General features: G+C 28.7%; 46 protein-coding genes, 1 tRNA gene and 1 pseudogene (1 of these 48 running past the window's edge). 26 read left to right on the top strand and 22 right to left on the bottom strand.

Annotation, left to right across the window (positions count from 1 at the left end; genetic code table 11):
• On the top strand, positions 1-47 hold the end of the coding sequence (locus ABJG40_RS05860; protein ID WP_348023641.1) for a hypothetical protein. It extends 511 nt beyond the left edge of the window; 47 of the gene's 558 nt are visible here — the last part of the coding sequence; its start codon lies off the left edge, out of view; the stop codon is at positions 45-47.
• A 672-nt stretch (positions 48-719) separates the two neighbouring features.
• On the opposite strand, the gene ABJG40_RS05855 is transcribed toward ABJG40_RS05860, so the two are convergent.
• Together ABJG40_RS05855 and ABJG40_RS05850 are read right to left on the bottom strand one after the other, a co-directional pair.
• On the bottom strand, positions 720-4,205 hold the full coding sequence (locus ABJG40_RS05855; protein WP_348023640.1) for a T9SS type A sorting domain-containing protein: 3,486 nt from the start codon (positions 4,203-4,205) through the stop codon (positions 720-722).
• Positions 4,206-4,214: 9 nt separating this feature from the next.
• Positions 4,215-4,625: a hypothetical protein gene (locus ABJG40_RS05850; RefSeq protein WP_348023639.1), complete on the bottom strand. Its 411-nt coding sequence runs from the start codon at positions 4,623-4,625 to the stop codon at positions 4,215-4,217.
• Between the two features lie 914 nt (positions 4,626-5,539).
• On the opposite strand from ABJG40_RS05850, the gene ABJG40_RS05845 reads away from it, so the two are divergent.
• On the top strand, positions 5,540-8,638 hold the full coding sequence (locus ABJG40_RS05845) for a M36 family metallopeptidase (RefSeq protein ID WP_348023638.1): 3,099 nt from the start codon (positions 5,540-5,542) through the stop codon (positions 8,636-8,638).
• 154 nt (positions 8,639-8,792) lie between these two features.
• Here the strand turns inward: ABJG40_RS05845 and ABJG40_RS05840 are convergent, their stop codons facing one another.
• Together ABJG40_RS05840 and ABJG40_RS05835 are read right to left on the bottom strand one after the other, a co-directional pair.
• On the bottom strand, positions 8,793-9,272 hold the full coding sequence (locus tag ABJG40_RS05840) for a thioredoxin family protein (RefSeq protein ID WP_348023637.1): 480 nt from the start codon (positions 9,270-9,272) through the stop codon (positions 8,793-8,795).
• Positions 9,272-11,509 (bottom strand): TonB-dependent receptor, encoded by a 2,238-nt coding sequence (locus tag ABJG40_RS05835; RefSeq protein WP_348023636.1) that lies wholly within the window; start codon positions 11,507-11,509, stop codon positions 9,272-9,274. Before ABJG40_RS05835 ends, ABJG40_RS05840 begins: the two co-directional genes overlap by 1 nt.
• Before the next feature lie 101 nt (positions 11,510-11,610).
• Between ABJG40_RS05835 and ABJG40_RS05830 the strand changes: the two genes are divergently transcribed.
• The 11 genes from ABJG40_RS05830 (at position 11,611) to ABJG40_RS05780 (ending at position 24,416) form a co-directional block, all read left to right on the top strand.
• Positions 11,611-12,267, top strand: coding sequence for a metal-dependent transcriptional regulator (locus ABJG40_RS05830; protein WP_348023635.1), 657 nt, complete (start codon positions 11,611-11,613; stop codon positions 12,265-12,267).
• Entirely contained in the window at positions 12,264-13,100 is an 837-nt protein-coding gene (locus ABJG40_RS05825; protein WP_348023634.1) for a ZIP family metal transporter, read from the top strand. The genes ABJG40_RS05830 and ABJG40_RS05825 overlap by 4 nt, the downstream gene beginning before the upstream one ends.
• A gap of 76 nt (positions 13,101-13,176) precedes the next feature.
• Positions 13,177-16,305, top strand: a complete 3,129-nt coding sequence (locus ABJG40_RS05820) for a UvrD-helicase domain-containing protein (protein ID WP_348023633.1) — start codon at positions 13,177-13,179, stop codon at positions 16,303-16,305.
• A 223-nt stretch (positions 16,306-16,528) separates the two neighbouring features.
• Complete coding sequence (locus ABJG40_RS05815; protein WP_348023632.1) at positions 16,529-17,887, top strand: OmpA family protein; 1,359 nt, start codon at positions 16,529-16,531, stop codon at positions 17,885-17,887.
• Positions 17,888-18,063: 176 nt separating this feature from the next.
• Positions 18,064-19,572: a F0F1 ATP synthase subunit beta gene (gene atpD, locus ABJG40_RS05810; protein WP_348023631.1), complete on the top strand. Its 1,509-nt coding sequence runs from the start codon at positions 18,064-18,066 to the stop codon at positions 19,570-19,572.
• A 23-nt stretch (positions 19,573-19,595) separates the two neighbouring features.
• Positions 19,596-19,889, top strand: a complete 294-nt coding sequence (locus tag ABJG40_RS05805; protein ID WP_348023630.1) for a F0F1 ATP synthase subunit epsilon — start codon at positions 19,596-19,598, stop codon at positions 19,887-19,889.
• Between the two features lie 325 nt (positions 19,890-20,214).
• Positions 20,215-20,781, top strand: coding sequence for a hypothetical protein (locus tag ABJG40_RS05800; RefSeq protein ID WP_348023629.1), 567 nt, complete (start codon positions 20,215-20,217; stop codon positions 20,779-20,781).
• Between the two features lie 607 nt (positions 20,782-21,388).
• Positions 21,389-22,141 carry an ATP-binding protein gene (locus ABJG40_RS05795; protein ID WP_348023628.1) on the top strand — a complete coding sequence of 251 codons (753 nt, stop codon included), beginning with the start codon at positions 21,389-21,391 and terminating at the stop codon, positions 22,139-22,141.
• Positions 22,138-22,782 carry a response regulator transcription factor gene (locus ABJG40_RS05790; RefSeq protein WP_348023627.1) on the top strand — a complete coding sequence of 215 codons (645 nt, stop codon included), beginning with the start codon at positions 22,138-22,140 and terminating at the stop codon, positions 22,780-22,782. The genes ABJG40_RS05795 and ABJG40_RS05790 overlap by 4 nt, the downstream gene beginning before the upstream one ends.
• A gap of 20 nt (positions 22,783-22,802) precedes the next feature.
• Positions 22,803-23,198 carry a 30S ribosome-binding factor RbfA gene (rbfA, locus tag ABJG40_RS05785; RefSeq protein ID WP_348023626.1) on the top strand — a complete coding sequence of 132 codons (396 nt, stop codon included), beginning with the start codon at positions 22,803-22,805 and terminating at the stop codon, positions 23,196-23,198.
• 15 nt (positions 23,199-23,213) lie between these two features.
• Complete coding sequence (locus ABJG40_RS05780) at positions 23,214-24,416, top strand: ABC transporter permease (protein WP_348023625.1); 1,203 nt, start codon at positions 23,214-23,216, stop codon at positions 24,414-24,416.
• Positions 24,417-24,418: 2 nt separating this feature from the next.
• Here the strand turns inward: ABJG40_RS05780 and dusB are convergent, their stop codons facing one another.
• The 5 genes from dusB to msrB all read right to left on the bottom strand — a co-directional run bounded on the left by dusB (position 24,419) and on the right by msrB (position 29,179).
• Positions 24,419-25,420, bottom strand: a complete 1,002-nt coding sequence (gene dusB / locus ABJG40_RS05775) for a tRNA dihydrouridine synthase DusB (RefSeq protein WP_348023624.1) — start codon at positions 25,418-25,420, stop codon at positions 24,419-24,421.
• 257 nt (positions 25,421-25,677) lie between these two features.
• Positions 25,678-26,622: an aldo/keto reductase gene (locus tag ABJG40_RS05770; protein ID WP_348023623.1), complete on the bottom strand. Its 945-nt coding sequence runs from the start codon at positions 26,620-26,622 to the stop codon at positions 25,678-25,680.
• A gap of 13 nt (positions 26,623-26,635) precedes the next feature.
• Positions 26,636-28,192, bottom strand: a complete 1,557-nt coding sequence (locus ABJG40_RS05765) for a protein adenylyltransferase SelO (protein ID WP_348023622.1) — start codon at positions 28,190-28,192, stop codon at positions 26,636-26,638.
• On the bottom strand, positions 28,189-28,725 hold the full coding sequence (gene msrA, locus ABJG40_RS05760) for a peptide-methionine (S)-S-oxide reductase MsrA (protein ID WP_348023621.1): 537 nt from the start codon (positions 28,723-28,725) through the stop codon (positions 28,189-28,191). Before msrA ends, ABJG40_RS05765 begins: the two co-directional genes overlap by 4 nt.
• Positions 28,718-29,179, bottom strand: a complete 462-nt coding sequence (gene msrB / locus ABJG40_RS05755) for a peptide-methionine (R)-S-oxide reductase MsrB (protein WP_348023620.1) — start codon at positions 29,177-29,179, stop codon at positions 28,718-28,720. The genes msrA and msrB overlap by 8 nt, the downstream gene beginning before the upstream one ends.
• Positions 29,180-29,369: 190 nt before the next feature.
• On the opposite strand from msrB, the gene ABJG40_RS05750 reads away from it, so the two are divergent.
• Positions 29,370-30,575, top strand: a complete 1,206-nt coding sequence (locus ABJG40_RS05750; RefSeq protein ID WP_348023619.1) for a Pycsar system effector family protein — start codon at positions 29,370-29,372, stop codon at positions 30,573-30,575.
• Positions 30,576-30,580: 5 nt separating this feature from the next.
• Here the strand turns inward: ABJG40_RS05750 and ABJG40_RS05745 are convergent, their stop codons facing one another.
• Positions 30,581-32,965 (bottom strand): GAF domain-containing protein, encoded by a 2,385-nt coding sequence (locus tag ABJG40_RS05745; RefSeq protein ID WP_348023618.1) that lies wholly within the window; start codon positions 32,963-32,965, stop codon positions 30,581-30,583.
• A 76-nt stretch (positions 32,966-33,041) separates the two neighbouring features.
• A complete protein-coding gene (gene der / locus ABJG40_RS05740; protein WP_348023617.1) occupies positions 33,042-34,352 on the bottom strand; it encodes a ribosome biogenesis GTPase Der in 1,311 nt (436 codons plus the stop codon).
• Positions 34,353-34,432: 80 nt separating this feature from the next.
• Between der and ABJG40_RS05735 the strand changes: the two genes are divergently transcribed.
• Complete coding sequence (locus ABJG40_RS05735; protein WP_348023616.1) at positions 34,433-34,960, top strand: GTP-binding protein; 528 nt, start codon at positions 34,433-34,435, stop codon at positions 34,958-34,960.
• Here ABJG40_RS05735 and ABJG40_RS05730 read toward each other — a convergent pair.
• Positions 34,947-35,429, bottom strand: a complete 483-nt coding sequence (locus ABJG40_RS05730; RefSeq protein WP_348023615.1) for an Lrp/AsnC family transcriptional regulator — start codon at positions 35,427-35,429, stop codon at positions 34,947-34,949. The genes ABJG40_RS05735 and ABJG40_RS05730 overlap by 14 nt on opposite strands.
• Positions 35,430-35,564: 135 nt before the next feature.
• Between ABJG40_RS05730 and metE the strand changes: the two genes are divergently transcribed.
• Positions 35,565-37,877 carry a 5-methyltetrahydropteroyltriglutamate--homocysteine S-methyltransferase gene (gene metE, locus ABJG40_RS05725; RefSeq protein WP_348023614.1) on the top strand — a complete coding sequence of 771 codons (2,313 nt, stop codon included), beginning with the start codon at positions 35,565-35,567 and terminating at the stop codon, positions 37,875-37,877.
• Between the two features lie 102 nt (positions 37,878-37,979).
• Here the strand turns inward: metE and era are convergent, their stop codons facing one another.
• Positions 37,980-38,864: a GTPase Era gene (gene era, locus ABJG40_RS05720; RefSeq protein ID WP_348023613.1), complete on the bottom strand. Its 885-nt coding sequence runs from the start codon at positions 38,862-38,864 to the stop codon at positions 37,980-37,982.
• A gap of 181 nt (positions 38,865-39,045) precedes the next feature.
• Here era and ABJG40_RS05715 point away from each other — a divergent pair.
• Positions 39,046-39,118, top strand: a tRNA-Met gene (locus ABJG40_RS05715).
• Positions 39,119-39,514: 396 nt separating this feature from the next.
• Here the strand turns inward: ABJG40_RS05715 and ABJG40_RS05710 are convergent.
• On the bottom strand, positions 39,515-40,738 hold the full coding sequence (locus ABJG40_RS05710; protein WP_348023612.1) for a M28 family peptidase: 1,224 nt from the start codon (positions 40,736-40,738) through the stop codon (positions 39,515-39,517).
• Between the two features lie 267 nt (positions 40,739-41,005).
• On the opposite strand from ABJG40_RS05710, the pseudogene ABJG40_RS05705 reads away from it, so the two are divergent.
• The 3 genes and pseudogenes from ABJG40_RS05705 to lepA form a co-directional block, all read left to right on the top strand.
• A pseudogene (locus ABJG40_RS05705) lies at positions 41,006-41,479 on the top strand (hypothetical protein); the annotation flags it as partial.
• Positions 41,480-41,658: 179 nt separating this feature from the next.
• Positions 41,659-41,934 carry an EF-hand domain-containing protein gene (locus tag ABJG40_RS05700; RefSeq protein WP_348023611.1) on the top strand — a complete coding sequence of 92 codons (276 nt, stop codon included), beginning with the start codon at positions 41,659-41,661 and terminating at the stop codon, positions 41,932-41,934.
• Between the two features lie 113 nt (positions 41,935-42,047).
• Positions 42,048-43,844 carry a translation elongation factor 4 gene (lepA, locus tag ABJG40_RS05695; RefSeq protein WP_348023610.1) on the top strand — a complete coding sequence of 599 codons (1,797 nt, stop codon included), beginning with the start codon at positions 42,048-42,050 and terminating at the stop codon, positions 43,842-43,844.
• Positions 43,845-44,052: 208 nt separating this feature from the next.
• Here the strand turns inward: lepA and ABJG40_RS05690 are convergent, their stop codons facing one another.
• From ABJG40_RS05690 to ABJG40_RS05670, 5 genes are all read right to left on the bottom strand, one after another.
• A complete protein-coding gene (locus ABJG40_RS05690; protein ID WP_348023609.1) occupies positions 44,053-44,820 on the bottom strand; it encodes a LytTR family DNA-binding domain-containing protein in 768 nt (255 codons plus the stop codon).
• Between the two features lie 113 nt (positions 44,821-44,933).
• Positions 44,934-45,941: a histidine kinase gene (locus tag ABJG40_RS05685; RefSeq protein ID WP_348023608.1), complete on the bottom strand. Its 1,008-nt coding sequence runs from the start codon at positions 45,939-45,941 to the stop codon at positions 44,934-44,936.
• Positions 45,922-46,737, bottom strand: coding sequence for a CPBP family intramembrane glutamic endopeptidase (locus ABJG40_RS05680; protein ID WP_348023607.1), 816 nt, complete (start codon positions 46,735-46,737; stop codon positions 45,922-45,924). Before ABJG40_RS05680 ends, ABJG40_RS05685 begins: the two co-directional genes overlap by 20 nt.
• Positions 46,706-49,081 carry a TonB-dependent receptor gene (locus tag ABJG40_RS05675; protein ID WP_348023606.1) on the bottom strand — a complete coding sequence of 792 codons (2,376 nt, stop codon included), beginning with the start codon at positions 49,079-49,081 and terminating at the stop codon, positions 46,706-46,708. Before ABJG40_RS05675 ends, ABJG40_RS05680 begins: the two co-directional genes overlap by 32 nt.
• Before the next feature lie 210 nt (positions 49,082-49,291).
• Positions 49,292-49,987, bottom strand: a complete 696-nt coding sequence (locus ABJG40_RS05670) for a zinc metallopeptidase (protein WP_348023651.1) — start codon at positions 49,985-49,987, stop codon at positions 49,292-49,294.
• Positions 49,988-50,084: 97 nt separating this feature from the next.
• On the opposite strand from ABJG40_RS05670, the gene ABJG40_RS05665 reads away from it, so the two are divergent.
• From ABJG40_RS05665 to ABJG40_RS05640, 6 genes are all read left to right on the top strand, one after another.
• Entirely contained in the window at positions 50,085-51,131 is a 1,047-nt protein-coding gene (locus tag ABJG40_RS05665) for an asparaginase (protein WP_348023605.1), read from the top strand.
• A gap of 207 nt (positions 51,132-51,338) precedes the next feature.
• A complete protein-coding gene (locus ABJG40_RS05660) occupies positions 51,339-52,061 on the top strand; it encodes a MotA/TolQ/ExbB proton channel family protein (protein ID WP_348023604.1) in 723 nt (240 codons plus the stop codon).
• Positions 52,062-52,069: 8 nt separating this feature from the next.
• Positions 52,070-52,525, top strand: coding sequence for a hypothetical protein (locus tag ABJG40_RS05655; protein WP_348023603.1), 456 nt, complete (start codon positions 52,070-52,072; stop codon positions 52,523-52,525).
• Positions 52,526-52,529: 4 nt separating this feature from the next.
• Positions 52,530-53,150, top strand: coding sequence for a biopolymer transporter ExbD (locus ABJG40_RS05650; RefSeq protein ID WP_348023602.1), 621 nt, complete (start codon positions 52,530-52,532; stop codon positions 53,148-53,150).
• 18 nt (positions 53,151-53,168) lie between these two features.
• A complete protein-coding gene (locus ABJG40_RS05645) occupies positions 53,169-53,630 on the top strand; it encodes a biopolymer transporter ExbD (protein ID WP_348023601.1) in 462 nt (153 codons plus the stop codon).
• A gap of 108 nt (positions 53,631-53,738) precedes the next feature.
• A complete protein-coding gene (locus ABJG40_RS05640) occupies positions 53,739-54,416 on the top strand; it encodes a porin family protein (RefSeq protein ID WP_348023600.1) in 678 nt (225 codons plus the stop codon).
• Here ABJG40_RS05640 and ABJG40_RS05635 read toward each other — a convergent pair.
• The 3 genes from ABJG40_RS05635 to asnS all read right to left on the bottom strand — a co-directional run.
• Complete coding sequence (locus ABJG40_RS05635; RefSeq protein ID WP_348023599.1) at positions 54,411-55,010, bottom strand: hypothetical protein; 600 nt, start codon at positions 55,008-55,010, stop codon at positions 54,411-54,413. The genes ABJG40_RS05640 and ABJG40_RS05635 overlap by 6 nt on opposite strands.
• Positions 55,010-56,467: an RNA polymerase factor sigma-54 gene (gene rpoN, locus ABJG40_RS05630; protein ID WP_348023598.1), complete on the bottom strand. Its 1,458-nt coding sequence runs from the start codon at positions 56,465-56,467 to the stop codon at positions 55,010-55,012. Before rpoN ends, ABJG40_RS05635 begins: the two co-directional genes overlap by 1 nt.
• A 24-nt stretch (positions 56,468-56,491) precedes the next feature.
• On the bottom strand, positions 56,492-57,671 hold a 1,180-nt coding region (gene asnS / locus ABJG40_RS05625; protein ID WP_348023597.1), incomplete at its 5' end, for an asparagine--tRNA ligase.

The raw sequence follows: 57,671 nt of genomic DNA, 5'->3' as shown, positions 1-57,671 counted from the left end.
TTGGATATCGTTCTATGAATCCTAGACTTTGGGCAACTGAACATTAAGCTAATTTAAAATTTGGTGCAGGAAATACTTTTTGGCTTTCAAAAAGGTTTGGTTTGAATCTTCAAGTAATGTATAAGTTTTCCGAAGAGAGATTTAAAAGTCAACGTTCTCATATTATGACTTCGATTGGTTTGGTGTATAGTTTAGGTTTGAGATCTTTAGTTCCAAGGATTTGGAATCAGCAGCACTAATTTTAAGTAAAATAATCTTCATTTCTTTTATTATTTTTAATAGACAGTATTTAATCCTCCTTTTAAAGAATACTAGATATAAAATAAAGAGTACAATTTGTTTAATTATTGAAGTTCGTTAAAGTTTGTGCTTTTGCGAATATCTATATTTTGTAGTGAAATTAAGATATAAAAAAGTAGGAAATCAATATTAGAAATCCCACTCGTTTTTTTATCATATGCTATTAGTAATTATTCAATTATTATAAAAATTAAGTTACTTTTTATTTTCCTTAGCTCTCATTTTAGGTTTTCGTTTATAAGCATATAGTATTTATCTTTTACCTTTACCAAGAATGGTAAAGATAAAGTAACGGTTATTAAAAATAAGTCAAGACTATAGCTTGGTTTCTTGTGATACTTTTCCTTATCAAGGTATTTTATATGTATAAAAAAGGACGCTTATTTAGCGTCCTTTTTTCAATAATAGTGATTTATGTTTTATTCAATAATAATCTTAGTTGAAGATTTTTTATTGTTTTCATCAATTAAATTAATAATATAAACTCCTGCATTTAAATTTACAGAAACTTCTTGTTTATTGTTTTTAGAAAAGTCAATATTATTATTATAAACTTGTTTCCCTTTCATATTAAAAATGGTCATTTTTGTATTTCCTAAAGTATTTTTAGCAAAAAGAGTAAAGTTTCCTTTTGATACTGTTGGGTAAACTGAAAATATTTTTTTATCAGATAAAACATCATCTACTGATGCAGTAGCAACGTCATTTATAGACTTTAGTACCCATCCATAAGATTCTACATATGAATCTGATATTAAAGAAAATCTAAACACTACTGTTTCTCCTTCAGAGAGTCCTTTTGTTGTTAAATCTACAGTTTGCTTTTTAAAGAGTGCTTCTAAAAAAGTAGCATCTTCTCCTTTGTTAAACTCTGTTAACCATTCTGAATATCTTCTCGAATCATATTTGTCTATAGTTTTCCAAACCTTTAAATCTGTAGAAGCTTCAATTATTACAAAATCATAAAATTTAGATAAATTAGTTGGATTAGTTGTATATGGTTCTATAACTGCGACATTTTCATATGTGAAATTTTTATTAGTTTCATCAATTGTTAATGGTTGCTTTAATACCATAGAATACGTTGTATTAGATTTATAAGGATGATCTGAGTTACTAACAACATTTGCTGTTAACTCATTAGATAAACTTGAAATTATAAAACTATCATCGTAAATATATATGTTAGAATTTTTAAATTCTGAAATTGTTAATGTTGTGCTTGGGGTTTCAAAATCAATTACGTCAAACTCCTTGTTATCTATTGGTGTTTGTAAATTATTAGTATCATCAAATAATTGCACCCCTAATTTATGGGATCCTTCTGCCAGCTCTTTTGTTTCAAAAGTGTAAGTTACTCCTGTATTAAAATCTTGAATAATTTCAGTTTGCTCAACATCATCTATAAAAATTTTAACTCTATTAACACCATCTCTAGGAACGCTATATGTTACAATAGTTTCTAAACTTTCTATTTCTTTTTGATAGATACTAAATGTTGGAAAAGTTAAAAAATCGGCTAGTACATAAGAATTTAATTCTGAAATTGTTGCAGACCAAATCCCTCTACCATATGTAGCAATAACAATTTGATCATTTATTACTTTCATATCATAAACAGCAACAGAAATAAAGTCAGATACTATACTCCAGGTTTCTCCTCCGTCTTCCGTTTCAAATATTCCAATATCAGTTCCAACCCATAATAGATTTTTATTAAAAGGCATTTCTACAATACAATGTACTGCAACATCTGGAAAACCAGTATCTACACCTGTTGAAAATCCAGAAATATCTGTCCATGTATTCCCTAAATCTTCTGTTTTTAAAACTTTTGCAGCTCCCTGACCTGAAAACAAAGCATATGCTCTATTTCTTTCTATATAGGATGTTGCTAAACCGGAAATAGCAAGATTATGATTTCCAATAGGATTATTAAAAGCTGATGTTTTAGAGAAAGACTTCCCATTATCTTGTGAAACATGTAAAGTAAAAGATTCAGACTCTGTCATTCTAGATCCAGCCCAAACAATGTAGGGGTCTGCAGTAGAAACTTTAACATTAAGAGCACTTGATGCGCTAGAAGCATAATTATCGGTAATAGAAGTTAAATTCCAATTTTGGCCAAAATCAGTTGATCGCCAAACACCATCTTTGGTAACTGTAAAAACTACATCTGGATTATTGTTGGCGTTAGCTAATTTTGAATAAAATGGTGCATTCTCTGAAATATCTCCATAAGTAGCAGTTTGTGTATAATTAATATATCTAGAGAAACTATTATATTGAGAAGTTGCTAAAAAATCTTTAGGGTTGTTATAGTGCCAAACTACTTCAAAGCCATCTCCTCCACGTACAGTAGAATATGTTTTATTTTTATTACTATTATTTCCACTAGAAATCCATGTTCCATTGTCTTGAGCTCCTGCTAAATAATTATCTTCTCCATTTTGTTTAGAAGCTCCATAAAACTGTGTACTATTTTTTCCTGAAACAGCATTAGACCAGTCTCCTTCTGTAGCTCCTGGGTCTTCCTTAGAAGTTGTACTATATACGCCACCATCATTGGCTAATAAAATTTTAAATTCTTTATTAGCACCTAAAATTGTGAATAATCCATGTTGATCTACATGAACATTTGAATTTATTTGTTTGTTATCGTAACCAGATGCAATAGAAGTAGATGCAAAATTATTACCTGTAACGGTAACTTTAAAAACAGCTATAGCTCCTATATAAAAAATATTAGCGTCATGTGGGTGTGCCAAAATAACATTATCATACCATCCTTGATTTGTTATTAAATTAGCAGCTGCAGCTGCAGCTGTAGCTTCTTGTTCTGATACAGCTGCTGTAATTCTAGTTGTAGTTAAGTTGGTAAAAGTAGCTCCCTTATCTCTAGAAACATAAAAATCTGTATTTACACCAACTGTTGCAGAACTTCCTGAAGTATATACACTTAAAAAAACAGTATTTGGATCTGCAGGAGAAACAGAAGTTTCAAATCTACTATGAGCTGCATTATAATCAAATCTATCAAAAATTGTTGTCCAAGTTATACCTCCATCTTCGCTTTTTATGATTCCAAATGTATTTATAGAGCCATACTGAATATTAAAATTTGTAGGGTCTACATCTAAATCTTGTACTGTTCCAGTACTTGTATATGTTTGGGTCCAAGTTGTACCTCCATCTGTTGTTCTAAAAATACCTTCTGAAGTAGCTATTAATACATTATTTTCATCGGTAGGGTTTATAATAATTCTTCCTACATCACCAAAAGTTATTGTAGCTGTTAAATGTTGCCATGTAGCACCCCCATCAATCGTTTTAAATACACCTGATCCACTAATACGACCTAAGTTACCAAAAGGCTCTCCTGTTCCTACATATAGCGTATTTATATTTGTAGGGCTAATTACAATAGTAGAAGTAGCTAAATTAGGGATTTGAAAATCTGTTAAACTACTCCATGATGCACCTCCATCTTCAGTTAACCAAACACCTCCACCTACAGAACCAACATACCATCTATTAGGGTTATTAGGGTCTATGGCGATACCTCTTGAACGACCAGGCACATTATTTGGACCTCTTTCTATAAAAACTGGATTAATAATGTTAGCACTTTTTTTAGCAAAAGATTTTGCGGTTGCTTTATTAAACTCTTGTACTAAATACCCTTCTTTATAAGTAGATTTTTCTGCATCTAAAGGTTTTCGGATTTCTTTTTGATAATCTGCAATATGTTCTATTCCTTTTTTGTGCTTACCATTTATATCTCCTTTTTTCTTTTTTTCTTTAATAGGAGAAATAATAATATCTGCTGCTTTCTTTTTTTGACACGAAAAGAGAAAAAATAAAGACAGTATTGAATAAAATATTATTGAGTGCTTTTTTTTCATGGTTTTAGTTTAGTTATTATAAATCTTTACTATCGTATAATTTTTTGTTTTTTTGGAGTTTTCAATTGTTGATAACCTTGAGTTTTCTTCTCTAATAATCCCAACATGTTCGATACATTTTAAACTTGAATTATCATACCATTCAATCTTTCTACCTATAAAAAGACCTTCTTTTACTATTTTATTGGACTTAATATTTTTAACTTTATAATTAAAAGTTGTAGGTATATTTCCGTCTTCTTTATATTTTATAATTAAAAGCAAACTTTTATCTTGATTGTATAGCGTTTTTATAATATCTGTAGATAGGAATGTTATGTTATTTTTATCCTCTATCTGGTTCACATTTTTTGATTTACAATTGAAAAAAAAAGAAAAAAAGAAAAAAAAGAGTAATAGCTTTATTAATTTATTTTTCATAAAGAATATAATTTTTTTAATAGTTTGATTCTATTTAGATGTATTTTCTTGTGATATAGTTACAGGTTAAAATTGATTTTTAAGCTGATAAATTCATAGACCATATTTGGTATGTAAAATTTAAAGATAAGTGTAATCTTATTTCGTTGTATAATTTAATTGCATTTTCTATGATTAATTTATACCGTAAAAAGATGGTTCTGTTACACATCTATTTTTTTTTAACCTTTATCATAAGTTTTGACTAACTATTCTTAACTAAGACGACAAAACTTATGATAAAGGTTAAAAAAAAAGTTAACTTTTTTAAATAAAACTAAAAATAGTAACACTTTAAGGTAAATAGAAATAAAGTTCTTATAAAAATAATTGTTTCGTCTGTTCTGTTTAAAATGTAAAATTGTTTATGTATTTTACATTTTTTAGAATAAAAAAAGGCTTTTTAATTTGTTTTAATTTTTTCTTATCTCATGACACATTCTGACCTCTTTTGATACAAAATAATTTTAGCATTTAATATAATTTCCTACTCGAATACCATGCTTTTTAAGGGGTGAATTTATTACAAATACTCGTTCTGATTGCTTAGGGAAAAAAGAAGGTTTGTTTTTGTTAATAGTGTTCTTATCAAATAAAATTACTCATTTTAAATACAAGATAATCACCATACAGTATATTTTGATTTAATTTTATGTTTCTTATAATCAATTTATTACTGTTATTTCTAAAGAGTTTTAGAGGATAAAATAAATAGTACAAGTTGTTAACTTAATTGAAGTTAATTAAAGTTTGTACTTTTGCGGATATCTATATTTTGTAGTGAAAATTAAGATATAAAAAAGTAGGAAATCTATATTAGAAACCCCACTTGTCTTTTATCAGGCACTACTAGTAATCATTCAATTATTATAAAAATGAAAAATGTAATCAAAAGTATTTTTTTTGTTTTTTTAATGCTATTATCGGCATTTGGGTTCTCTCAAAATTCATTAAGTATATCTCCAAACGGGTCTAATATACAGGAGTACGTTCGTGGTGAAGAGTTTAAATTATCTGAGAAAGATATTGAAGGTCTAACGGTAACCAATGAATATTATTCTAAAGGAATGGATGTGACTTTAGTGTACGTTGGGCAAGAACATGAAGGCATTCCTATTTATAATGCCATTACAACTGTAGCCATTAAAGATGGCGAAGTTTTTAATTTGGCAAGTAGGCTTGTTTCCAATGTAGCAGAAAAAGTGAATGTAATAACCCCTATAATAACAGCAGAACAAGCAATAGAAAAGGTAGCATCTCATTTTGAATTAGGGATGCCTACCGCGTTAAAAACGCTAAGTAAAACAAAGAAAAGCTACGAGTTTTCTAATGGTAATATTTCTTCAAGAAGTACGATTCCTGTAAAATTAAAGTATGTTGAAGAAGCAGATGGAAGCTTAAGACTGTATCAAGATGTTGAAGTTGATGTTATAGGATCTAGTGATGCATGGAGTGTTCGAGTAGATGCTGTTACAGGAGAAATAAGTGAAAGAAACATACATAATTATACAATTAGTTGCGCTTTCGGAAACCATGATCACAATCATTCTACATCTATAAAAAAAAATAAAACAGATTTTGATTTTTTTAGATCTGCTAAGAATACTTCAATGATGGTAGATGGGGCTAGTTATAGAGTATTACCAGTACTATCGGATGGTGGTACCCCAGGTGTTTCAAGTCCAATACATGGTGATAGATCATTAATTAATAACCCTGCTAATGTTGAAGCATCTCCATTTGGATGGCATGATATTGATGGTATACCTGGAGCAGAATATACAATTACAAGAGGTAATAATGTATTTGCTTACTTAGATACTAAAGATTCAGAAGATGGCGATTCACCAAATGGAGGAGATACTTTAGAATTTGATTTTCCTTATGATTATAATAATGAAGACCCAAAAGCATATAGAGATGCTGCAGTTACGAATTTGTTTTATGTAACTAACATGGCTCACGATGTGTTTTATAGATATGGTTTTGATGAGGCTGCTGGTAATTTTCAAGAAAATAATTATAGTAATGTTATAGGGAAATCTGATAGTTTAAATGCAGAAGCTCAAGATGCTGCAGGAACAAATAACGCAAATATGCGCACAGATACAGATGGTGTTAATCCAATAATGCAAATGTACTTATATACTAATATTGATACACCTAGAGATAGTGATTTTGATAATGAAATTATAATTCATGAATATGGTCACGGAATCTCAACAAGGTTAGTAGGAGGTCCTTTTTATGCATCATGCTTAAATCATAATACAGTAAAAGCTCAACAAGGAGAGGGTTGGTCTGATTGGTTTGGTTTAATGATGACTATGAATACAGGAGATCTTTCAAAAACTAGAAGAGGAATAGGTACTTTTTCTAAAGGACAAGCAATAACTGGAAATGGGCTTCGAAATAAACCATACTCTACAGATTTTAGTATTAATGATTATACTTATGATGATATTAAATATGCATCTGTTCCTCATGGTGTTGGGACTGTTTGGGCAACAATGCTATGGGATTTAACTTGGGCTTATATAGATAAGTATGGTTTTTCTGATGATTTATATCATGGAGATGCAGGGAATAATAAAGTATTACAATTAGTATTAGATGGGTTAAAACTACAGCCATGTGGTGCAGGTTTTGTAGATTCTAGAGATGCTATTTTAGCAGCAGATAGGGCTACTACAGGAGGAGAAAATGCCTGCTTAATTTGGGAAGTGTTTGCTAAAAGAGGTTTAGGATTTGGAGCACAACAAGGTGCTATTAATTCAGCGGGAGATGGTCAAGAATCATTTGATTTACCAGAAGCTGCTTTCTCAGTAACACAAGTTAAGGGAGCTTGTGGAAATGGAATCGCTCAAATGTCTATATCAAACTTTACAAACACCCCAATATCTTCTTTAGAATATAGCTATACAATAGATGGTGGTTCTACGGTAAATGAAACTTGGTCAGGAAACATTGGTGCTTGTCAAACAGGAGTTATTACTATTTTAGATTCAGAAAATATATCAAGAGGTATTCGTAAATTAGAAGTTACTACATTAAATTCAGTAACTACATCTATCAATTTATATGTAAATGATTCAGGTGAGTATGGGGTTGTTAATACTTTTGAAAATGATTCGGATGAATTAATTGCGTATAATATATCAGGAGAAAACGCTTTATGGGAAAGAGGTATTGCTAATGGAACGCTGTTAAAAGACACAGGGTCTAAAGTTTATGGAACGAACTTAGATGGTAATACAGAAAGAAGTGTAAGAGGTTTTTTGGTCTCTCAGTGTTATGATTTATCTACAGTAGAAAATGCTAGTGTAGAATTTAAAATGGGTTTTGATACAGAGAAAGAATTGGATTTTATAACATTTGAATATTCTGTAGATGGAGGTGTAACTTGGCAAATTTTGGGAAATGCAGACGATAAAGATTGGTTTAATAACGGAGATGTTTGGAATGGGATTCTTTGTGAACTTTGTGTTGGCGGACAATGGACAGGAGAAGGAGATGACTTAAGTACACATAGTGCAGGAGGAACAAATGCTGAAATGAAATTATATAAGCATTCATTAGAAGATTTTGATATAAACGGTTCAGCTGAAGAAAATATACTGTTTAGATTTGTATTGATAAATAATGAAAGAGGAGTTAGTAAAGAAGGTGCCATTATAGATGATTTTGTAGTTAGAGGTGACTCTTCATTATCTATACAAAATCTTGAAATAGAAGGTTTGGAAGTATTTCCAAACCCAACAACAGATATTGTTACAATACAAAGTTCAGAATCTTTAGAAAATGCAAAAGTATCTGTAATTGATATTATGGGAAGAGTATTAACAAATGTTTCAGTTCATACGATGGGAGTTCACCAAAAAACATTAAGTCTTAGAGATTTTGCTTCAGGGATTTATGTATTAAATATAGAAAGCGGTTCTCGTAAATCAATAAGACGTATTATGAAAGAATAAATTTCATTTATATAAATACACCATTTTCTAAAGTGTATAATTTTTAAAACTCAAGATTGTTTAAATATTGAGTTTTTTTATTGGTTTTAAATTATGTACTTTAGTGTATTTCGTTTTTAAAATACTGATCTTTATTTAATAGAAATTCAAAGAATTAATGGTTATACTGTTTTAAATTAAAAAGATATGTTTGTAATATTTTTTTGATTTCTTTTACGGATAAAAAAGAATCAATTTGTTCATCAATAGTATTTTTTGGACTTAAAATGATTGTAGAAGGATAACTTATTGTGCCTTTTTTAGATGCTAAAATCTCAGTTATTTGATGAATACCCGACTTGTTTATAAATGTCTGCCCATTTATATTTATTGGCTTTTTACTTTCTGCATTAAAAGAAATAAAATAAAATTTCTCATTCAATAATTTGATGATTTCTTTGTTTGTAAAAGTATTCTTTTTCATCGCAAAACAAAATTTACACCAATTTGTATGAAAAAATACAACAATAGGTTTCTTTTCTTTTTCTTGTAATTTATATGCTTCTTCAAAAGAATAACTTAATAGAGAATCGTTTTTCTGACTAAATAGAATTGTAGTAGAAAGGATAAAAAAGAAAAGAAACGTTTTTCTCATTATTGTAAATTATATCTAAGACCTAAAAACATTCTAATTCCTTGATTAGATGCGTATACATAAGCAGGGTCAAAAGTTAAATTAGGATTTGCTGGATCTAAGTTTTCATCAAACGGATCAAAGGAACGTAAAATACTGTTACTTGCGGGTGTAAAGTTTAATAAGTTTTTAACTCCTCCAAAAACTTCAAAGTTATTACTGAATTTTTTAGTAGCTTGTATATTTTGAATACTATACCATGGAGAAGTTGGCGATCTTGGGTCGTTGTCTCCTAGCAAAGGTAAATCCATAGGTCCGTAAACATTACCTGTATAATCTAGTTTTAAATCGATGGCTTTAAAGTTGTAAGAAATACTCCAAGTACCACTAAAACTTTCTGTTAATAATTGTCTTTCTGTTACGTCGTTTTCTGTTGTAGATACATCCATTAAAGTGGCACCTGCTATAACAGATAATCCGTTGTTAAATAATATATCTGTGTTTAAAGAAAATCCTTTAGAAACGGCATGTCCATCTAAATTAGAATAAATAATTTTAGTTGTTTCTGTTTCGTAATCAGGAATTATTTTGTTGTCAAAATACGTGTAAAAAGCACTGGCATCAAAGCTAATAATACTATTGTTTGTGGTAACTATTTTTTTAACGTAGTTAATGTTCGCATTCCAAGAGGTTTCTGGTAATAATTCATCTTCAAATTCAACTTCTCTGTTTCCTGTAAGTGCGGCATGATCTTCGGTAAAAACATTAGCAACCCTAAAGCCGTTACCTATACTAACTCTTAAAATATCTTCGTTATTGTCGGAATTCCATTTGTAATTAATTCTAGGAGAAAAAACGCTTCCGTGTACATTATTATGATCATATCTTGCTCCTAAAAGCATTTTACTTTTTGGAGCCAGTGTAATTTCATCTTGAATAAATATTCCCGGTAAATGTGTAATTGAAGGATTGTTTTCTGTATCGTTACCAGTGGCAGTTGTGTTGTCATCATAACTAGTATAACGATAAGCAACTCCCATTAATACATCATGATTTTCTCCAAAATTAGTATCATAAGTTAATTGACCAAAAGCAATGTATTGATCTGCGTCATAAAAAGTATCGCCATAATAAGAATTTTGACTATGACCGTTTGCGCTAAATTGTAAGTTTATTTTCTCCTCCGTAGGTAATTGGTAAGTCCCAAAAGTTTCCCACCTACTTGTATAAATGCTTTCTCCATAAACGTCTGTTCCTCCTCTGTATTTTGGTGTCCAATCCATTTCTCCGCCCCATCTATCTTCATAAACATATCTACCTGCAACTGTAAAAACACGGTTGTTTTTTCTTTCAAAATTAAATTTATTAAAGATTGAAATACGGTTTTGAAGTGTTAAGTCGGTAAATCCATCATCATTATTATCAATAGGATTCTGATAATTAAAATAATTAACACCTAGCAATCCGTTAGTTTTTCCTAAATTATATTTTAATCCAATGTCTGTATTTATTTCTGCCCAAGAGCTGGCAAAAGTTTCTACAGATAATAGAGGGGCAGAAGATGGTTTTTTAGTGATGATGTTAATAATTCCACCCACAGCTTCAGAGCCATATAAAGTAGATGCTGGTCCTTTTACAATTTCTATACGTTCTATTAATGCTTGTGGAATTCCGGTTAAACCATAAACGGTAGATAAACCACTAACTATAGGCATTCCGTCAATCATTACAAAAGTATACGCGCCTTCTAATCCGTTAATATGAATATCACCTGTGTTACAAACACTACAGTTTACTTGTGGTCTAACACCATTTACATTAGCCATTGATTCAAAGACAGAAGGCGTTGGGTTTTTCTTAAAAAAAGTAGGAGAATACACTTCTACAGGAATTGGGCTGTTCGATTTTGTTACGGGTTTTAAAGTACCAGAAACAACAATCTCGTCTAAAGAACTATCTTCTTTTAAAGTAAAGTTTTTGGTGATATTTTCATTTTCGTCAACTGTTATTTTAATAGATTTTCTTTGATAACCAACCGTACTAACAACCAATGTGTAGCTTCCTTTAGGTATGTTTTTAAGTTGATAAAAGCCATTTTCGTTAGAAGCAACTCCTATTTTAGTTTTCTTCAAATAAACATTTGCGTAGGGCAATGCATTTGATTTGGTCGATATTTTCCCGGAAATAGTATTATTCTGAGAAAAAACAGCATTTATGCTTAATAAAGCAGTTAATATAATAAAGTATTTTAGTTTCATAAAATGATTATTTTTGACAAATATAATTAAATTTTTAGATAAGACTAAAAATATATTTCATAAAAATAAAAAGTGTACATTTGTAGTATAAAATTTTATGGATGTTTACACTTTCTGAAGAAAATTATTTAAAAACGATTTATCATTTAGAATTAGAGCTTGATAAAGATGTTAGTACAAATTCTATTGCGAATAAATTAGAAACAAAGGCATCTTCAGTTTCTGATATGATAAAAAAGTTATCAGAAAAAGAATTGGTTATTTATAAAAAGTATCAAGGAGTTAAATTAACCGATTTTGGAAAAAAAATAGCTGCTAATATTGTTCGTAAGCATAGATTGTGGGAAGTTTTTTTAGTAGAAAAACTTAACTTTTCTTGGGATGAAGTTCATGAGGTTGCAGAACAATTAGAGCATATTAAGTCGCCAAAATTAATAAATCAATTAGATGCTTTGTTGGGTTTTCCAACACATGATCCGCATGGAGATCCTATACCAGATAAAGAAGGTAATTTAAATGTTTTAGATAAAATTTTGTTAGCATCATTATTAAAAAATGAATCTGGAATTTGTGTGGGAGTAGATGATTCTTCATCAGAGTTTTTACAATTTTTAGATAAAAAAGGGATAACCTTAGGAAAACAGATTACTGTTTTAGAAAAAGAGAAATACGACGATTCTTTAGCAGTTAAAATAGAAAACAAAAAATTAACTATTTCTAATAAAATAGCAAATAACATATATATAAGAAAATTATGAGCATATTCGATCAATTAGTAGCTTTTAGTAAAGAGCATCCTATTCAAGCAGCGTTATATGCATCTCTTTTTACTTGGGGTTTAACAGCTGCAGGTGCAGCTTTAGTTTTCTTTTTTAAGAAAGCAAATAGAGCTGTTTTAGATGGGATGTTAGGTTTTACAGGTGGTGTTATGGTTGCTGCAAGTTTCTGGAGTTTGTTAGCACCAGCAATAGATAATAGCCCAGGAGAAGGTTTTGTAAAAGTTTTACCATCTGCAATTGGTTTTGCATTAGGGGCTTTAGCTCTTTTTGGTATGGATAAAATTTTACCACATTTACATATCAATTTTAAAGAAACAGAAAAAGAAGGCGTAAAAACAGATTGGCACAAAACAACATTATTGGTTTTAGCTATTACGTTACATAATATACCTGAAGGTTTAGCTGTAGGAGTGTTATTTGGTGCAGCATCTACCTTAGTTGGGGTTGAGCAAACGGAAATGATAATTGCAGCAATTTCATTAGCAATAGGTATTGGAATTCAGAATTTTCCAGAAGGTTTCGCTGTTTCTATGCCTCTAAGAAGGCAAGGTATAAGTAGGTTAAAAAGTTTTTGGTTTGGACAATTATCTGCGGTAGTAGAACCTGTTGCAGCAGTTTTAGGGGCTTTAGCAGTTTCATTTTTCACCCCAATTTTACCATATGCATTAGCATTTGCAGCAGGAGCAATGATTTTTGTTGTTGTAGAAGAAGTAATACCGGAAACACAAAGAGATAAATATACAGATATTGCCACTTTAGGTTTTATAGGTGGTTTTATTGTAATGATGTCTTTAGATGTTGGTTTAGGTTAAAATTTCGAAAAAAATATAATTAAAAAGCCAAACAATAACTGTTTGGCTTTTTGTATTTTGCACTAAAAATAGTTCTGTGCAAAAACCATCTAATTTTCAGGTTTATAATGCTTCTGCTGGAAGCGGAAAAACCTTTACACTTGTAAAAGAATACTTAAAAGTTTTATTAAGTTCTGAAAATATTTTTACGTTTCAGAAAATTTTAGCAATTACGTTTACCAACAAAGCTGCAGGTGAAATGAAAGAACGTGTTTTGTCTAATTTAGAAGATTTTTCTGAAGCAAAAGAGAACGATATCTTTAAGATTCTTATTAAAGAAATTACTATTGATAAAGTAACTATTCAAGAAAGAAGTAAGAAAATTTTAGAGGCAATTTTACAAAATTATTCAGCATTTTCAATTACCACAATTGATAGTTTTACACATAAAATTATTAAAAATTTCGCTTTCGACTTAGGTTTGTCGCTTAATTTTGAAGTAGAAATGGATGCAGTTTCTTTATTAAATGAAGCAGTAGATGTGTTAATTTCTAAAATTGGAACAGATGAAAAGCTAACAAATCTGTTAATAGATTATTCTTTAGATAAAACAGATGATGATAAATCTTGGGATATTTCTAGAGATCTAAGTGAGTTTGCTAGAATTCTTTTAAATGAAGATGATGTTGCTCATTTTAGAAATCTTGCAAATAAAAAATTAGAAGATTTTACAGAATTAAAATCTAAGTTGTTTGTTCAACAAATAGAATTAAAAAAATCGATTGTTAAGATTGCAAAAAAATGTCTTAAGTTGATAGAAGAAAACGATCTAGAACAAAAAGATTTTATGCGCGGAACAATTCCGAAATTCTTTTTAGATTTAAGTGTAAAATCTGTAAACATAGATTTCATTAAACGAGCAGAAACTATAATAAAAGCAATAGAAAATAATCAATACTATTCTAAATCTACCACAGAAACTATTGCAAGTACTATAGACGCTATTGTTCCTGAAATAATTAAATATTTTAAAAAAGCAGAAGAAATATTTAAGCAATTTTCAATGAATAAATTAGCATTGAAAAGTATTATTCCATTAGCGGTCTTAAATAATATTAATTCAGAATTAGAAACCATAAAAGAAGATAACAATATAAGATTAAATGCTGAGTTTAATCAGCTAATTTCTGATAATATAAAAGACCAACCTGCTCCATTTATTTATGAAAGAATTGGACAACGTTTTCAGAATTATTTTATTGATGAAATGCAAGATACTTCTGTTTTACAATGGAATAATTTAATCCCTTTAATAGATAATGCTCTTGCACAAGAAAATAGTAACTTATTACTGGTTGGAGATGGTAAACAAGCAATTTATAGATGGCGTGGTGGGAAAGCAGAACAGTTTATTAAATTAGGTTCTGAAGTAGAAAACCCTTTTCATGTTGAGAAAGAAGTTAAAAGTTTAGAAACAAATTTTAGAAGTTATTCAGAAATTATTAATTTCAATAATTCTTTTTTTCAACACACAGCTAATTTTATTGAGAATGTATCTTATAAAAACCTATTTGTAGAAGGAAATAAACAATTAGAAAACAATAAAAAAGGAGGTTTAGTTTCTTTAAATTTTCTTGATAAAAATGAAGATAAAGAACTAGAAAAAGTAAAATATCCGCAAAAAGTTTTAGATAAAATTAATCAACTAAAATTAGATTTTTCACTGAATGAAATTTGTGTTTTAACTAGAACCAGAAAAGATGGTGTTGCAGTTGCTAATTATTTGTCAGAAAAAGGTATAAATATTATTTCTTCAGAAACTTTATTGTTAAAAAACAATTCAAAAGTTTCTTTTTTGATTGATGTTTTAAAAATATTACAAAATCCAAGTGATGAAGAGACTCGTTTTGAATTCTTGTATTTTTTATACAACCATTTAAAGGTAGAAAAACCTAAACACCTTTTTTTAAGTGAGTTTGCAAAAGTTGAAAATCTTAGAATCTTAGAATCATTAAAAAATTATGGAATTTCATTTGATGTTTTAGAATTTTATGAACTACCTTTTTATGAGAAAATAGAAAAAATTATTAGAAACTTTCATTTGGTTAATTCTTCTGATGCCTATATACAGTTTTTCTTAGATGTAGTATTAGAGCAACAAAGAAAAGGTACAGATATTAGTAGTTTTTTGGAGTTTTGGGAACTAAAAAAAGATAGATTAAGTATAGTTGCATCAGAAAACTCTAGTTCAGTTCAAGTAATGACTATTCATAAATCTAAAGGATTAGAGTTTCCTGTAGTAATTTTTCCATGTGATGTTGATGTCTACAGACAAATAAAGCCAAAATCTTGGATAAATGAATTACCAGTAACTTATGAAGGATTTAATGAGCTTTTGGTAGATTATAGTAAAAGTTTAAGTATTGTAAGTGATAGGGGGTTAGAAATATATAATAAACAAAGAGAAGAGTTAGAGTTAGATAATTTTAATTTATTATATGTTGCACTAACAAGAGCAGTAGAACAATTACATATAATTACAGAAAAAAAAATATCTGCAAAAGGAGATGAAAACACAAATTTTTATTCTGGTGTTTTTATCAATTATTTAAAAGAGCAGAATCTTTGGAATGAAGAGCTGTTAGAATATACTTTTGGTAATAATAATAGAGTACATAAAAAGAAAGAAGAAAAATCTGTTTTAGATGTGCATAAGAAGTTTATTTCAACACCATGGCAAGAACATAATATTGTATTATTAGCCAGTTCTTCTAAATTATGGGGTACAAAACAAGGAAAAGCAATTGATTTTGGAAATCTTTTTCATGAAATTTTAGCAAAAATCTATACCAAAGATGATGTTGATAATGTTATTTTACATTATAATCAACAAGGGATTTTAAATAACGAACAAACTAAAAAAATAAAAGAGAGTATTTACTGTGTTGTTAATCACCCGAAATTAACGCCCTATTTTTCTGAGAATGTTATTGTTTTTAATGAAAGAGAAATTGTAGATATAGACAATCAGGTAATCATTCCTGATAGATTGGTTTTTATAAAAGGAAAAGAAGTTGTAATTATTGATTATAAGACTGGAAATCCATCTGTAGATCATCATCAGCAATTATTAAAATATGAGTTAGTTTTAAAGTCTATTAAACTTAGTGTTCATAAAAAACTTATTGTTTACATAAATAAAAGTATTAAGGTTGTTGAGTTGTAGCGCTAATTTTTCTTAGAACTCAATGATCTTGCTTTTAGTTATTCTGTTCTTTTTTATGAAAATATTTTTGACACATTATTCTTTAAAAATAAAATCTTAACTTTTTTAAAATTAATAAAAAGCGAAATTTTCTCAAGTTTTTGTACATTTGTCTTTGTAAATACGTTTGAAGGGATTACTTTTGCGTATAATAATAACGAACTTTTAATTTAAAAATTTGATAATGAAACGATTAAAATTAGCTGTGATAGCTTTGTTTACGTTGGTAACAATTGGTAACGTAAACGCACAAGATGAAAACAACCCATGGGCTGTTGGTTTTGGTGTAAACGTAGTAGACTTTTATGGTGGTAATGATTTTGTAGATCAACTAAAAGATTTAATAGGAAATAAAGATTGGAATATTTTACCATCTATTTCTAGAATTTCTGCAGAGAAATATATCGATAAAGGTATTTCTGTTCAATTAGCTGGGTCTATTAATAAAATAGAAAATTATGCAGCATTAGATGATTCTGATTTTTTATACTGGTCTTTAGATGCAATTGCTAAGTATGACTTAAATAATTTAATTGGAGATACTTCTCAATGGTTTGATCCTTTTGTATATTTAGGAGGTAGTTATGTTTCTGTTGATTCAAGAGGTGAAGGAATGGCACATGTAGGTGCTGGTTTTAATACTTGGTTTAATGAAAACTTAGGTTTAAACTTTCAAACAGGTACAAAAGTAGGTTTTTCAGATAATATTAAATCTCATTACCAAACTTCTTTAGGTTTAGTAATTAAATTTGGAGGAAAAGATACTGATGGAGATGGAGTATACGACAAAGATGATGCTTGTCCTGAAGTTGCTGGATTAAAAGAATTTAATGGTTGTCCTGATGCTGATGGAGATGGAGTAAAAGATTCTGATGATGCTTGTCCAAATGTTGCAGGTTTAGCAGCTATGAATGGTTGTCCTGATTCTGATGGAGATGGAGTTGCAGATAAAGATGATATGTGTCCTAATTCTAAAGGAACTAAAGCTAATAAAGGTTGTCCTGATTCTGATGGAGATGGAGTTGTAGATAAACATGATAAATGTGCAACTGTTGCTGGACCAGCTGCAAATGCAGGTTGTCCTTGGCCAGATACTGATGGAGATGGTGTTTTAGATAAAGATGATAAATGTCCAACTGTTGCAGGTGTTGCTTCTGAAGGAGGTTGTCCAGAAAAAGTGATTTCTGAAGAAGCTGTTGAAGCAATTGCCTTTACAGCGAAGTCTATCTTATTTAATACAGGTAGATCTTCTTTCAAGCCTGGAGTTACTAAACAATTAAATGCTATTGTTGAAGTAATGAATAAATTTCCAAAAGCAACTTTCGCTATTGGAGGTCATACAGATAGTGTTGGTGGAACTGCAACTAATCAAAGTATCTCTGAAAAAAGAGCTAATGCTGTTAAAAAGTACTTAGTTAAAAAAGGAGTTGATGCAAGTAGATTAGAAGCAAAAGGATTTGGTGAGTCAACTCCAGTTGATTCTAACAAAACTAGAGCAGGAAGAGCTAATAACAGAAGAGTTGAGATTAAAGTAACTAACTAAGTTTCTTTTTTAATAATATTCAAAAGCCTCATCATTTAGATGAGGCTTTTTTATGTTTATAAATGTTTTTTTAAGTGAAAAATCTTTTTTATTTCCATTCAAAAAAATTACCTTTGCCTCCTGAAAATGAGCGTGAAGTCTCATAAGAAATAATAATAACTTTAATTAGATACATAATGTCTACAATAACAGGTAAAGTTTCACAAATTATTGGACCAGTAATTGATGTTGAATTCAATACAGAAAACGAACTTCCTAAGATCTACGATTCTTTAGAAATAAAAAAAGCTGATGGTTCTATATTAGTTTTAGAAGTACAACAACATATTGGTGAAGATACAGTTAGAACTATATCAATGGATGCAACTGATGGATTAAGTAGAGGTACAGAAGTAATTGCTACAGGTAATCCTATTCAAATGCCAATTGGTAACGATATTTATGGTCGTTTATTTAATGTAACAGGAGATGCAATTGATGGTTTAGGAGATTTGAAAAAAGAAGGTAAAGATGGTTTACCAATTCACAGAGCTGCACCTAAATTTGAAGACTTATCTGTATCTACAGAAGTTTTATTTACAGGAATTAAAGTAATTGATTTAATTGAACCTTATGCAAAAGGAGGTAAAATTGGGTTATTTGGAGGAGCAGGAGTAGGTAAAACAGTTTTAATTCAAGAGTTAATTAACAATATTGCAAAAGGACATGGTGGTTTATCAGTTTTTGCAGGAGTTGGAGAGAGAACTCGTGAAGGAAATGATTTACTTCGTGAAATGTTAGAGTCAGGAATTATTAAATATGGTGATGACTTTATGCATTCGATGGAAGAAGGTGGATGGGATTTATCTAAAGTTGATAAACCAGGCATGAAAGACTCAAAAGCTACTTTTGTTTTTGGACAAATGAATGAACCACCTGGAGCACGTGCACGTGTTGCGTTATCAGGTTTAACAATTGCAGAGTATTTTAGAGATGGAGCAGGAGAAGCACAAGGTAAAGATGTACTTTTCTTTGTAGATAATATCTTTAGATTTACACAAGCAGGTTCTGAGGTTTCTGCATTATTAGGACGTATGCCATCTGCAGTAGGTTACCAACCAACATTGGCTACAGAAATGGGGGCAATGCAAGAACGTATTACTTCAACTAAAAAAGGTTCTATTACATCAGTACAAGCAGTATATGTGCCTGCAGATGATTTAACAGATCCAGCACCAGCAACAACCTTTGCGCATTTAGATGCAACTACAGTATTATCTCGTAAAATTGCAGAGTTAGGTATTTATCCAGCAGTAGATCCATTAGATTCTACTTCAAGAATTTTATCTGCAGAAGTTTTAGGTGATGAACATTATGACTGTGCCCAAAAAGTAAAAGAAATTTTACAACGTTATAAAGAATTACAAGACATTATTGCAATTTTAGGTATGGAAGAATTGTCTGAAGAAGATAAATTAGTAGTTCACAGAGCAAGACGTGTTCAACGTTTCTTATCTCAACCATTCCATGTAGCTGAACAATTTACAGGTATACCAGGAGTTTTAGTTGATATTAAAGACACTATTAAAGGATTTAATATGATTATGGACGGTGAATTAGATAAATACCCTGAAGCAGCATTTAACTTAAGAGGATCAATTCAAGATGCAATTGATGCTGGTGAAAAAATGTTAGCAGAAGCATAATAATATATTAAATTAAAAGAAATATGTATTTAGAAATTGTAACACCAGAAGCTATTTTATTTTCGTCGGAAATTGATTCAATGTCAGTGCCTGGTGTTAATGGTGAGTTTCAAATGCTAAATAATCATGCACCTGTTGTATCTAATTTAAGAGAAGGAACAATTAAAATTCATATACATAATCAAACTAATTTAGAATTAGATGATTTAAGTGGAAAGTTAGTTCCTGACTCTGCAGATGATAAAATTTTAACACTACTTATTAATTCTGGAACATTAGAATTAAATGATAATAAAGCAATTATTTTAGCGGATTAATCTTTCTGAAATTAAAAAATAAAAAAGCCTCAAAGTAATTTACTTTGAGGCTTTTTAGTTTTCGGAAACATCTTTTTAAATTGATGTTTTTAGCAATTTCCCCTTAATATATATTCTTTTATATATTGTTTACAAAAATTAGTTTTTTTATTGTTTTTTACTAAGGTAAAAACCCTGTAATATTGAAAGGGAAAAACACCCTTAATAATATAAAATTATATTTTAAAGTGTTTATTATTAAATAGATATGAATTATTTTTTAGTTTGTTTATTATGTAATTATTATTAATTGTATATTGAGAATAAATTTACTAAAACTAATCTAATGAAATTTTATACTAAAAATTTATTTTATTTTTTATCTTTTTTACTAGTTTTTTCTTCTTGTAATCAAAAACAGGATGATGAAAAAATTAATGTGGAGAAACTAAAAAATGCAACAATAACTTATAAAAGAGCTGCCCAATTACAAAAAGAATATATAGATACAAGAGCAACTATTCTAAATAAACATTTAAATAGCATAAATCATTTTAAACAGAAACAAACACTTGTTAAAGAAGATAAATTTATTGAAGATGTAAGAGATGTTACTTTTGATTTAAATACATTAAAGCAATACATTGCTTATGTTGAAAAAGAAGCAAATAAGAAAGGGTTAAAAGGTTTAGGTTTAAGGGTGTATTTGGGAGCATACTCAACCAATGATAACGATCCTCGAGTTAAAACACCTGGTTTTTCTACAGTTTTCTTTTTGCCAACTCATCAACCTAATGAAGAAGAAAGCAATGCTAAAAATTTTTATTTTTGGCATCATGATAAAGTTATTGATGGAATAGATGGTTTAAATTTTGGAAGTGGAACACCACCGCCAAATAATTTAAATAATTAATGTCTAAATATATATCTGCAATTATAATTTTATTTGAGATAATTACTGCTTTATTGGCTCTAATTAATTTTTATAAATACAAAAATACGTATGAAAAATATTTTTTATATTTTCTTTGGGTGGTTGTGTTAATTGAAATTGTTGGATATGTTTCAAATAATTATTTTCATAAAGTAATTACTCCTGTTTATAATATCTATCTAATTTTAAGTTTTATATTTTATTTTTATTGGTATTTTAATATTATAAAGAGTATTAAACAGAAAAATATTATCAAGTTTTTAAGCGGAATTTTTATTATAGTATCCTTAAAGGATTTAATCTATTCTGATTATAATTTTTATTTTTTTACTACTTTCATTGTTGGAGCTGTAATTATTTTAATTTTGTCTTTTTTTTATTTTTCACAATTATTAAAGAGTGATAATGTATTAAATGTTTATCATAATTTACGTTTTTGGATAGTAACTGGTTTGATGCTTTTTAACATTGGTATGATACCTTTTATGGTTTATACAAATGAATTATTTTCATATAGTATTGTTTATATGAGTGTTTTACTGAGCTTAAATTTTGTTTTATATTTTTGTTATTCAATCGGATTCTTATGGTGCAAACCAGTACAATAAAAATATTTTTAATTACTTCTTTATTAATTGTATTAATGGTAGGTGCTGTTATTATTTTATTTGTTGTTTTTCAAAAGCGAAAAAACACATTGTTAAAAGAACAAGAAGAAGCAAAAAAAAGGTTTGAACGTGAAATTGCCGAAACTCAAATAGAAATTAGAGAAGAAACTCTTAGAAATATTAGTTGGGAGTTGCATGATAATATAGGGCAACTCTTAACTTTAGCAAAAATTCAATTGCAAAGTGCTAATGCAAACAATTTACAATATGTTTCTCAAACAATTTCAAAAGGATTAACAGAAGTAAGAGCTTTATCAAAATTGATAAACCCTGAAGCAATTAAAAACATCAATTTAAAAGATGCTGTTCAGTTAGAAATTGATAGGTTTAATAGGTTAAACTTTATTAATTCAACCTTAATTGTTTCTGGAACAGAACAAATAGTTGATAAAAAATCTAGTATAATAATGTTTAGAATTTTGCAAGAGTTCTTTTCAAATACAATAAAACATTCTAAGGCTTCTAATTTATGGGTTCTATTAAATTTTAAGGAAGATGAATTATTAATTGAAGCAAAAGATGATGGGATTGGTTTTTTAACATCAGATATTAAACCTAATGGTATTGGTATAGAAAACATTAAAAATAGAGCAAAATTAATAGGTGCTTCAGCAGTTTTTACATCAGAAAAAAATGAAGGTACAGTATTAAAATTAGTATATAAATTATGATAAAATATTCAGTTGTAATAGTAGATGATCATACACTGCTTTCTCAAGCAATTGCAGCTATGGTAAATACTTTTGAAAAATTTAAAGTATTATATACGTGTAAAAATGGGCAAGAATTAATTGATAAATTTTCTTCTTCTGCTAAATTTATTCCAGATGTTGTTCTAATGGATATTAAGATGCCAATAATGAACGGAATTGAAACTACAGAATGGATATCAAATAATTATCAGAATGTAAATGTAATGGCACTTTCTGTAGAAGATGATGATTCAACAGTTTTAAAAATGTTAAAAGTTGGTGCTATTGGCTATCTGTTAAAAGATACTGAAAAATCAATTTTAGAAAAAGCACTTATAGAAATTGTAGAAAATGGCTTTTATCATACTAAAAGTGTTACGAATTTGTTAATGAAATCTCTTTCTGGTAAAGGAAAAGAGGAAGTTAAATTAAATGAAAGACAGACTACATTTATAAAACTTGCATGTTCTGAACTAACCTATAAAGAAATTGCTGATAAAATGTGTTTGAGTCCTAAAACTATAGATGGTTATAGAGATGTATTATTTAGCAAATTAGATGTGAAAAATAGAGTAGGTTTAGTTATGTATGCTATTAAAAATAAAATTTACACTCCATAAAAAAAGTGTAAATTTGCAACATGGAAGAAACGAATAGACAACGTAAAATAGCTGGAGTATTACAAAAAGATTTAGTTGATGTTTTACAAAAAGCAGCTCAAGAAGGTATGAAAGGTGTTATTATTTCTGTTTCTAAGGTTCATGTAACTTCAGATTTAGGAGTTGCTAAAGTTTATTTAAGTGTTTTTCCATCTGATAAAAGAGATGAAATTATAAATGGTGTTAAATCTAATACTCCATTAATTCGTCATGAAATGGCTTCAAGAACAAAACATCAATTACGTAGAATGCCAGAATTGTTATTTTATGGAGATGATACTTTAGATTATATTGAAGAAATAGACAAGTCTTTAAAAGGTGAAGATGAAAACCCAATAAAAAACCCAGATGTTTTACCTAGACGTCTAAAGAAATAAATTCATAATTATCATTTGAATTTTCCTTTATACATAGCCAAAAGATATTTATTTTCTAAAACCAGTAATAATGCCATTAACATTATTACAATCATTGCTTCGTTTGGAGTTATTGTTGGTTCTTTAGCTCTTTTTATAATTCTATCTGGTTTTTCGGGTTTACGTACTTTTAGTTATAGTTTATTAGATGTTTCAGACCCAGATATTAAAATTACCACAACAAAAGGAAAATCTTTTTTATATACTTCAGATGTAAATAATATTTTAGAAAATAACACTTCAGTTAAAGCAATTTCTAAAATTGTAGAAGAACGCGTTTTCTTAGAGTATAGTGATAAAAACGAAATTGCTTACATAAAAGGAGTAGAAGAAAATTATACATCTATTACCAATATAGATTCAGTAATTAATATGGGTAATTGGTTATTTAAAGACCAACCTAAAACGGCAGTTATTGGTAATGGAATTTCAAGAAAACTTTCATTAGGGATTCATAATTTTGGAGAACCATTAAGTATTTTGGTACCTAAACCAGGAACAGGATTCATAAATCCAATAAATGCTTTTCATACATTAGATGTACAAATTGTTGGTTTGTATTCTGGTACCGAAGAATTTGAAAGTAAATTTGTATTTGTGTCTTTAAAAGATGCAATGCAATTATTAAAATTTAAAGAAAATCAAATTACAGGAATTGAAATTAAGTTAAATGAAAATATTGATGCTGACCTTTTTCGTGATGAAATTCAAGCTCAGTTAGGAGATCAATTTAAAGTGCAAACAAAACAACAATTAAATGAAGTTTTTTATAAAGTAATTAATACAGAAAACTTTGTATCCTACTTAATTTTTACATTAATAGTAATCATTGCTTTGTTTAATGTAATTGGTGCAATTATAATGATGATTATCGATAAAAAAGAAAACTTAAAAACACTATTTAGCTTAGGAGCAACAGTAAAAGATATTAAAAGAGTTTTTGTTTTACAAGGATTTTTGTTAACAGTTTTAGGGATGTCTATAGGTTTATTTCTTGGTCTTATATTAGTCTTAATTCAACAAAAATTTGGATTGTTTATGATTACTCAAAATTTACCATATCCAGTAGAATTTAAATTTTCTAATCTTTTAATAGTTATTGCAACAATTATAATTTTAGGTTTTATAGCTTCAAAAATTGCAAGTAGTAGAATTTCTAGAGAATTTATAGAAAAGTAAAATTATTCAAAATCAGGAATAATTGCATTTCCAAATTTAGTTTCCACTTCATCAAAAGCAGCAAAAACATCTTTTGCATCATCAGAAGTAACCATTTTCATTCTATATTCTTTAAAATGCGGAATTCCTTTAAAGTAGTTAGTATAATGTCTTCTAGTTTCAAAAACTCCTAAAACTGGTCCTTTCCAATCAATAGACATTTGTAAATGTCTTCTAGCCATTTCTACACGTTGAGCAATGGTTGGCTTAACTAAATGTTTCCCTGTTTTAAAATAGTGTTTTACTTCATTAAAAAACCAAGGATAACCAATAGCAGCTCTACCAATCATACAACCATCTAAACCATAAGAATCTCTCATTTCCATTGCTTTTTCTGGTGATGTTACATCTCCATTTCCAAAGACAGGAATATGCATTCTTTGGTTATTTTTTACATCAGCAATTGGTTTCCAATCTGCTTCTCCTTTATACATTTGTGCACGTGTTCTACCATGAATAGAAATTGCAGCACAACCCACATCTTGTAAACGTTCTGCAACTTCTACAATTCTAATAGAATCATGATCCCAACCTAAACGTGTTTTTACAGTTACTGGTAAGTTTGTGTGTTTTACCATAGCTTCTGTAAGAGAAACCATTAAATCGATGTCTTTTAAAATTCCTGCTCCAGCACCTTTAGAAACAACTTTTTTTACAGGACAACCAAAGTTAATGTCAATAATATCAGGATTTGATTTTTCTACAATTTCAACTGTTTTTAACATCGACTCTAAATTGGCTCCAAAAATCTGAATTCCTACAGGGCGTTCTTTTTCATAGATGTCTAATTTCATTACGCTTTTTGCAGCATCACGAATCAATCCTTCTGAAGAAATAAATTCTGTATATACTACATCTGCTCCGTTTTCTTTGCATAAAGCTCTAAAAGGAGGGTCAGAAACGTCTTCCATAGGAGCTAATAATAAAGGAAAGTCAGGTAATTCTATATTGCCAATTTTAATCATGAGGCAAATTTAGGATATTATTTTAATTAACGTGAGTTCGATGTAAAATAGATGAGTTATTAGTATTAAAAAAGTAGAATATTCATTAATTTATTATACTAATATATGTTGATCTTTTTTAGATTTTTTTTGATATCTTTCAAAGTTAAATTAACAATCTTCTCTTTATCCATCCTGTCAAATATAGCAATTTCAGTACAAAAAACGTTGGCAAATAGAGTTGATATTTAGGTAACTAACTACTGACCTTTAAATAACTAATTCCATTGTAATTTTTTTCTTTCTGACCAGTAAAATTCTGGAGAAATGCTAAAAGAATTTAGTAACTCAATTTCTGAATTAGTAAGAGTAAATGAATTTATTTTTAAGTTTTCTTCTAGTTGTTTAGAAGTACTTGCGCCACTTAAAACAATGCTATTTGCTATAGTCTGCTCACAATACTTCAAAGAAATTGCATCTACACCAACTTTGTGTTTTTTAGCGATACTTTCTAAAATAGTATACATGTCATAATAATGAGGATACTTTTTATTTCTAAAAATGCGTCCATTTGCTAAAGCTTCTTTTATAACAATTGATTTATTTTGACTTTGTAATTCTTCAGAAATTTCTGATAAACTTTGATCTAAAAAGTTATAAGTCACTTGAAATAAATCAAAAACTTGCTCCCCATCAATGTAAAGATCTAATGCTTTTTTAATTACTTCAACTTGATTAATACCAGTTGTTGTTAATCCAATTTTTAAATTGTGTTCTCTTTTTAAAAAGTATAATTGCTCTAAAACTGCCTTGTTTTCTAAAACTCCAGTTTCTAAAGTTGCAGAATGAATTTGATACACTTTTAAATAAGGTAGTAATTGTTTAGAAAAATTCCACTGTTCATTTAATTTAGATAAACTATGTTCTTTTACTTCATGCACTTTTGCATTTGCATCAAAATTTGCAGTATATGTATAACCCCATTTTGTGGCAACTATAATAGAATTATCGTTTTTGGTTTGTAACCATTCTAATACTAATTCTTCTGCCAATCCATAACCTGGAGCAGTATCAAAATAACGAATTCCTGAATTATAAGCATTTTCTAAAACCAAAAAACTTTGTTTTCTAAATTCAGTTAAGTTGGAGTTGTCACAAGTTTCTTGACGAACATTTATATATTGTGGTCTTCCTAAAGCAGCCGTTCCTAATCCTAATTTCATGTTTTTTTATTTTTTAAGAGCTACAAGATAACATTGAACAACCTACTTTGTTTCTTGCCCATTCTGGTCTTTTTGCAAACCATTTTCCGTTTTCTGGTTGTTCAGAATATGGTTTTTTTAAGAGTTGAAATAACTCGTCTATTAAAGTGTAATTACCTTTATTTGCTTCATCAATTGCCATTTGTGACATATAATTACGTAAAACATATTTGGGATTTACAACATTCATTTTTTCTTTTCTTTCTTCGGATGAAACTCTTTCAATTTGAAGTCTTTTATCATATTTTTTGAACCACAAATTCCAATTGTTTTTTACTTGATCAGAAATATTTTCGAAGTCGTAAAATGATTCTTTTATCAATTGTAAACCTGATTTTTCATCACTAAAATCACTTAAATTTCTAAAGAAAATTGTCATATCAGTTTCTACTAACTGTAAATTGTCTTCTAAACTTTGAATCAGTTTTACATCATCTTCATCAGAAGTAAATAATCCTAATTTCGATTTCATCATCTGTAAAGATTTTATTTCAAAATCAGTTTTATATTGCTCTAAAATTGCATTTAAAGGTTCCACTTCTTCAATGATAGGATACAAAGCATTTGCAAGTTGATACAAATTCCACAAACCAATATTTGGCTGATTCCCATATCTGTAGCGTTTGTGTTGTCTGTCGGTTGTGTTTGGTGTCCACCCAAAATCAAAACCTTCTAGCCATCCGTAAGGTCCGTAATCTATGGTTAAACCTAAAATAGACATGTTGTCTGTGTTCATCACTCCATGTACAAAACCTACTCGTTGCCAATCAATAATCATTTTTAAAGTACGCTCAGAAACCTCTTTAAAAAAGTTGATATAAGTTTCTTTGGATGGTTTTCCTAAATGAGCAAAATGATGTTTTATGGTATAGTTTACCAGTTTTTTTAAATTTTCTACGTCTTTTCTTGCTGTAAAAATTTCAAAATTACCAAAACGTAAAAAAGAAGGTGAAACTCTGGCAACAATAGCACCTTTTTCATAAGCCGGATTTCCATCATATAAAACATCTCGTAAAACAGCATCACCAGATAAACTTAACGATAAAGATCTTGTAGTGGCAATGTTTAAATGAAACATGGCTTCCGCACATAAATATTCTCTAATAGAAGAACGTAAAACCGCTAAACCATCTGCAGTTCTAGAAAATGGAGTTTCGCCTGCACCTTTTAATTGTACTTTCCAGTTTTTATTTTGATGATCAATTTCAAATAAATTAATAGCTCTTCCATCACCTAATTGTCCTGCCCAATTGCCAAATTGATGTCCGCCATAACACATTGCAAAAGGTTTGGTGTCTGGATAAATTTCATTTCCAGTAACAATATTTTTAAAGAATTCTGATTGAGTTTCTTTTTCAGAAATACCCAATTCAGAACTCATTTCTTGCGAAACATGAATTACTTTTGGATGGTTTGTTTTCTTCGGATGAACATAAGAAAATACAGCTTCAGTAACTTGTCTACGTGAGTTTTCTATAACTGTGTCTGCAGGTAATTCAGAAGTAAAAGTGTTTTTTATGTTTAGTTTCATGCTAATTTATCAGAATGTAATTTTCTCAATTTAGATAATTTTGGTGCAATTACAAAACTACAATACCCTTGTTGGGTGTTTTCTCTATAGTAATTTTGATGCTCATTTTCAGCTTCATAAAAAATAGGTAAAGGACTAATTTCTGTAACGATTTTATCATTATAATAAGGTTGGATTTGTTTCAAAACTTCTTCAGAAATCTTCTTTTGATGATTATTATGATAATAAATTACTGATCTGTATTGGGTTCCTCTATCTGCACCTTGTCTGTTTAAAGTTGTAGGATCATGTGTTGTCATAAAAATGACTAATATGTCTTCAAACGAAATGATATTTACATCAAAAGTGATTTGAATTACTTCTGCATGCCCTGTTAATCCTGAACAAATTTCTCTATATGTAGGTTTTCCTGGAGCATTACCACCAGCATAACCAGACACAACTTTTTCTACTCCTTTTATTTCTTGGAATACAGCTTCTGTACACCAAAAACAACCACCACCTATAGTTGCTAATTGTAAATTTTTAGTCATTTTTAGATGTTCCTTTTTCTAATTGCATAGACTCTGAATTGATACAATAACGCAATCCGCTAGGTGCTGGCCCATCAGGAAAAACATGACCTAAATGTGCATCGCAAGTATTGCACATTACTTCAACTCTAATCATCCCAAAAGAAATATCTTTATGATATTTTATGGAATTTTCTGTAATTGGTTGTGTAAAACTTGGCCAACCAGAACTAGAATCAAACTTAATTGTAGAATCAAATAAAGGGGTGTTGCAGCAGATACAGTTGTATTGTCCTTCATCATAAATACTGCATAAAGCACCAGTATGTGGTCTTTCTGTACCTTTTTGTCTTGTAATTCTAAATTGCTCTTCAGTTAAAAGCCCTTGCCATTCTTTTTCGGATTTTTCAACTCTTTTATCTGGAGTTGGGTTTCCTTTTATTGAGAAGTTGATTACTTCTTTCCAAGTAAGCATATTTTATTATTTTCTTTTCTAAATTAGTATTGTATGCTAGCAGTATTTTTAGACGTAAAAACACTCGTTACTTTACAAATTACACTTAACTTGTAAAGTTTGAAAGCAATTCTTAAATTTACGACGAATATGAGCAAGTTATTGAATGATATTATAATTTCTTCTTATTCTTTAATAAAATAATTTTACAATGAGCAAATTAATTGTTGAAATAGAAAAGTATGTGTTTAATCTTTTAAATATTAATTTAGAGAGAAAATATGTATACCATAATTTGGCGCATACACAAAGAGTTGTTGATAGTGTTAAAGAACTTATTGAAAATTTAGAAATTGATAAAACAGCTGCAGAGAATTTAGAAATTGCTGCTTGGTTTCATGATACAGGGTTTATTAAAACAGTAGAAAATCATGAGGAAGAAAGTGTTAAAATTGCTACAGAATTTTTAAAGAATCATAAAGTTTCTGAAAATAGAATTGAAGTTATTTCGAATCTAATTTTAGCAACTAAAATGAATCATCAACCCAAAAGCAATCTTGAAAAAATTATTATTGATGCAGATTGTGCTCATTTAGCATCTAAAAATTTTGAAGATTATACTTCGTTATTAAGAAAAGAATGGGAATTAACTGGTTTTAAAAGTTTATCTGAAGCAGAATGGATTGCTAATAATATTAAATTTTTTACAGAAGAGCATAGGTTTAATACAGTATATGCATTAAAAAAATGGACTAAAAGTAAAGAGAAAAATTTATCTAAATTATTTAAAGCTCAGAGAGCATTAAAGGATGAAATTAAAAAATTTAATCAGAAGCAAGAATCTATAGAACTAAAAAAAGAAAAAGGAAATGTACCAGAACGTGGTGTTGAAACCATGTTTAGAATTGCGTTAAAAAACCATATGACTTTAAGTAATATAGCAGATACTAAAGCCAATATTTTGTTGTCTGTAAATGCTATTATAGTTTCTTTGGCATTGTCTAATTTGTTACCAAAATTAGATAATCCTTCTAATAGTTATTTAATTTTACCTACAGTTATTTTTATCATTTTTACTGTTGCTTCTATTATACTTTCTATTTTAGCAACCAGACCAAATGTTACACAAGGAGAGTTTACGAAAGAAGATGTTGCTAACAAAAAAGTAAATTTATTATTTTTTGGAAACTTTCATCAAATGAAATTACCAGATTTTGAATGGGGCATTACATCTATGATGAAAGACAAGGATTATTTATACGGTTCTTTAACTAAAGATTTGTACTTTTTAGGATTAGTTTTAAATAGAAAATATAAAATTCTTAGACTAACGTATACTGTTTTTATGATAGGTATTATTATAAGTGTTTTGGCTTTTGCGATATCATTTAAAATGCAAGAAATAAAAGGTTTTTAATAATCTTAAGCTTCAATTTCTTTAATTAAATCATTAAAAGTGATAGTTTTATTTTCATCAAAATCTTTCTGATAAATTACTTCAGTTCTTAATGCTTTTAAGCCAGTAACACCTTGTAAATCTTCTAGTTCTAAGAATTCAATTTTTCCAAGTTGATTTTTTGATTGTAAGTAATTAATATACTTTATATATTCTAAAGCATCTTTATCTTGAGAATAAACAATTGCAATTTTACCAGGAACTGTTAAACGTTCTTTAGTTCCTTTTATATTTGCCTTGTCAATACGTTTTTTTATGATTTCGTATCTAATATTATAAGCTCCATCAACATCAAATTGCTTTTCGTCCATTCTAAATTTTATTGCCATAGCATTGCTGTGAACAAGAATTAATGAGGCAACACGTAAATCATATTTCATGTTCTTACGTTCGTAAAATGCAAGGTTTTCCATTTCACATGTTGTTTGTAGTTGCCACAATCTAAGATTGTATAAGTATAAACTATCAAATGTTTTTTCTTTTGTAATAGACTTACCTATGTACATATTGTATTCTACTCCGTCAGTTTTATATCTTTCAAAATAATGAGGAAACATGTCTTGCGCTTGTTTCTGTTTACTATCTAAAAAATTAGCTAGTTTATCATTTAAAAGAGTTACACTTTTTTCATATTCTTTCCTTTTTTCATAAACCACATTTAAATTTATATCTAAACGATTCATATAGATACTAACTTTTTCTGAAAGTTCTGAATTGATGTCTTTTATATGATTAAAAACAGGATAGATTTCTCTATTTAAAAAGTCTAAAATAGTTACTTCATCTCCGGCATTTAAACCCTTTTTAACATCTTTTAAATAAGAAGAAACCCTAAACATTAACTCATTGTAAATAGGGAGTTTTTCTGTTTTGCAAGCATCTTTTAAAACAGAAATAGCTAAAGAGAGTTGAGTGGTTAAATCTTCTTTAATGGCTAAGTTTCTTGCGTTAGAAGATCCTTTTATATCACTTTGACCAAATAAAGGATAAACATCATTAAATACAATTTCATCTAATTTTGCATTGTCTTTATTTTGAGACTCTGTATAGTATTTTTCTGCAGCTTCATAAAAACGCCATTTTACAGAGTTGTGTATTGAGGTGTAATTTTCTTGTATGGTTGCTTCTAATACGTTTTGATGTTCTTCTGAAAATCTTTTAACAGCAGCTTTAAAAACAGGAATAATATCTTTTAACTTGTTAATAGTTATAGAGTTTAGTTCGTATGCTCTTGGTGAAGCTAATTCTAATAAAGCTAAATCTCCTGTTTTAGATGCTTTTATTGGTATTAATATAATACTTTGTATATTAGATTTATGAAGATTTTTATAAAACCCATTATAATTTGTTTTTTTTCCATATTCTTCAACATCAGAAATTATAAATGTTTTATGTTCTAAAAATATTTTTTGCATAATACCATTGCAAAAATAACCTGAATTACAACTAATTTCAGCATCATTTAAAATTAAGCTATCTGGCTTATTTGTTTTAGTTTCACAAACTTTTGCGTTAATATTATCAAAAAAAGAAAAACCTAGTTTTAGATCTTTTATACTGTAAAAATCTCTTAAATTACTTTGAAGTTTAGGAATTAGATTTTCACCTCCTTCTAATAAGTTTGCTTTAATAGAAGAAAGCATTTCTTCTGAAGTTACATCAAATAAACTAACAAGACCAAAGCCTTTAAAAATATAACTGTTTGGAGGAAATTTCTCTTTCCAAAGATCTATGTTTTCGAAATTATTGAGTAGTTCTTTAAAGTCGTTATCATTTAGTAAAGGAGCATTTTTTGTTGCATAAACTTCAGAAAAATCTGCGTTAAAAGCTACTCTATAAGATTTCATTGTTCCAGTTGTTTTATCTGGAATATCGAAGTAAAAAGGCCTTTTTAAATCTATTTTTTGCCCATATATAAATGCTAAAATAAATGTACATGCCATTACATACATTGTGTCATCTTCGAAATTACGCACTTTTAATTCGTAATCTTCTCCTGCATTATTTAGTATGTTTTGAAACCTATCTGTAAATTTAAATGAAGTAAAAGAGAAAGGAATACTTGCCGCCTTAATTTCGTTTAATAATAAAGATTCAGGAAATAAAGGATTTAATAATAGATTTATTTGCTCTTTATATGTTTGTAATAGCGAATAATCTGAAAAACCATCATTTAATTCTGGATGTTTTTCAAACAACTTAATCATTTTTAATGAAGCACTATGAAAAGGATGATTTTTAAATTCCTTTTTGGCATACTTTTCAAATAAAACAAAAACTTTCTTAAAAGAAATTTTTAGTTGAAGTGGTAACTCAACTTCTGAAACTGAATTAGATTCTATAATTTTCATGTCTTATTAGTAGTAAAAAGGTTGTACAATATTACTATACATTTAGACGTATTAAAGTAACAAAAGTTACAGTGTTTTATTTTTGTCTAAAATAAATAGTAATAGGTGTTCCTCTAAAATCGTAAATTTCTCTTAATTTATTTTCTAAGAAACGTTTATAAGGATCTCTTACATATTGTGGTAAGTTACAAAAAAATGCAAATTGTGGAGTTGGAGTAGGTAACTGCATACAATATTTTATTTTTACAAACTTTCCTTTTGTAGCTGGTGGTGGGTAGCTTTTAACAATGTCTAACATTACATCATTCAACTTACTTGTAGGAATTTTCTTTTTTCTTTTCTCGAAAACTTCTACTGCAGTTTCTATTGCTTTAAATAAACGTTGCTTTGTTAAAGCAGAAATAAATACAATTGGTACATCTGTAAATGGTTCTATTTGTTTTCTAACCATTGCTTCAAAATCACGCATTGTATTAGTTTCTTTTTCTATTAAATCCCATTTATTAATTAAGATTACAACACCTTTTCTGTTTTTTTCTGCTAACCAAAAGATATTTTGGTCTTGTCCTTCAAAACCACGAGTAGCGTCTACAACTAAAATAATTACATCAGAATATTCAATAGAACGTACAGCACGCATAACAGAATAAAACTCTAAATCTTCTTTTACTTTAGATTTTTTACGAATTCCTGCAGTATCAACTAAGTTAAAATCGAAACCAAAACGGTTATATTTAGTATCAATAGAATCTCTTGTTGTACCTGCAAGATTAGTTACAATATTTCTGTCTTCACCAATTAAAGAATTTATAAATGATGATTTTCCTGCGTTTGGTCTTCCAACAACAGCAAATCTTGGTAATTCTTCTTTTTCTAAATCAATTTCTTCTGCCTCTGGCATTTTTTCTGTAATAGCATCTAAAATATCTCCAGTTCCACTACCATTAATAGAAGAAATTGTATGGTAACCACCTAAACCTAAATTGTAAAATTCAACAGCATCTGCATCACGCATTGCGTTATCAACCTTATTTACAGTTAAAAATATAGGTTTTTTTACTTTTCTTAGAAGTTTTGCAACTTCAGAATCCATAGGTGTAATTCCTTCTTCAACATCAACAACAAAAATGATGATATCTGCTTCATCAATAGCAAGATTAACTTGTTTTCTAATTTCTTCTTCAAAAATATCATCAGAACCCACAGCATATCCACCTGTGTCTATTACAGAAAATTCTTTACCATTCCAGTCAGATTTTCCATAATGTCTGTCTCTTGTAACACCACTCACAGAATCTACAATGGCTTCTCTTCTTTGTACTAAACGATTAAAAAGTGTTGACTTTCCTACATTTGGTCTTCCTACAATGGCAACAATACTATTCATCTCTATTGATATTTTTTGCAAAGATACAATTACTATATGATAAATAATTGTAAATTTAAATGGTTATAAACACCTTTTTTATGAATGAAAAAAAGAAGCTTTTAATTGAAAAAAGAAATAGCGAAATATTTTTACGACCAAGGTTTACGATTGATTTAGAAGACTCTTTTAAGGATGTTTTAAATCGTTTTTCTGATGAATTTAAGAAAGAGAAAACAACTTATAAAGGAAGTATTGTAGATGGACATGTTTTTATATGTGTTTCTAAAAAAGAGGAACACTTTTGGTCTCCACAATTACATTTAGAAATTTTAGAGAAAACGAATAAAACATCACTTTTAAAAGGGTTATTTGGTCCAAAACCACAAGTTTGGACACTTTTTATGTTTATTCATTTTGTAATAGGAATTTCCTTTTTAGGCTTTGCTATACTGCTTTTTAGTAAGCTGTCTTTAAAAGAACCTATCATTTTCCCTTTAGTTATGATGATTTTTTTACCACTAATATGGATATTATTGTATTTTTTAGGTAAAATAGGAAAGGATACAGGGAAATCTCAAATGAAAGACTTGCATGATTTTATGATAAAAATAATTAAAGAGGAATAGCGTAAGAATGTTTGATAACGCCTAATACAAAAGTACTATGTGCGCTTCCAATATTTTTAATTAATCCTAATTTGTTAATCACAAAATCTTGATAGTGCTTCATGTCTGCAATCATTATCTTTAATAAAAAATCATAATCACCAGAAATATTATAACATTCAGTTACTTCTTTTAGTGAGGTAATGTCTGAAACAAATTGATTTCCAATTTCTTTTGTATGTTCTTTAAGTGTAATATTACAAAAAACGGTTAATGATTTCCCTAGCTTTTCAGCCTCTAAAATAGCAACATATTTTTTTATACAACCAGCGTTTTCTAACTTTTTCACTCTTTCATAAACAGGTGTTGAAGATAGGTTTACACGAGCTGCAAGTTCTTTTGTGCTAAGATTAGAGTTGTTTTGTAAGATATTTAATAGCTTCCAATCTATTACATCTAGGTTTTGAAAAGAAAAATTCTCTTTTAACATCGTTATTTTATGTTTTAAAAATAAATTGTATCTGTAAAAATATAATTTTTTAGTGTTTTAATCTAAAATTAAGTATAAAAATAGACTAAAGGACTTTATTTTTAATATTTGCAAGGTAATTAAACTTGTATTATTATGAAAGCATCAATATTAGGATATCCAAGGGTTGGAGATCATAGAGAATTAAAAAAAGCGATAGAAAATTACTGGAAAGGAAAAATAGATAAAAATGAATTATCTATCATCAGTTCAGAAATTAGAAAGAAAAACTGGCAAACTCAAAAAAATATCGGAATTGATTTAATTCCTAGTAACGATTTTTCTTTGTACGATCAAGTATTGGATATGAGTATTACTTTAGGGTGTGTTCCAGATAGATTTGCAAATGATAATTTAACCGATTTAGACCTGTATTTTGCCATGGCTAGAGGTGTGCAAAAAAATGGTTTAGATATTACGGCGTTAGAATTGACCAAATGGTTTGATACAAATTATCATTATTTAGTTCCTGAGTTTAAAAAAGAGCAAGTTTTTAAATTAAATGCAAAAAAAATAATTTCAGAATACAAAGAAGCACTAGCATTAGGAATAAAGACTAAACCTGTTATTATTGGCCCTGTTACGTACTTGTTATTAGGGAAGGAAAAGGAAGTTGGTTTTAATAGGATTGACCTTTTAGATAGGCTGTTGCCAGTTTATGAAGATCTATTTGAAGAACTACATACGTTAGGTATTGATTATTTGCAGATAGATGAACCAATTCTTGCTATAGATTTATCAGAAAATGAAAAAATAGCATTTGTAAAAACGTATCAGCATTTTAAGAATAAAAAATTAAACTTCAAATTAATATTAGCCAATTATTTTGATTGCTTTGGTGATAATATTGATATAGCGCTTAGTTTACCTGTAGATGTTTTTCATTTAGATTTAGTAAGATGTCCATCACAATTAGGTGATATTTTAGAACATGCTAAATTTAACCCAAATACGATACTTTCTTTAGGCGTTGTTGATGGTAGAAATGTGTGGAAAAATGATTTTGAAAGTTCTTTAAGTTATATCAACAAAGCGTTAACTGTTTTAGAAGAAGATAAAATTTGGATTTCGAGTTCTTGTTCTTTATTACACAGTCCTTATGATTTAGATTTAGAAGACAATACAGAAAATTTACCTGTAGATATTAAACAATGGTTGGCGTTTGCAAAACAAAAATTGCAAGAAATAACGGTATTAAAAAGTTTAGCTTTAAAGGAAGATAACCCTGAAACAATAGCTGCTTTTGAAGCGAATAAAAAAGCCATCAATATTAAAAAAACATCTACTTTAATTCATAATAAAAAAGTAAGTGAACGCATTGCTAATTTAAAAGAGAGCGATAGTAAAAGAGCTTCTTCTTTTTTAACAAGACAAAAAAAGCAAAAAGAAGCGTTGCAATTGCCTTTGTTTCCAACTACAACAATTGGGTCATTTCCGCAGACGAAAGAAGTAAGAAGCTGGCGTTCTAAGTTTAAAAAGAAACAATTATCGCAAACAGATTACGATCAACTTATAGAAAATGAAATTACCGAAACAATTAAATTTCAAGAAGAAGTTGGTTTAGATGTATTGGTTCATGGTGAGTTTGAACGTAATGATATGGTTGAGTATTTTGGAGAATTGTTAGAAGGTTTTGCCTTTTCTAACTTTGGATGGGTGCAGAGTTACGGAACAAGATGTGTAAAACCACCCATTATTTATGGAGATGTATCTAGACTGAATCCGATGACGGTAAAATGGGCATTATTTGCACAGTCTTTATCAACTAAAATTGTAAAAGGAATGTTAACAGGTCCTGTAACAATTTTACAATGGTCTTTTGTTAGAAACGACCAACCAAGAGCTACCACCTGTAATCAAATAGCTTTAGCAATTAGAGATGAGGTAAGTGATTTAGAAAAAGCAGGAATTAAAATCATTCAAATTGATGAACCAGCAATTAGAGAAGGACTTCCGTTAAGAAAAGAGGAATGGAAAACATATTTAGATTGGGCGGTAAAAGCATTTAGAATTTCAGCAAGTAGTGTACAAGATGAAACGCAGATTCATACACATATGTGTTATTCTGAATTTAATGAAATTATTGGAAGTATTGCTGATATGGATGCCGATGTGATTACTATTGAAACGTCTAGATCTGAGATGGAATTATTAAATGTTTTTGTAGATTTTAAATATCCGAATGAAATAGGTCCTGGAGTATATGATATTCATTCTCCAAGGATTCCTTCAGAAGAAGAAATAGAAAATTTATTAGTAAAAGCAACCAAATTACTTCCTACAGAAAATATTTGGGTAAATCCAGATTGTGGATTAAAAACAAGAGATTGGCCAGAAACAAAAACGGCACTTATCCGTTTGGTAAATGCTGCTAGAAAATTAAGAGCTAAAGTGAACGTGCTTAGTTAACTGTAATGAAAAGAGGAAACCTATTTTATAAGTTTCCTCTTTTTTAATTTATTTCTGAATTGAAAAAAAACACATTATTATGCTGCTAAAGACAATTCGTAATTAACGTTGGTTGTAACCAAAACGTTTTAATTGAATTTTATCACTTCTCCAGTTTTTATTCACTTTTACGTACAATTCAATAAATACCTTTTTCTCAAAGAATTTTTCTAAATCTTTTCTTGCTTCAGCTCCAACTCTTTTTATAGCAGTACCTTTGTGACCAATAATAATACCTTTTTGAGTATCTCTTTCTACCATAATTACAGAACGAATTCTAACAATATTTTCTTCCTCAATAAATTCTTCAGTTTCTACTTCTACAGAATATGGAATCTCTTTTTTGTAATGCATTAGAATTTTTTCTCTAATTTTTTCATTTACAAAAAAACGTTCAGGTTTATCTGTTAGTTGATCTTTTGGGTAAAAAGCAGGTCCTTCAGGTAATAATTCCTTTATTTTTTCAAAAACGGCAGTTACATTAAAACCTTCTAATGCAGAAATTACAAATACGTCTGCGTTTGGAACTTTGTTTTTCCAATATTCAATTTTCTCTTCAACTTCTTGTTGAGATGATTTATCAATTTTATTTAATAAGAGAATAATAGGAATCTCACTATGGATTATTCTCTTGAAGAAAGCTTCATTTTTTAGCTCCTTTTCACCAATTTCTACCATGTAAATAAGTACATCTGCATCTTCAAAGGCAGATTTTACAAAATCCATCATAGATGATTGTAATTCATAAGCAGGTTTTAAAATCCCAGGAGTATCAGAAAAAACAATTTGATAATCATCTTCATTTACAATTCCAAGAATTCTATGTCTTGTTGTTTGTGCTTTAGAAGTGATGATAGAAAGTTTTTCACCAACCAAAGCATTCATTAGAGTTGATTTACCTACGTTAGGATTTCCAATAATATTTACAAAACCAGCTTTATGCATCATGTTGCAAAGGTAATTAGTTTTTCTATTTGATTAGAATTTAGCTGATTAAAAATTAATTAAAAATAATTTAAAAAAAGTTTGGTCAATTGTTTCAATAAGATGTATATTTGCAGTCCGGAAATAACATGTCGAATTTATGAATCGAAAGTTAAAAGCTAAGTTGTTTTTTCTAAATTAATATCGCGGGATAGAGCAGTAGGTAGCTCGTCGGGCTCATAACCCGAAGGTCACTGGTTCGAGTCCAGTTCCCGCTACTAATTAGAGTAATCAGAAATGGTTACTCTTTTTTTTGCTTTAAATTTAAGGATTATTCAAGTTTACAGGACTACAATTATGTGTAGTTTTTAATATTTACTTCAAAAATGGCACTCAATTAGGTACACCTTTAATTAAAAAATAAAATTATGGAAAACAGTAAATTTAGTGTGTTGTTTCTATTTTAAAGAAACAGATTAAATCAACAGAAAAAATGTCCTGTTAGATGTAGAATTACTTTTTTAAGAAAAAAAAATAGATCTCAGTATTTAAATGAATGTGAAATTGAGAGTCTGTAACAAAACCGTAAAATTTTGAAACAGGAACTACAATTAAAACTAAAATGATTAAATGTATCTTATTAATAAAGTCTGTTTTGTTTTTATCATTTTAAACTAAAAGTTTATTATTTTTTCAACTTCATTTTCACCTCTTTTTACAACAACTTTACTTTTGTCTCCTTTTTTAAAGACCGATAAAGCTCTCATATAACTCATCATATCAACAACAGTGCTGTCACCAAGTTTTATAACAATATCACCTTTTTCTAAACCTGCTTTTTGGGCGGGTTTGTCTTCAGAAATACCGTCAATACGCATTCCTTTTCCATCAAACATATAATCAGGAATTACACCCATTCCAACTTTAAAACGAGGAGAGTTTTTTCCTTCATTTTTTGTTTTCCTGAATACCAACTTTCCATTATTATCTAAATCAGTAATAATATTAAAAATATAATTACTAATAATTTCCATTCCAGGGTAGTTCAGTTTTTCAGCATCATCACCAGGTTTATGGTAGTCTTCATGTTGACCCGTAAAAAAATGTAAGACAGGTATATCTGCTAAATAAAAACTTGTGTGATCACTTGGTCCAACACCAGATTCTTGCTGAATCAATTTAAAATTGTTGTTGTGAGATTTTAAAGTTTGTTTAAATATTGGCGAAGTTCCTGTTCCGTACACTGCTAAAGCAGAATCTTTTTTTAATCTTCCAACCATATCCATATTTATCATATAAGATACTTTTTTAGTATCTATTGTTGGGTTTTTTACAAAATAATTAGAACCTAAAAGTCCCATTTCTTCACCAGAAAAAGCCATAAATAAGTAATTATTGTTGGTGTTTTTCTCTTTTAATTTGGCTGCCAAATTTAATAAAATGGCAATACCAGAAGCATTATCATCTGCACCATTATGTATTGCTTTTATAGAATCTCTATATAAAGAACCTTCACCACCATAACCTAAATGATCATAATGAGCGCCAATGATAATTGTGTTTTCTGCTTTGTTATCTGTAAAACCAATTACGTTATTTCCTGTTATAGTTCCATCCCCATTAACATCAAATTTTACTTCTTCATGCGGATTTGTTTTTGGTTTAAACGTAAAAGGTTGTAAAAATCCTTTTGTTCCTTTTGGATTTAACCCTATTTCTTTAAATCTTTTTACAATATAATCTGCAGCTGCTTTTTCTCCTTTTGTACCAGTTTGTCTACCTTCTAATTTATCTGATGCCAAAAATGTAACGTCTTCTTTAATTTTATTTTCTTGATTAATTGCTGGTTTACAAGAAATTAAAAAATATAAAAATATTAAAAATAGAATGTTTCTCATGATGATAAATATTGTTTTTGCAAAATTAGAGAATTATTATCACTTATTTTATTCAATAAAAATGAAATTTAAAATACTTTTTATCCTAGCTATATCTTTAGTTTTAGGAGCTTGTAAAATAAACAAGAAAGAAAAAACAGACGCGAAGTCTGGTGAAACAAAAAATGGGAAGGTGGATTAATTTACTCAGAAGAGATTCATTTTAAATCGATGAAGTAAATTACTTTTGGAGGTGATAATACAGAAACTTATTAGAGTTTTGATGATAAACAGATAACAGATCAATTAGGGTATGATGGTGGTGCATTTTTCTCTCCTGATGGAACCAAGTTAATTTTTCGTTCTTCAAGACCAAAAACAGAAACAGAAATTAAAGAATATCAAGATTTATTAAAAGAAGGTTTGGTTCAACCAACTGAAATGGAGTTGTATATCTGTAATGCAGATGGCTCAGAATTACGACAATTAACAGATTTGGGAAATGCAAATTGAAGTCCGTTTTTTCATCCTTCAGGAAAGAAAGTTTTATTCTCTTCTAATTTTGAGGCAGAAAGAGGATTTCCTTTTAATTTATACATGATAGATTTAGATGGTAAGGATTTAGAAAGAGTTACACATGGAGAAACTTTTGATGCTTTTCCTGTATTTTCTAACGATGGTAAAAAGTTAATCTTTTCATCTAATAGAAATAATGGAGGTGGTTATGATACCAACTTGTTTATTGCAGAGTGGCAAGACTAAAAGGATTGACAATCTGAAATACACCAAGTCATGATACCAACTTTTTTTTTGAAGGTTAGCAAGATTTAATGTATTTTATGTTATTTGTAAATAAGACATGTTTATTATCTTTTTTTCGTAAAAATTTCAAAATAATTTATTATCTTAATACCTTTATTAATTATTAAAAAAAATAAATATTGGAAGCAAAAGAAAACATATTAAGAAAGATTAGAATTTTAATTACGAATCAGTTTGATTCACCTGAAGAAGCTTTTAAGTTTTTTGATTCTGATAATGATGGAAGGTTGAAGAAAACAGAAATTAAAAAATTATTAAAAAGTGCAGCAGTAAATGGTTTTATTAGAGGTATTGTAGCAAATGAACTTTTAAAAGGTTATGACAAATCGAGTGATGACACTATTAGTTGGGAAGAATTTAAAGTTGCCATAGAAGAATTAGAAAGAGATTTATAAAAGAACACATTTAATCATAAAAAAAGTACAATGAATTTCATTGTACTTTTTTTATTTGACAAGGTTTTTAAATAACATATATTTGTCAGTTGAAAGCAGTTAGAAAACGAAGTATGAAGAATATTAGAAACTTTTGCATTATCGCACATATAGATCATGGTAAAAGTACATTAGCAGATAGATTGTTAGATTATACAGGTTCTGTTACTGAACGCGAAAAGCAAAATCAGTTATTAGATAGTATGGATTTAGAGCGAGAACGTGGTATTACCATAAAATCGCATGCCATTCAAATGGATTTTGAACATAAAGGAGAGCAATTTATATTAAATTTAATAGACACTCCTGGTCACGTAGATTTTTCATACGAAGTTTCTCGTTCAATTGCTGCTTGTGAAGGTGCTTTGTTAATTGTAGATGCTGCACAAAGTATACAAGCACAAACAATTTCTAACCTTTATTTAGCTTTAGAGAATGATTTAGAAATTATTCCTGTTTTAAATAAAGTAGATTTACCATCTGCAAATCCAGAAGAAGTAACAGACGATATTGTAGATTTATTAGGTTGCGATCCAGAAGAAGTAATTCACGCAAGTGGAAAAACTGGTTTTGGGGTTGATAATATCCTTGAAGCTATTATTGATAGAATTCCTGCTCCAGAAGGAGACCCTGAAGCGCCATTACAAGCCTTAATTTTTGATTCTGTTTTTAATTCTTATAGAGGAATTGAAACTTATTTTAGAGTTTTAAACGGTGAGATTAAAAAAGGACAAGAAATTAAGTTCATGGCAACTGGTAAAAACTATTTTGCAGATGAGGTTGGTACGTTAAAGCTAAATCAAGTTGTAAAAAAATCTGTTAAAACAGGTGATGTTGGTTATTTAATAACAGGTATTAAAACGGCTAAAGAAGTAAAAGTTGGAGATACCATTACAGATGCACACAACCCAACAACAGAAATTATAGATGGTTTTGAAGATGTAAAACCAATGGTTTTTGCAGGTATTTATCCTGTAGATACAGAAGATTATGAAGAGTTGCGTTATTCTATGGAAAAACTCCAATTAAATGATGCTTCTTTGGTATTTCAACCAGAAAGTTCTGCAGCTTTAGGTTTTGGTTTTAGATGTGGATTCTTAGGGATGTTACATATGGAAATTATACAAGAACGTTTAGAACGTGAGTTTAATATGACAGTTATTACAACTGTACCCAATGTTTCTTACCATGCTTACACAAAGAAAAATCCAGAGGAACTAATCTTGTTAAATAATCCAACAGATTTACCAGACCCATCTAGATTAGATAGAGTAGAAGAACCTTTTATTAAAGCTTCTATTATTACAAAATCTGATTTTGTTGGTCAAGTAATGAGTTTGTGTATAGAAAAACGCGGACAAATTGTGAATCAAACGTATTTAACAACAGAAAGGGTTGAGTTGATTTTCGAAATGCCTTTGGCAGAAATTGTTTTCGATTTTTACGATCGCTTAAAAACAGTTTCTAAAGGATATGCTTCTTTCGATTATCATCCAATTGGTATGAAAGAATCGAAATTAGTACGTGTAGATATTTTATTAAACGGAGATCCTGTAGATGCACTTTCTGCCTTATTACATGCAGATAATGCGTATTCTATTGGTAAGAAAATAGTTGAAAAATTAAAAACTTTAATTCCAAGACAACAGTTTGATATTCCTATTCAGGCAGCAATTGGAGCAAAAATTATTGCAAGAGAAACTACCAAAGCATTGCGTAAAGATGTAACTGCAAAATGTTATGGAGGAGATATTTCTAGAAAACGTAAATTACTAGAAAAGCAGAAAAAGGGTAAGAAAAGAATGCGTCAAGTTGGTAATGTAGAAATTCCACAAGAAGCATTTATGGCAGTTTTAAAACTGAATGATTAACCTTTTAGAGTAAAGTATTATATAAAAAATATAGATAAAAGAACCTTTTTGAGAAATTGAAAAGGTTTTTTTATTTGTAGCTATTTCCAGCTTTCACTACTCGCTTTTTTATTCAAAAAAGAATAAAAAGAGCTCAAACATGTCGTTCAATCTGGGCTAAACTTGTTTGCCAATTTTCTGCCTTAAGTTTTTATTTTGTTTCTAATATCTAGTTTTCTAACCATTTCCTAAAATCAGAAGTTGTAGAAGAACTTGTCATCACTTTTTCTTTGTGGTTTTTTACAGAAATGAGTAATCGGTTTTTAAAATGACTTTCAATATTTTCTATAAAATCAATATTTACAATCTCACTTCTGTTAATTTTAAAAAACTTCTTAGGATTTAATTGCTGAAAGATAGAACCTAAGTTTTGAGAAATTGTATGACGTTTTCCGTTTTTATCATTTACCAAACAAAAATCTCCAGAAGCTGTAATTAAAGCAATATCTATTGTGTTAAGTAATTGAATTCCGGCTGCTTTTTTAATTACAAATCGTTTTTTATAAGTAGTAGTATATTCTTCTTGTAAAGCAGATTTTAGAGCGTCTATAGTTGAAGTATCTAATACATTATAATCACCCTTAATAAATAAAGACTGATATTTTTTAATTGCTTTATCAAAATCATTTTGAGAATAGGGTTTTAAAATATATGCAATTCCGTTTGTATTAAATGCCTGAAACAGATATTCATCGTGTGCAGAACAAAAAATAATAGGAGTATCAATTTTTATTTTGTTGAATAAATCAAAGGAAATACCATCTAAAAGCTGAATGTCTGATAAAATAAAATCGTACATGTTTTCTTTTAAAAACTGTTCTCCATCAACAATACTTCTTGCCCAATCATGCGTTATTTTAATATCAAAAAAACTATCTAAGCATTTTATTAGTTTTTGATATGCAGGAATTTCGTCTTCTAAAATTAAAATTTTCATTTTTGTTAATTTTCCTTTGTCATTTCGACCTTGTGGAGAAATCTTATTGTAGAAATATAGATTTTTCGACTTCACTTTGTTCCGCTCAAAATAACATGTAATTGATTAAAATTTTATTCACTTAAAGTTATTATCGGAATAAAAACTTCGAACTTAGCATCCATATTATGAATTTGAATTTTTTCATCCGAAAGTAATTTATATCGTGCTTTTAAATTGTCTAAACCTGTCCCAAAAGATTCATTTGTAGATTTTATTTTCGACTTAGAGTTGGTAATAATCAGCCAACCTTTATTGATTGTTATTGTAGTTTTAATAGCACTTATTCCATCAGATTTATTGTGTTTAACTACGTTTTCTAACAAAGCTTGTATGGCTCCTGTAGGTATAAATTTATCTTTTAAAGTAATGTTTTCTTTAATTGTAAATTCATAATCATCACCAAATCTAGTTTTAATTAAGAAAATATAGTTTTTGGCAAATTCAATTTCATTAGAAAGTTCCATTACTTCTGCATCTTTAGTCTTAATTAAATATCTGTAAATTAAAGACAATCTATTAATATATTCTTTTGCTTTTATTGGTTGTGTATCTATTAAAGAGTCTAAAGTATTAAGATTGTTAAATAAAAAATGAGGATCTATTTGACTACGTAACAATTTTAGTTCGTTTTCTTTTTGTTTTTTTTCGACTTCTAATAATTCTGTTTTTCCTTCGTATAATTTTTTAACTAACAGAATACCAATAGGTAGACCAATCATGTCGGATGCGTTATACAAACCATTTTGAAGAAAAAGTATTATGGAAGAAATTTTAGTTATGTCTTTTCCAGCTGTTAAGTGTCCGATAAAGTTATCAATTGAACCACCTAATGTTAATATAGCAATTGTGTACATAAAAAACCGTAAGTAATCTTTTTTATAAACTAAAAACTTTGGTATAAGTATATGCAAAAAAAATAAGATTAATGATAGAGAAATAATTATATACAATGGAAAATCAACTATATATTCAATTAAATAATTACCTTCTCTGTAATAATCAATAATATTTAAAAAGATAGTTACTCCATAAATAATAGCCAATAAAGTCCAATCTGATTTATTCAGTTTTGTATTCATCTTTTTTTGAGTATTTTCTAAATATAATAAGTCCGTATATTAAACAAGGTAGTACTAAAATAACAGTAAATATAGCACTTTCAATATCCATAGGGTCATAAACAGTTTCTTTTATGGGTTTGCCCAAGCTATCAAGTTTTGCAACAAAATCTATGATGGCATGTATGATTATTAACGGATATATTCTTTTAGTAATTAATAATAAAGCTCCGAACATAAAGCCTATAAATGTAGCAAAAAATAATTGCGATATTTCGCCAGGTATTCCTTTGTTAAAATGAATAAGATGTAAAGCTCCGAAAATAAGAGAAGAAAAAAGAACTGCTTTCATTTTTGAGCCATTATTAAATTTAAGAATTAAAGGTAATAACACACTTCTAATACTTAATTCTTCAGCAAAACCAATAGATATGCAATAAAGAGTCAAAATTAGTATGTTGCTAAAATTGAAAGCTGGAATTTCACTTGGAATTAATAAGTTTAAAAGTACTAAATAAATTAAAGGAAATACTAGTAATAAAGGTTTTTCAACTTTAACTTTGGTTAAACCTCCTGTTTTAAATAAATCTTCTTTTCTAATAAGATATACAGAGCCAATGATAAGCAAGAGATTGAAAAATATTTTACTTATCGTTTGTGTATTATAATCGTTTATATCAATACTTAAAAGATACTTCGCAGTAGAAGTTTTTAAAATAAGTATAGAAATTATAAATAGCGTGAATACTACAATTTGTTTTAAAATGTTACTTTTCTTCATAATTTTAATTACTATCATTAATTCTGTTTTCTTCATCTCTGTTTAGGTTTCTTTTAGATTTTTTCTTGCCAAATTTAGAACCAAAACTATACACCATCCTTAATTGAATATTTTGCCTAGACTCATTACTTTCAATAGCTGCAACTCCATTACCATAATCAATATTACCTACAAAACCTCTATTTAACATTTTATTGAAGCCTAAATTTACTTTTAATTTATCATCTAAAAACTTTTTACCGAAAGAAAAATCTAATCCAGCTAACCAATCTACATCAATCTGACCTTCTAAAGCGCCTGTTCCATAATTTGCACTTAACTCAAAGTTGATATCCCAAGGTAATTGATAACTAGCTTGTACAAACCAAATCAAATTCCATTTATTTAAATCTACTCCAAAAGTTGAAGATTGGTAATCTGTGTTCGTTACAATTATACCTGTATAACCTTCTAAACCTTTTGTAAAACTTAATGGTGCAAATAATCTAAAATTCCAGTTTGCATTATTTTCTACGTTTACTTCTTGTTGTCTAATTTGAGCAGTTGTATTGTCTTGTGTAATTAAATCAAAGATAACATCATCAGTTTTGCTATAACCTATTGTAAAAAAAGGCTGTCCTTCATAGGTTAAATTAAATTGATAATTATTGGTGTAAGAAGGTGTTAAATTTGGGTTTCCTTCACCTGCAGAATAAGGATCTAAATACGTTTCAAAAGAGTTTAAAGTATTGTAAGAAGGTCTTTGAATTCTGTAACTATAAGACAAACTAGCACCTAAAACTTCCGTTAATTTTCTACTTACAGAAGTACTAGGAAAAACCTTTTTTATGGGTCTTTTCTTAACTTCTACTATTTGTTCTCCATCGTTTATAAATATAGATGTTCCGTCTGTGTTACTGTTTTCATAACGCAATCCACCAGAAAAAGACCATTTACCAGCAGTAGCATTTATTTTAGAATATATAGCAAAAATATTTTCATCAATTAAAAACTGACTGCTTAAATCTTCATCAAACTGAAAATTATTAACATCATCATGTGTAAAAGATTGTAAATCGTTGTCTGTTGTTACATTTGCATATCTTGTACCAGCGCTAACTTTTAAATTATCAGAAAATGTTTTAGTATAATCTAATCTATAGGTTTTTATATTATAAGTTCCATCTTGGTTGTATTTTCTATCTTGAAAAGATTCTGTGCTTTGTGCAGTTTCAAACAACGTATTTGTGCTGTTATTTTTAAAATCTACATAATTAAAATCAATTAAAAGCCTATTGGTTTCTGATTTGTATTCGTAATATGGATTGATGTTAAAATTTGTTCTATCTCTATCATACGCGTTATTGGTTAACAAAAGTTCTATAGAGGTTGGCTTTATAATATTTGTAATGTTATCAACAGTTCTTATAGAAGTTCTGCTTCTAAAACGACCACCAATACCAATTGAATTTTTATCATTAATATAGTAATCTACATTACCGCTAATTGTATTATTTACTGGGCTGTAAGGTTCTATTGTAGTTTGATCGTAAATTGTATCTGCAACTGTTCTTCTCAGAAACAAATCTTCTCTCCAAGTTGGTTTAGAGTGATTTGCACTTATTTGCCAATTTAACTTGTTTTTATAGCTGGCAATAGAAAAACCTGTACCATACTCGAAACCTTGATCTTTACCAACCCAAACATTTGTGCTTCCATGCGTACCTAATCTTACATTTTTCTTTAAAATAATGTTAATAATTGCTCCAGAACCAGAGGCTTCATATTCTGCTCCAGGTTGTTCTACAACTTCAATTTTAGAAATATTATCTGCAGGAAAATCTCGTAATAAAGTTTCTACATCCATATATTCTGTAGTTTTTCCGTTAATCAATATTCTAACGCCTCTGTTTCCTGCAATAGAAATTCCGTTGTTTGTAACTAAAACACCAGGAATTTTACGCATAACATCTTGCAAATTTGTATTTGTCATTTCGGACTTTTCTAAATCTACAATTAGTTTTTCTGCAGTTTGTTTAATAACTGGGCGTTTACTTTTTATAACAATTTCGTTTAAAGTCTGACTTTCTTCTTTTAAAGTAAAGTTAAATATTTTGTTAGTATTTAGGTTGAATTCTTTAATAATTTGAGTTTCAAAACCCAGCATAGAGATTTCAATTTTGTATTTTCCTGAAGAAATATTTTCTAATTTGTATTCGCCTTTATCATCAGAAACTGTTCCTTTAGGATTTTCTTTACTTCCAATTTCATATAAAACAATATTTGCAAAAGGTAATGGAGTGTTTTGTTCATCAACAATTTTACCTGAAATGGCATGTTGAGAGAAGCTTGCTAAAACTCCGAATAATAAAATAAAAATGGTTGTTGTAAAAAGTTTCATTTGATTGATTTTTAATAATACACTTCAAAAGTGTCTGTTTTGTTACAATTAAAAAATGAAAATCTGATGAAATGGGTTAAATACCAGTTAAAGAGATTTTCTTTTTCTATAAAGTTAAGACGCTTAAAACCAACCAAAAGTTTCCTGTAATAAAAAAAAGCTTCTAATTTTAGAAGCTTTTTTAAAAATATAGTATAAAATATAGAGATATTAATCTCTATTTGCCATCAATCTTAAAACCCAATAAGCTAACATTGCTAAAGAACCTAAAGCAGCAACTAAATAAGTTCTTGCTGCCCATTTTAAAGCATCTTTTGAGCCAGCAAATTCTTCTCTACTAACAATATTTTTATTTTTTAACCAAGCCAAAGCTCTGTTACTTGCATCATATTCTACTGGTAATGTAATAAAGCTAAATAAAGTAGCCATACCCATTAATACAACTCCTGCAAGTAGAACCCAGTATCCTAAACTAGAAGCAGCACCCAAAACTAAACCTCCCATAACTAAATATTGAGAAAATTTTGAAGATACATTTACCATTGGTACCAATTGAGATCGCATTGTTAACCATTTATAGGCTTTTGCATGTTGTACAGCATGACCAACTTCATGAGCAGCAACAGCAGCAGATGCTGCGTTTCTTTGGTTGTATACAGATTCACTTAAATTAACAGTTTTATTTTGTGGATTGTAATGATCTGTTAAACTTCCGGGAGTAGAAATAACTTTTACATCAAAGATTCCATGATCAGCAAGCATTTTTTCTGCAATTTCTAAACCACTCATTCCATTTCTTAGCTGAACTTTAGAATATTTTTTAAATTTTCTTTTTAAAGTGTTACTTACTAACCAGCTAAAAAGCGATATTACACCTATAATAATGTAGTATTCCATTCCAATCATCATAATTTATATTGTTTTAATTTGTATTTCATTTTTGTTTGATAAATTTACAACATAAAGTATTCCATTTTATTGTTTGGGATATAAAAATGACAAAATGACAAATAAACCCAACATATTACTACTATATACTGGTGGAACAATTGGTATGATTAAAGATTACAAAACAAATGCTTTAAAAGCGTTTGATTTTAGTCAGATTATAGACAAGATTCCAGAGTTACAACAGTTAAACTGTAATATTAAAAGTATTTCTTTTGATGAACCTATAGATTCATCAAATATGAATGCAAAATATTATTCAGATATTGTTAATATTATTGAAAACAATTATAAAAAGTTTGATGGTTTTGTTGTTTTAACAGGTTCAGACACCATGTCTTATACCTCTTCAGCAATTAGTTTTATGTTAGAAAATTTGCAAAAACCAATTATTTTTACAGGTTCTCAACTACCAATTGGAGATTTAAGAACAGATGCAAAAGAAAACTTAATTACTTCAATTGAGGTAGCAAGTGCAAAAAAGAATGGAGTTTCAGTAATTACTGAAGTTTGTTTGTATTTTGAGTATAAATTATATAGAGCCAATAGAACAACCAAAATAAGTTCAGAACAATTTGAAGCTTTTACGTCAATGAATTTTCCTCCGCTTGCAGAAAGTGGAGTACACCTTAAATTTGATGACCATTTAATTGAAAAATCAAAGAACAAAGACAATAAATTAATTGTAAGAAAAAAATTAGTTGATGAAGTTGTTATTTTAAAATTATTCCCTGGTATTTCTAGGCAAGTTGTAGAAAGTATTTTAAACATACCAGGATTAAAAGGGGTGGTTTTAGAAACTTATGGAGCAGGTAATGCTCCTAATTCAGGGGTTTTTATTAGTTTATTAAAAAACGCAATAGATAAAGGAATTAAAATAATAAACGTAACTCAATGTAAAAGTGGTAATGTTATTATGGGGCATTATGATACAAGTTTGATGCTTAGAGATATAGGAGTAATTAACGGTAGAGATATTACCACAGAATCTGCTATAGCAAAATTAATGTATCTATTAGACAAAAAGTTATCTATAAATGATTTTAAGAAATATTTCGAAAAATCATTAAGAGGAGAATTAACTGATAAATATCATTTTTAGTTGTATAATTGAAGAAATTCAACGTTTAATGCACAAATAGATTGATTTTTTTTTTAAATCCTCAATATTTTTTTGTTACTTGGCAGTCTCAAAGACAAAAGGAAAGTATAGCCTTGAAAATTATATTTACAAAGCTACTTTCTATTTTTTTTGAGATAATAACATTAAATTATAACCCGTTAACTATTAAAATTAATTATAACAAAGATGAAAAAAGTAGTAAATGTCCTTTCTGTAACAGGATTTATGTTTTTTGGAGCTATTCAATCAACTTTCGCACAAGAAGCAGCTGAAGAATCAAAAACTTTCCACCAAGAATTAAAACAACGTTTTATTGAAGGAGGTCCAGAATTTATGGGGATTGTATTAGTAGCCTTAATTTTAGGTTTAGCTATTGCAATTGAAAGAATTATTTATTTAAATATGGCAACAACTAATACTAAGAAATTAGTATCTAAAGTAGACGATGCATTAAGTTCAGGCGGTATTGAAGCAGCAAAAGAAGTTTGTAGAAATTCTAAAGGACCAGTAGCATCTATCTTTTACCAAGGTTTAGATAGAGTAGATGAAGGAGTTGATGCAGCTGAAAAAGCAGTAGTTTCTTATGGTGGAGTTCAAATGGGGCTTTTAGAGAAAAATATCTCTTGGTTATCTTTATTCATTGCATTAGCACCAATGCTTGGATTTATGGGAACTGTAATCGGGATGATTCAAGCCTTTGATATGATTGCTGTAGCAAATGATATTTCTCCAGGAGTTGTGGCAGTAGGTATTAAAGTAGCCTTATTAACAACTGTATTTGGTTTAATTGTAGCAATTATTTTACAGATTTTTTATAATTATATCGTTTCTAAAATTGATAGTATCGTTAACAACATGGAAGATGCTTCAATTCAATTAATTGATTTATTAGTAAAATATAAAAAATAAGATATATTATGAAGAGTAATTTATCAAAATTTTTAAGCATTTTTATAGCTGTAATAGCTATAATTGGAGCATTTCTCTTCATCAGAGTATTTATGACTGATGGGGAAGATACAGAAGCATTGAGTGGTGCTGTAGGAGGGATTGTTTCTTTCTCTACTATCTTACTATACTTTGCAGTTGGAGCAACTTTGGTTCTTTCTTTAATTGGATTATTTAGAAGTCCAGATAATTTAAAGAAAACATTATTAGGAGTAGCTATTTTAGGTGTAGTTTTAGTATTTGCTTACTTTTTAGCTGATAGTAAGGTAGTTATAGATTCTGCAGGTAAAATATTAGAAGGAGGAGAAGAAGGAGCAGCTTCTAATCAGTGGGTAGGAACAGGAATTTACTACAGCATAGTTTTGTTGTTAGTAGCAGGAGCGTTCTTTGTATTAGACTTATTAAAAGGACTTATTAAATCGTAAAAATATGGCAAGAAGAGAGAATCCCGAAATTAATGCAGGTTCTATGGCAGATATTGCCTTCTTGCTGTTAATCTTTTTCTTAGTAACTACAACCATGAATGTGGATTCTGGAGTTTCTAAAAAACTATCTGAAAAACCGCCAGCAGATTATGTGCCGCCGGTAATTAAAGAGAAAAACATTTTTGAAGTAAACATTAATAGAAATAATGAGCTTCTTGTTGAGGATGAGCATATGGATATTAAAGATCTTCGAGAAGCTGCAATTGCTTTCATCGATAATGGTGGAGGAGTTGGTAAAGTTGAAAATGGTGTTGCTAGTGGACCGTGTGATTATTGTCAGGGATTAAGAAGCGAAACTTCTTCTGATCACCCTAACAAAGCAATTATATCGGTACAGAGTGACAGGTTAACAGAGTATGGAACATATCTAGCAGTTCAAGATCAATTGTTAAGAGCTTATTCTGAGTTAAGAAATAGGTTAAGTATTGCAAAATACAAAATACCTTTTGCTGAACTAGAAGAAGCTTATAAAGATGATAAAACCAACGAAGCTTTAAAGAAAAAAGTTGATTTTATTAAAACAAGTTATCCGCAAATTATTTCGGATGCAGAACCTACAAATTAATCTTTAAAATTTAACAATATGTCTAAGTTTAGAAAAAAGAAAAAAGGAATGCCAGCAGTTAATACTGCTGCGTTACCAGACATTGTATTTATGTTGTTATTTTTCTTCATGGTAACTACTACTATGAGAGAAACTTCATTACAAATTGATGCACCTAGGTTGCCTTCTGCATCAGAGGTAAAAAAGTTAGAACATAAAAGTTTAGTAACTACAATATATGTAGGTAAAGCTAAGGACGCTAAGTATGGTGTTAGTTATAATAGAATTCAATTAAATGATAAAATAGGAAAACCAGAAGATGTACCTGCATTTATAATTAATGCTAGGTCTAAAGTGTCTGAAGCTGAGGTTCCGTTTATGACTACGTCAATTAAAGCCGATAAAGAATCTAGTGTTGGTACAATTACAGACATTAGATTAAAATTAAGAGATGTAAATGCTCTTAAGATTAGTTATTCTGCTTCTAAAACAACTGATTAATTAATTATAAATTTTATTTAAAAAGGATAATTCATTAGAATTATCCTTTTTTTTATGTCTTTAATTTAATAATAAAATATTGTATGTTTATATTGCGTTTATTTTAATATGAAAACAGTTGTATCTTTTTTTCTTTTTTTTAGTTTTGCAGTATCAATAAATGCTCAAAAAGATTCTCTAAATATTGGAGATAGATATGCAGAAGATCAAATTTATACAATTATATCTTATGCACAATTATATGATCAACCTACTTTAATTTCAAAAAGTAATTTTTCTTATTCACTTTCTGCAGGTTTTATTAAAGATATCATTTTAAACAAACAAGGTAGTATTTCAATAGCAGCTGGTGTAGGCTATAGTTTCGATCTTTTGAATCATCAATTAAAAGTACAAGAAATTAATAATTCGAGTGTTTTTGCTTTTGATAATTCTATAAGTTCGAACTTATTTAAATCTCATAATTTAGAATTTCCTCTAGAACTTAGATGGAGAACTTCTTCAGCTAACAAATACGATTTTTGGAGAATTTATACTGGGATTAAATTCCTCTATAATTTTTCTAATACTTTTCAATTTGAAGATTCTAATACAATAGCTTTTAAATATTCAAATATTTCTAGCTATAATAAACTACAATATGGCTTAACTATTTCTGCAGGATATGATGAATTTAATATGTATGTTTTTTATGGTTTAACTCCTATTTTTGATAATAGTACATTAAATGGAGAAACTATAAATACCAAAATGTTAAAATTCGGTTTAATTTTTTACATCTTATAAAAAATAGAAAATAATAATAGGCGATATTAAGCCGAAAAGAAAGCCTAAATAAACTTCTGCTTGTGTATGTGCTTTTAATTGTAATCTTGCGGTACCAAGAATTCCAGAAAGTATAAAACAACCAATAATAACTATCAATAAGTTTTTGTTGTGTGTATAGTTCATTACTATAAAAAATCCTGATGTAATACCTAATGATAATAAATGGATACTCGTTTTAAGTTTAAATGCGAAGAGAATATAAATAAAAATAAGTCCTAAAGTAGTAGCATAAAATAATAAACCTAAATCAAATAAATTAGAGATATCTCTTAAGGTATTACCTAAAAGATAGAATAAAACAATCATCATTGCAATAGGAACTTTCCTTTCTCTAATACTTTCTGCTTTAAAAGATTTAATTAAATTCATTTTCTTAAAAAGAAATAGAATTGCTAAAGGAATAATATAAGTAGTTATAAAAATTAACCCTAAGACAGCAAATTTTTGATTGCTATTAAAACTGTTAGGTATTAATAGAAAATACAATATTATCCCTATTGTAGGAATTACAATTGGGTGTAAAATTACTGATATGAATTTGTAAAATTTCACTATATTTCTTTTCGCAAACGCGCAACAGGTAAATCTAATTGTTCTCTATATTTTGCAACAGTTCTTCTTGCAATAGGATATCCTTTTTCTTTTAATATTGCTGCTAGTTTTTCATCTGTTAGTGGTTTTTTCTTGTTTTCTTCTGCAACCACATTTTCTAAAATTTTCTTTATTTCTTTTGTAGAAACATCTTCTCCTTGATCATTTTTCATAGACTCAGAGAAGAACTCTTTAATTAATTTTGTACCATAAGGCGTAGATACATATTTACTATTTGCAACTCTAGAAACAGTAGAAACATCCATATTTATTTTGTCAGCAATATCTTTTAAAATCATGGGTTTTAACTTACGTTCATCACCTGTTAAAAAATAATCATATTGATAATGCATTATTGTATTCATGGTAACTAATAGGGTTTGTTGACGCTGTTTAATCGCGTCTATAAACCATTTTGCTGCATCTAATTTTTGTTTGATAAAGAAGACAGCATCTTTTTGTGATTTGCTTTTTACAGTTGATTCTTTATATCCTTTAAGCATGTTGTTGTATTCTTTAGATATATGCAATTCAGGTGCATTTCTAGAGTTTAAAACCAAATCTAATTCTCCATCAATCAATTTAATAGAAAAGTCAGGTACTATTTGTTCTGCAATCTTATTATTACCTGCGTATGAACTACCAGGTTTAGAATTTAATTTAGATATTTCTATATTTACTTCTTTTAATTCTTCTTCTGAAATATGAAATTTTTCTTGAAGTTTTTTGTAATGTTTTTTAACAAAATGATCAAAAGCATTTTCTAAAATATCAATTGCTAAACTTCTTGTTTTGTTTTTGTCTTTTCTTTTTAATTGTATAATTAAACATTCTTTTAAATCTCTTGCGCCAACCCCAATAGGATCAAGTGTATGAATTACTTTCTTTAAAATAGCGATTACTTTTTCTTCTGTAGTAAAAACATTTGCTGTAAAAGCTAAATCATCTACTAAATCTAAAATATCTCTTCTTATATAACCACTATCATCTATACTACCTACTAAAAATTCTGCAATAGACTTCTCTTCATCATCAAAACTATAGGTGTTTAATTGATTTTTTAAAGACTGATGAAAGCTAGTTCCTGCTGCATATGGTACGCTTTTTTCTTCATCATCTGATGAGTAATTATTTGCTTGCATTTTATAATTAGGAACTTCATCATCACTTAAATATTCATCTATGTTAATATCTTCAGCATCAATTTTTTCTGAACCTGTATCATCAAATTCGTTTGACAAATCTTCATCTACAGAATCAGATTCATCTTTACCAGTGTCTAGTGCAGGATTTTCCTCAATTTCTTGTTTTAAACGTTCTTCAAATGCTTGTGTTGGCAATTGAATTAATTTCATCAACTGAATTTGTTGAGGAGATAATTTTTGTAAAAGTTTATATTGTAAGCTTTGTTTTAGCATAGATTTAAATATACGAAATTCTGTTTAAAATTCTGCGTTTTGGGGTGTTCTAGGAAAAGGAATAACATCTCTAATATTACCCATACCTGTTACAAATTGCACCAATCTTTCAAAACCTAAACCAAAACCAGAATGTACTGCTGTTCCAAATTTTCTTAAATCTAAATACCACCATAATTCTTTTTCATCTATATTCATGGCTTTCATTTTTTCTAATAAAACATCAAAACGCTCTTCACGTTGTGCACCACCAACTATTTCTCCAATTCCAGGAAAAAGAACATCCATAGCTCTTACAGTTTTTCCATCATCATTTAAACGCATATAAAATGCTTTGATATTTGCTGGGTAATCAAACAAAATAACTGGGCATTTAAAATGTTTTTCAACTAAATAACGTTCATGTTCTGATTGTAAATCTGCACCCCATTCATTAATTGGAAATTGAAATTTCTTCTTTTTGTTTGGTTTAGAATTACGTAAAATATCTATAGCTTCTGTATATGAAACACGTTTAAAATTATTGTCTGCAACAAAACGAAGTTTTTCTAGTAAGCTCATTTCACTTCTTTGAGCCTGAGGTTTGCTTTTTTCTTCTTGTGTTAAACGTTGGTTTAAAAAGGCTAAATCATCTTTGCAACTATTTAATATTGAGTTTAAAACGTATTTAATAAAATCTTCTGCCAAATCCATGTTTCCATCTAAATCCATAAAAGCAACTTCAGGCTCAATCATCCAAAATTCTGCTAAATGTCTTGTTGTATTAGAATTTTCCGCTCTAAAAGTTGGTCCAAAAGTATAGGCTTTACCTAAAGACATTGCATAGGCTTCAGCTTCTAATTGACCAGAAACTGTTAAGTTAGTTTCTTTACCAAAGAAATCTTTTGAATAATCAATCTTTCCATCTTCAGTAATAGGGGCTTCATTGTCTTTAAAAGTTGTTACTCTAAACATTTCTCCTGCACCTTCTGCATCTGAACCAGTAACAATAGGAGTATTAACATAGTTAAAATCTCTTTCTTGAAAATATTGATGCACAGCAAAAGACAGTTTAGATCTTACACGCATAACAGCACTAAAAGTGTTAGTTCTCATTCTTAAGTGTGCATTTTCACGTAAAAACTCGAAACTATGTTTTTTAGGTTGAATTGGGTATTCATCTGGATTTGATTCTCCTAAAATTTCGATCTCAGAAACTTGAATT

Origin of the sequence: Polaribacter sp. (assembly GCF_039939415.1) — a bacterium.
Lineage (GTDB): Bacteria > Bacteroidota > Bacteroidia > Flavobacteriales > Flavobacteriaceae > Polaribacter.
Note: the sequence above shows the minus strand (reverse complement) of the source record. Positions and strands in the feature narration are given on the sequence as shown.

Bases quoted from the DNA above. Each gene is read 5' to 3' on its own strand.
- ABJG40_RS05750 (WP_348023619.1), top strand. From the start codon at position 29,370: ATGAGCAAATTAATTGTTGAAATAGAAAAGTATGTGTTTAATCTTTTA.
- ABJG40_RS05835 (WP_348023636.1), bottom strand. From the start codon at position 11,509: ATGAAACTAAAATACTTTATTATATTAACTGCTTTATTAAGCATAAAT.
- ABJG40_RS05665 (WP_348023605.1), top strand. From the start codon at position 50,085: ATGACAAATAAACCCAACATATTACTACTATATACTGGTGGAACAATT.
- ABJG40_RS05640 (WP_348023600.1), top strand. From the start codon at position 53,739: ATGAAAACAGTTGTATCTTTTTTTCTTTTTTTTAGTTTTGCAGTATCA.
- metE (WP_348023614.1), top strand. From the start codon at position 35,565: ATGAAAGCATCAATATTAGGATATCCAAGGGTTGGAGATCATAGAGAA.
- ABJG40_RS05765 (WP_348023622.1), bottom strand. From the start codon at position 28,192: ATGAAACTAAACATAAAAAACACTTTTACTTCTGAATTACCTGCAGAC.
- ABJG40_RS05675 (WP_348023606.1), bottom strand. From the start codon at position 49,081: ATGAAACTTTTTACAACAACCATTTTTATTTTATTATTCGGAGTTTTA.
- ABJG40_RS05710 (WP_348023612.1), bottom strand. From the start codon at position 40,738: ATGAGAAACATTCTATTTTTAATATTTTTATATTTTTTAATTTCTTGT.
- ABJG40_RS05845 (WP_348023638.1), top strand. From the start codon at position 5,540: ATGAAAAATGTAATCAAAAGTATTTTTTTTGTTTTTTTAATGCTATTA.
- atpD (WP_348023631.1), top strand. From the start codon at position 18,064: ATGTCTACAATAACAGGTAAAGTTTCACAAATTATTGGACCAGTAATT.
- ABJG40_RS05680 (WP_348023607.1), bottom strand. From the start codon at position 46,737: ATGAAGAAAACAGAATTAATGATAGTAATTAAAATTATGAAGAAAAGT.
- ABJG40_RS05825 (WP_348023634.1), top strand. From the start codon at position 12,264: ATGAGCATATTCGATCAATTAGTAGCTTTTAGTAAAGAGCATCCTATT.
- ABJG40_RS05855 (WP_348023640.1), bottom strand. From the start codon at position 4,205: ATGAAAAAAAAGCACTCAATAATATTTTATTCAATACTGTCTTTATTT.
- ABJG40_RS05660 (WP_348023604.1), top strand. From the start codon at position 51,339: ATGAAAAAAGTAGTAAATGTCCTTTCTGTAACAGGATTTATGTTTTTT.
- msrB (WP_348023620.1), bottom strand. From the start codon at position 29,179: ATGCTTACTTGGAAAGAAGTAATCAACTTCTCAATAAAAGGAAACCCA.
- ABJG40_RS05650 (WP_348023602.1), top strand. From the start codon at position 52,530: ATGGCAAGAAGAGAGAATCCCGAAATTAATGCAGGTTCTATGGCAGAT.
- ABJG40_RS05730 (WP_348023615.1), bottom strand. From the start codon at position 35,429: ATGTTAAAAGAGAATTTTTCTTTTCAAAACCTAGATGTAATAGATTGG.
- lepA (WP_348023610.1), top strand. From the start codon at position 42,048: ATGAAGAATATTAGAAACTTTTGCATTATCGCACATATAGATCATGGT.
- ABJG40_RS05770 (WP_348023623.1), bottom strand. From the start codon at position 26,622: ATGAAATTAGGATTAGGAACGGCTGCTTTAGGAAGACCACAATATATA.
- ABJG40_RS05830 (WP_348023635.1), top strand. From the start codon at position 11,611: ATGTTTACACTTTCTGAAGAAAATTATTTAAAAACGATTTATCATTTA.
- era (WP_348023613.1), bottom strand. From the start codon at position 38,864: ATGATGCATAAAGCTGGTTTTGTAAATATTATTGGAAATCCTAACGTA.
- ABJG40_RS05800 (WP_348023629.1), top strand. From the start codon at position 20,215: ATGAAATTTTATACTAAAAATTTATTTTATTTTTTATCTTTTTTACTA.
- der (WP_348023617.1), bottom strand. From the start codon at position 34,352: ATGAATAGTATTGTTGCCATTGTAGGAAGACCAAATGTAGGAAAGTCA.
- ABJG40_RS05645 (WP_348023601.1), top strand. From the start codon at position 53,169: ATGTCTAAGTTTAGAAAAAAGAAAAAAGGAATGCCAGCAGTTAATACT.
- ABJG40_RS05840 (WP_348023637.1), bottom strand. From the start codon at position 9,272: ATGAGAAAAACGTTTCTTTTCTTTTTTATCCTTTCTACTACAATTCTA.
- ABJG40_RS05850 (WP_348023639.1), bottom strand. From the start codon at position 4,625: ATGAAAAATAAATTAATAAAGCTATTACTCTTTTTTTTCTTTTTTTCT.
- dusB (WP_348023624.1), bottom strand. From the start codon at position 25,420: ATGATTAAAATTGGCAATATAGAATTACCTGACTTTCCTTTATTATTA.
- rbfA (WP_348023626.1), top strand. From the start codon at position 22,803: ATGGAAGAAACGAATAGACAACGTAAAATAGCTGGAGTATTACAAAAA.
- ABJG40_RS05790 (WP_348023627.1), top strand. From the start codon at position 22,138: ATGATAAAATATTCAGTTGTAATAGTAGATGATCATACACTGCTTTCT.
- ABJG40_RS05805 (WP_348023630.1), top strand. From the start codon at position 19,596: ATGTATTTAGAAATTGTAACACCAGAAGCTATTTTATTTTCGTCGGAA.
- ABJG40_RS05655 (WP_348023603.1), top strand. From the start codon at position 52,070: ATGAAGAGTAATTTATCAAAATTTTTAAGCATTTTTATAGCTGTAATA.
- rpoN (WP_348023598.1), bottom strand. From the start codon at position 56,467: ATGCTAAAACAAAGCTTACAATATAAACTTTTACAAAAATTATCTCCT.
- ABJG40_RS05795 (WP_348023628.1), top strand. From the start codon at position 21,389: ATGGTGCAAACCAGTACAATAAAAATATTTTTAATTACTTCTTTATTA.
- ABJG40_RS05670 (WP_348023651.1), bottom strand. From the start codon at position 49,987: ATGATTGGAATGGAATACTACATTATTATAGGTGTAATATCGCTTTTT.
- ABJG40_RS05815 (WP_348023632.1), top strand. From the start codon at position 16,529: ATGAAACGATTAAAATTAGCTGTGATAGCTTTGTTTACGTTGGTAACA.
- msrA (WP_348023621.1), bottom strand. From the start codon at position 28,725: ATGACTAAAAATTTACAATTAGCAACTATAGGTGGTGGTTGTTTTTGG.
- ABJG40_RS05735 (WP_348023616.1), top strand. From the start codon at position 34,433: ATGAATGAAAAAAAGAAGCTTTTAATTGAAAAAAGAAATAGCGAAATA.
- ABJG40_RS05685 (WP_348023608.1), bottom strand. From the start codon at position 45,941: ATGAATACAAAACTGAATAAATCAGATTGGACTTTATTGGCTATTATT.
- ABJG40_RS05745 (WP_348023618.1), bottom strand. From the start codon at position 32,965: ATGAAAATTATAGAATCTAATTCAGTTTCAGAAGTTGAGTTACCACTT.
- ABJG40_RS05690 (WP_348023609.1), bottom strand. From the start codon at position 44,820: ATGAAAATTTTAATTTTAGAAGACGAAATTCCTGCATATCAAAAACTA.